General features: G+C 63.1%; 51 protein-coding genes and 3 tRNA genes (2 of these 54 running past the window's edge). 25 read left to right on the plus strand and 29 right to left on the minus strand.

The annotated features are described in order from the left end of the window. From ACYQ47_RS32090 to ACYQ47_RS32125, 8 genes are all read left to right on the plus strand, one after another. A protein-coding gene (locus ACYQ47_RS32090; RefSeq protein ID WP_244827988.1) for a disulfide bond formation protein B crosses the window boundary here: on the plus strand, positions 1–164 show its end. Its footprint begins 355 nt before the window's first position; 164 of the gene's 519 nt are visible here — the last part of the coding sequence; the start codon falls outside the window, past its left edge; the stop codon is at positions 162–164. Between the two features lie 270 nt (positions 165–434). Further along, complete coding sequence (gene xdhA / locus ACYQ47_RS32095; RefSeq protein ID WP_459908813.1) at positions 435–1,955, plus strand: xanthine dehydrogenase small subunit; 1,521 nt, start codon at positions 435–437, stop codon at positions 1,953–1,955. 73 nt (positions 1,956–2,028) lie between these two features. Beyond that, complete coding sequence (gene xdhB / locus ACYQ47_RS32100) at positions 2,029–4,392, plus strand: xanthine dehydrogenase molybdopterin binding subunit (protein WP_459908815.1); 2,364 nt, start codon at positions 2,029–2,031, stop codon at positions 4,390–4,392. Between the two features lie 36 nt (positions 4,393–4,428). Then, complete coding sequence (gene xdhC / locus ACYQ47_RS32105; RefSeq protein ID WP_244827396.1) at positions 4,429–5,445, plus strand: xanthine dehydrogenase accessory protein XdhC; 1,017 nt, start codon at positions 4,429–4,431, stop codon at positions 5,443–5,445. Between the two features lie 42 nt (positions 5,446–5,487). Next, positions 5,488–6,510, plus strand: a complete 1,023-nt coding sequence (locus tag ACYQ47_RS32110; RefSeq protein WP_244827395.1) for an adenosine deaminase — start codon at positions 5,488–5,490, stop codon at positions 6,508–6,510. A 3-nt stretch (positions 6,511–6,513) separates the two neighbouring features. Continuing rightward, complete coding sequence (locus ACYQ47_RS32115) at positions 6,514–7,884, plus strand: NCS2 family permease (RefSeq protein ID WP_244827394.1); 1,371 nt, start codon at positions 6,514–6,516, stop codon at positions 7,882–7,884. A 28-nt stretch (positions 7,885–7,912) separates the two neighbouring features. Next, positions 7,913–9,241 carry a guanine deaminase gene (gene guaD, locus ACYQ47_RS32120; RefSeq protein ID WP_244827393.1) on the plus strand — a complete coding sequence of 443 codons (1,329 nt, stop codon included), beginning with the start codon at positions 7,913–7,915 and terminating at the stop codon, positions 9,239–9,241. Between the two features lie 164 nt (positions 9,242–9,405). After that, entirely contained in the window at positions 9,406–9,855 is a 450-nt protein-coding gene (locus tag ACYQ47_RS32125; protein WP_244827392.1) for a hypothetical protein, read from the plus strand. Here ACYQ47_RS32125 and ACYQ47_RS32130 read toward each other — a convergent pair. The 8 genes from ACYQ47_RS32130 to ACYQ47_RS32165 all read right to left on the minus strand — a co-directional run bounded on the left by ACYQ47_RS32130 (position 9,852) and on the right by ACYQ47_RS32165 (position 18,073). After that, complete coding sequence (locus ACYQ47_RS32130) at positions 9,852–10,910, minus strand: 2-aminoethylphosphonate aminotransferase (RefSeq protein ID WP_244827391.1); 1,059 nt, start codon at positions 10,908–10,910, stop codon at positions 9,852–9,854. The genes ACYQ47_RS32125 and ACYQ47_RS32130 overlap by 4 nt on opposite strands. Continuing rightward, positions 10,910–12,067, minus strand: a complete 1,158-nt coding sequence (aepY, locus tag ACYQ47_RS32135) for a phosphonopyruvate decarboxylase (protein ID WP_459908820.1) — start codon at positions 12,065–12,067, stop codon at positions 10,910–10,912. The genes ACYQ47_RS32130 and aepY overlap by 1 nt, the downstream gene beginning before the upstream one ends. After that, entirely contained in the window at positions 12,060–13,748 is a 1,689-nt protein-coding gene (gene aepX / locus ACYQ47_RS32140; RefSeq protein WP_244827389.1) for a phosphoenolpyruvate mutase, read from the minus strand. Before aepX ends, aepY begins: the two co-directional genes overlap by 8 nt. Further along, positions 13,745–14,518, minus strand: a complete 774-nt coding sequence (locus ACYQ47_RS32145) for a phosphocholine cytidylyltransferase family protein (protein WP_459908822.1) — start codon at positions 14,516–14,518, stop codon at positions 13,745–13,747. The genes aepX and ACYQ47_RS32145 overlap by 4 nt, the downstream gene beginning before the upstream one ends. 24 nt (positions 14,519–14,542) lie before the next feature. Then, positions 14,543–15,559 (minus strand): flippase-like domain-containing protein, encoded by a 1,017-nt coding sequence (locus ACYQ47_RS32150; protein ID WP_250492011.1) that lies wholly within the window; start codon positions 15,557–15,559, stop codon positions 14,543–14,545. Then, positions 15,556–16,371: a HalD/BesD family halogenase gene (locus ACYQ47_RS32155; RefSeq protein WP_309961204.1), complete on the minus strand. Its 816-nt coding sequence runs from the start codon at positions 16,369–16,371 to the stop codon at positions 15,556–15,558. The genes ACYQ47_RS32150 and ACYQ47_RS32155 overlap by 4 nt, the downstream gene beginning before the upstream one ends. Further along, a complete protein-coding gene (locus ACYQ47_RS32160; protein ID WP_244827987.1) occupies positions 16,368–17,084 on the minus strand; it encodes a CDP-alcohol phosphatidyltransferase family protein in 717 nt (238 codons plus the stop codon). The genes ACYQ47_RS32155 and ACYQ47_RS32160 overlap by 4 nt, the downstream gene beginning before the upstream one ends. A gap of 203 nt (positions 17,085–17,287) precedes the next feature. After that, positions 17,288–18,073: a DUF4136 domain-containing protein gene (locus tag ACYQ47_RS32165; RefSeq protein ID WP_459908825.1), complete on the minus strand. Its 786-nt coding sequence runs from the start codon at positions 18,071–18,073 to the stop codon at positions 17,288–17,290. Between the two features lie 195 nt (positions 18,074–18,268). On the opposite strand from ACYQ47_RS32165, the gene pepN reads away from it, so the two are divergent. From pepN to ACYQ47_RS32190, 5 genes are all read left to right on the plus strand, one after another. Beyond that, entirely contained in the window at positions 18,269–20,992 is a 2,724-nt protein-coding gene (pepN, locus tag ACYQ47_RS32170) for an aminopeptidase N (RefSeq protein ID WP_459908827.1), read from the plus strand. Between the two features lie 162 nt (positions 20,993–21,154). Continuing rightward, positions 21,155–22,171 carry a class 1 fructose-bisphosphatase gene (locus ACYQ47_RS32175; protein ID WP_244827384.1) on the plus strand — a complete coding sequence of 339 codons (1,017 nt, stop codon included), beginning with the start codon at positions 21,155–21,157 and terminating at the stop codon, positions 22,169–22,171. Between the two features lie 53 nt (positions 22,172–22,224). After that, positions 22,225–22,300: transfer RNA gene (locus tag ACYQ47_RS32180), tRNA-Thr, on the plus strand. Between the two features lie 477 nt (positions 22,301–22,777). Then, a complete protein-coding gene (locus tag ACYQ47_RS32185) occupies positions 22,778–23,329 on the plus strand; it encodes a hypothetical protein (protein WP_459908829.1) in 552 nt (183 codons plus the stop codon). Positions 23,330–23,658: 329 nt separating this feature from the next. Then, positions 23,659–24,039 (plus strand): NUDIX hydrolase, encoded by a 381-nt coding sequence (locus ACYQ47_RS32190; protein WP_250463896.1) that lies wholly within the window; start codon positions 23,659–23,661, stop codon positions 24,037–24,039. Between the two features lie 283 nt (positions 24,040–24,322). Here ACYQ47_RS32190 and ACYQ47_RS32195 read toward each other — a convergent pair whose 3' ends face one another. After that, positions 24,323–25,879 carry a methyl-accepting chemotaxis protein gene (locus tag ACYQ47_RS32195; RefSeq protein WP_459908831.1) on the minus strand — a complete coding sequence of 519 codons (1,557 nt, stop codon included), beginning with the start codon at positions 25,877–25,879 and terminating at the stop codon, positions 24,323–24,325. Between the two features lie 484 nt (positions 25,880–26,363). Between ACYQ47_RS32195 and ACYQ47_RS32200 the strand changes: the two genes are divergently transcribed. From ACYQ47_RS32200 to ACYQ47_RS32210, 3 genes are read left to right on the plus strand one after another with little or no spacing between them, the layout of a single operon-like run. Continuing rightward, positions 26,364–27,431 carry a Gfo/Idh/MocA family protein gene (locus tag ACYQ47_RS32200; protein ID WP_459908833.1) on the plus strand — a complete coding sequence of 356 codons (1,068 nt, stop codon included), beginning with the start codon at positions 26,364–26,366 and terminating at the stop codon, positions 27,429–27,431. Positions 27,432–27,448: 17 nt separating this feature from the next. Further along, positions 27,449–29,218: an FAD-dependent oxidoreductase gene (locus ACYQ47_RS32205; RefSeq protein WP_459908835.1), complete on the plus strand. Its 1,770-nt coding sequence runs from the start codon at positions 27,449–27,451 to the stop codon at positions 29,216–29,218. 57 nt (positions 29,219–29,275) lie between these two features. Further along, positions 29,276–31,057, plus strand: a complete 1,782-nt coding sequence (locus tag ACYQ47_RS32210) for an FAD-dependent oxidoreductase (RefSeq protein WP_459908837.1) — start codon at positions 29,276–29,278, stop codon at positions 31,055–31,057. A gap of 4 nt (positions 31,058–31,061) precedes the next feature. Here ACYQ47_RS32210 and ACYQ47_RS32215 read toward each other — a convergent pair whose 3' ends face one another. Genes ACYQ47_RS32215 through ACYQ47_RS32245 form a run of 7 tightly spaced genes read right to left on the minus strand, consistent with a single transcriptional unit; the run spans position 31,062 to position 38,653 of the window. After that, positions 31,062–31,811, minus strand: coding sequence for an SDR family NAD(P)-dependent oxidoreductase (locus ACYQ47_RS32215; RefSeq protein ID WP_284507686.1), 750 nt, complete (start codon positions 31,809–31,811; stop codon positions 31,062–31,064). A gap of 2 nt (positions 31,812–31,813) precedes the next feature. Beyond that, complete coding sequence (locus ACYQ47_RS32220) at positions 31,814–32,668, minus strand: sugar phosphate isomerase/epimerase family protein (RefSeq protein WP_309841950.1); 855 nt, start codon at positions 32,666–32,668, stop codon at positions 31,814–31,816. Positions 32,669–32,677: 9 nt separating this feature from the next. Further along, complete coding sequence (locus ACYQ47_RS32225; RefSeq protein WP_250525549.1) at positions 32,678–33,748, minus strand: ABC transporter substrate-binding protein; 1,071 nt, start codon at positions 33,746–33,748, stop codon at positions 32,678–32,680. Between the two features lie 30 nt (positions 33,749–33,778). Beyond that, positions 33,779–34,525: a hypothetical protein gene (locus ACYQ47_RS32230; protein WP_459908840.1), complete on the minus strand. Its 747-nt coding sequence runs from the start codon at positions 34,523–34,525 to the stop codon at positions 33,779–33,781. Beyond that, complete coding sequence (locus tag ACYQ47_RS32235; protein WP_244827372.1) at positions 34,522–35,595, minus strand: ABC transporter ATP-binding protein; 1,074 nt, start codon at positions 35,593–35,595, stop codon at positions 34,522–34,524. The genes ACYQ47_RS32230 and ACYQ47_RS32235 overlap by 4 nt, the downstream gene beginning before the upstream one ends. A gap of 38 nt (positions 35,596–35,633) precedes the next feature. Then, a complete protein-coding gene (locus tag ACYQ47_RS32240; protein ID WP_244827371.1) occupies positions 35,634–37,364 on the minus strand; it encodes an ABC transporter permease in 1,731 nt (576 codons plus the stop codon). Between the two features lie 23 nt (positions 37,365–37,387). Then, on the minus strand, positions 37,388–38,653 hold the full coding sequence (locus ACYQ47_RS32245) for a Gfo/Idh/MocA family protein (RefSeq protein WP_250525547.1): 1,266 nt from the start codon (positions 38,651–38,653) through the stop codon (positions 37,388–37,390). 165 nt (positions 38,654–38,818) lie between these two features. Here ACYQ47_RS32245 and ACYQ47_RS32250 point away from each other — a divergent pair, with 165 nt between their 5' ends. After that, positions 38,819–39,469, plus strand: a complete 651-nt coding sequence (locus tag ACYQ47_RS32250; RefSeq protein ID WP_250491998.1) for a DUF4286 family protein — start codon at positions 38,819–38,821, stop codon at positions 39,467–39,469. Between the two features lie 11 nt (positions 39,470–39,480). Here the strand turns inward: ACYQ47_RS32250 and ACYQ47_RS32255 are convergent, their stop codons facing one another. From ACYQ47_RS32255 to ACYQ47_RS32280, 6 genes are read right to left on the minus strand one after another with little or no spacing between them, the layout of a single operon-like run. Next, positions 39,481–40,269 (minus strand): enoyl-CoA hydratase-related protein, encoded by a 789-nt coding sequence (locus ACYQ47_RS32255; RefSeq protein ID WP_250463827.1) that lies wholly within the window; start codon positions 40,267–40,269, stop codon positions 39,481–39,483. Between the two features lie 10 nt (positions 40,270–40,279). Beyond that, positions 40,280–41,113, minus strand: a complete 834-nt coding sequence (gene aroE / locus ACYQ47_RS32260; protein WP_459908844.1) for a shikimate dehydrogenase — start codon at positions 41,111–41,113, stop codon at positions 40,280–40,282. Further along, the gene (locus ACYQ47_RS32265) at positions 41,110–42,333 is read right to left on the minus strand and encodes a CaiB/BaiF CoA transferase family protein (protein WP_250508710.1); all 1,224 of its coding nucleotides are present in this window, start codon (positions 42,331–42,333) and stop codon (positions 41,110–41,112) included. The genes aroE and ACYQ47_RS32265 overlap by 4 nt, the downstream gene beginning before the upstream one ends. Then, entirely contained in the window at positions 42,333–42,791 is a 459-nt protein-coding gene (locus tag ACYQ47_RS32270) for a MaoC family dehydratase (RefSeq protein ID WP_250463818.1), read from the minus strand. Before ACYQ47_RS32270 ends, ACYQ47_RS32265 begins: the two co-directional genes overlap by 1 nt. A 1-nt stretch (position 42,792) precedes the next feature. Then, entirely contained in the window at positions 42,793–43,185 is a 393-nt protein-coding gene (locus ACYQ47_RS32275; protein ID WP_250491994.1) for a VOC family protein, read from the minus strand. Positions 43,186–43,197: 12 nt separating this feature from the next. Next, positions 43,198–44,133: a ketopantoate reductase family protein gene (locus ACYQ47_RS32280; RefSeq protein WP_459908847.1), complete on the minus strand. Its 936-nt coding sequence runs from the start codon at positions 44,131–44,133 to the stop codon at positions 43,198–43,200. 123 nt (positions 44,134–44,256) lie between these two features. Here ACYQ47_RS32280 and ACYQ47_RS32285 point away from each other — a divergent pair, with 123 nt between their 5' ends. The 3 genes from ACYQ47_RS32285 to ACYQ47_RS32295 all read left to right on the plus strand — a co-directional run bounded on the left by ACYQ47_RS32285 (position 44,257) and on the right by ACYQ47_RS32295 (position 46,686). Then, entirely contained in the window at positions 44,257–45,162 is a 906-nt protein-coding gene (locus tag ACYQ47_RS32285) for a LysR family transcriptional regulator (RefSeq protein ID WP_250463810.1), read from the plus strand. Positions 45,163–45,711: 549 nt separating this feature from the next. Further along, positions 45,712–45,861: a hypothetical protein gene (locus ACYQ47_RS32290; protein WP_244827361.1), complete on the plus strand. Its 150-nt coding sequence runs from the start codon at positions 45,712–45,714 to the stop codon at positions 45,859–45,861. Between the two features lie 207 nt (positions 45,862–46,068). Further along, positions 46,069–46,686 carry a chorismate mutase gene (locus ACYQ47_RS32295; protein WP_459908850.1) on the plus strand — a complete coding sequence of 206 codons (618 nt, stop codon included), beginning with the start codon at positions 46,069–46,071 and terminating at the stop codon, positions 46,684–46,686. On the opposite strand, the gene ACYQ47_RS32300 is transcribed toward ACYQ47_RS32295, so the two are convergent. Further along, positions 46,683–47,840 (minus strand): exonuclease domain-containing protein, encoded by a 1,158-nt coding sequence (locus tag ACYQ47_RS32300; protein WP_459908852.1) that lies wholly within the window; start codon positions 47,838–47,840, stop codon positions 46,683–46,685. The two genes, ACYQ47_RS32295 and ACYQ47_RS32300, sit on opposite strands and share 4 nt — an antisense overlap. Before the next feature lie 627 nt (positions 47,841–48,467). Here ACYQ47_RS32300 and ACYQ47_RS32305 point away from each other — a divergent pair. Together ACYQ47_RS32305 and ACYQ47_RS32310 are read left to right on the plus strand one after the other, a co-directional pair. Beyond that, on the plus strand, positions 48,468–48,740 hold the full coding sequence (locus ACYQ47_RS32305) for a hypothetical protein (protein WP_459908854.1): 273 nt from the start codon (positions 48,468–48,470) through the stop codon (positions 48,738–48,740). 531 nt (positions 48,741–49,271) lie between these two features. Further along, complete coding sequence (locus ACYQ47_RS32310) at positions 49,272–50,405, plus strand: porin (protein ID WP_244827357.1); 1,134 nt, start codon at positions 49,272–49,274, stop codon at positions 50,403–50,405. A gap of 92 nt (positions 50,406–50,497) precedes the next feature. Here the strand turns inward: ACYQ47_RS32310 and greB are convergent, their stop codons facing one another. After that, on the minus strand, positions 50,498–51,049 hold the full coding sequence (greB, locus tag ACYQ47_RS32315; RefSeq protein WP_250463802.1) for a transcription elongation factor GreB: 552 nt from the start codon (positions 51,047–51,049) through the stop codon (positions 50,498–50,500). A 152-nt stretch (positions 51,050–51,201) separates the two neighbouring features. Here greB and ACYQ47_RS32320 point away from each other — a divergent pair. Both ACYQ47_RS32320 and ACYQ47_RS32325 read left to right on the plus strand, forming a co-directional pair. Beyond that, positions 51,202–51,278 (plus strand) — tRNA-Arg (locus ACYQ47_RS32320). Positions 51,279–51,383: 105 nt separating this feature from the next. After that, positions 51,384–51,460, plus strand: a tRNA-Arg gene (locus ACYQ47_RS32325). Positions 51,461–51,518: 58 nt separating this feature from the next. Here ACYQ47_RS32325 and ACYQ47_RS32330 read toward each other — a convergent pair. The 5 genes from ACYQ47_RS32330 to ACYQ47_RS32350 form a co-directional block, all read right to left on the minus strand. Further along, positions 51,519–52,010 (minus strand): phage protein NinX family protein, encoded by a 492-nt coding sequence (locus ACYQ47_RS32330; RefSeq protein ID WP_459908857.1) that lies wholly within the window; start codon positions 52,008–52,010, stop codon positions 51,519–51,521. A 55-nt stretch (positions 52,011–52,065) separates the two neighbouring features. Continuing rightward, a complete protein-coding gene (locus ACYQ47_RS32335) occupies positions 52,066–54,459 on the minus strand; it encodes a RelA/SpoT family protein (RefSeq protein ID WP_250463796.1) in 2,394 nt (797 codons plus the stop codon). Between the two features lie 116 nt (positions 54,460–54,575). Next, a complete protein-coding gene (gene rpoZ, locus ACYQ47_RS32340; protein WP_006025620.1) occupies positions 54,576–54,779 on the minus strand; it encodes a DNA-directed RNA polymerase subunit omega in 204 nt (67 codons plus the stop codon). Positions 54,780–54,849: 70 nt separating this feature from the next. Beyond that, positions 54,850–55,524: a guanylate kinase gene (gmk, locus tag ACYQ47_RS32345; RefSeq protein WP_244827353.1), complete on the minus strand. Its 675-nt coding sequence runs from the start codon at positions 55,522–55,524 to the stop codon at positions 54,850–54,852. Positions 55,525–55,533: 9 nt separating this feature from the next. Continuing rightward, positions 55,534–56,478 carry a YicC/YloC family endoribonuclease gene (locus ACYQ47_RS32350; RefSeq protein ID WP_250491987.1) on the minus strand — a complete coding sequence of 315 codons (945 nt, stop codon included), beginning with the start codon at positions 56,476–56,478 and terminating at the stop codon, positions 55,534–55,536. 293 nt (positions 56,479–56,771) lie between these two features. Between ACYQ47_RS32350 and rph the strand changes: the two genes are divergently transcribed. Continuing rightward, positions 56,772–56,982, plus strand: partial view of a ribonuclease PH gene (rph, locus tag ACYQ47_RS32355; protein WP_244827351.1) — the start only. The gene runs 548 nt beyond the window's last position; only the first 211 of its 759 coding nucleotides appear in the window; the start codon lies at positions 56,772–56,774; its stop codon lies beyond the right edge, outside the window.

Below are 56,982 nucleotides of genomic sequence, written 5' to 3' on the forward strand. Positions count from 1 at the left end.
GGCTGCCGCAAGTGTTCAAGGTCGCGGGCCTGTGCGAAACGCCTTATCCGCCCATTCTCGGGATCTCGCTGCCGCAATGGTCGCTGATCGCCTTCGGGGTGATTTTCCTGCTCGTCGGCGGCAGTCTGCGTCTGAAACGCAAGCTGCGCGCCGCCGCGCGCTGATTCCGCCACGTTTCATCCCCCTTCCCCGGCGCGGGCTTTTACACGGCCCGCGCGTCTTGCCTCTTCCTCGCATCAGCACATCCGCATAATCTGGATACGGTCCCGACAATCTTTTTGAGATATTGGGATGTTAAGGTCGTGACTGGATGGCGATCTACGTGCGCGCAGTCCGTTTGTTCAAAGGCAGCCAGCGTCGAATTCGACGGCAACCCATGAAGCAGGCGGAAACCGCGTAACGCGCGCCCGGTCCGCAATGTCCCCGAGTCGCTCATGACAACGCAAACCATCCGCTTCCTTCACCACGGCGCCGTTCGTGAAATCGGCGACGCGCCCGCCACGCGCACGGTGCTTCAGCATCTGCGCGAGGAAGACCTTTGCACCGGCACCAAGGAAGGCTGTGCCGAGGGCGATTGCGGCGCCTGCACGGTCGTCGTGGGCGAGCTGGACGCCAGCGGCGAACTCGCGCTCAAGGCGGTCAACGCCTGCATTCAATTCCTGCCGACGCTCGATTCGCGCGCGCTCTTCACCGTCGAAAACCTGCGCGCCGAAGACGGCGCGCTGCATCCCGTGCAGCAGGCGCTCGTCGATTGCCACGGCTCGCAGTGCGGCTTCTGCACGCCGGGCTTCGCCATGTCGCTGTGGGCGCTGTATCACGCGCATCCGCCCGAAGCCGGGCCGCCTTCGCGCGATGAGATCAACGCCGCGCTCTCGGGCAATCTGTGCCGCTGCACGGGGTATCGGCCGATCGTGGATGCCGCCGAACGCATGTTCGACTATCCGCGTCCCGCCTTCGATCGTGCCGCGCTCAAAGACGCGCTGGCGTCGCTGCGCCGTTCGGCTACGTTCGAATATCGCGCGCCGGACGCACGCGGCGCGGCTTTTGGCACGCCCGCGTTCACCGCGCCCGTCACGCGCGCCGAATTCGCGCGCCTGCGTGCAGCGAATCCGAATGCACGTCTGCTTGCGGGCAGCACGGATGTCGGCTTGTGGGTCACGAAGCAATTTCGCGATCTCGGCGACGTGCTGTTTATCGGCAACGTCGATGAACTGAAGCACATCGAGCGTGACGCCGAGACGCTGACCATCGGCGCGGCCGTATCGCTCGAAGAGGCTTACGCCGCGCTGACCGCCGATTACCCCGAACTCGCGGAACTGTGGACGCGCTTCGCCTCGCGGCCTATCCGCAATGCGGGCACGCTCGGCGGCAACGTCGCGAACGGCTCGCCGATCGGCGATTCCATGCCCGCGCTCATCGCGCTGAATACCGAAATCGTGCTGCAAAAAGGCGAGCGTACGCGCACGATGCCGCTCGATACCTTCTACCTCGGCTATCAAAAAACCGCGCTCGAAGCGGGCGAATTCGTCGCGGCGATTCGCGTGCCGCGCGCATCGGCCGACTTGCGGTTTCGCACGTACAAGGTCAGCAAGCGTTACGACCAGGACATCTCCGCCGTGTGCGCGGCGTTCGCCATTCGTTTGGCCGACGACAACCGCGTTGCAAGCGCGCGCATCGCGTTCGGCGGGATGGCCGCGACGCCCAGGCGCGCGGCCGCCGCCGAAGCCGCGCTGACCGGCCGCGAATGGTCCGAAGCCAGCGTCCGCGCCGCGATGGCCGCGCTCGATACCGACTTCCAGCCGCTCAGCGACATGCGCGCGTCGAGCGCGTATCGGGCGAAGGTGGCGCGCAACGTGCTGTGGCGCTTCTATCTGGAAACACGCCGCGACGCGCCGCTCGCGCTCGCGGAACTCAACGCGTTTGCGTTCGGCGCACACGGGATCGAGACGTCATGACGCGGCCCTTCCCGATCCCGATCCCGATCGCCGCGATCACGCCACTGCGCGCCAGCGTCCAAAAGGACCCGCGATGAACAAGGCCAGCGAACCTATCCAGCTCGATGCCGCGCTCGACGCCGCCGGCGCCTCGCTGCCGCACGAGTCTGCGGCGCTGCATGTGAGCGGCGAAGCCATTTACACCGACGACATCGCCGAATTGCGCGGCACGCTGCACGCGGCGCTCGGCTTGTCGCGTCATGCGCACGCGCGCATCGTCTCGCTCGATTTCGACGCGGTGCGCGCCGCGCCCGGCGTCGTCGCCGTACTCACCGCCGCCGACATTCCCGGCGAGAACAATTGCGGCCCCGTTCTGCACGACGACCCGATCCTCGCGGTCGACGAAGTGCAGTATCTCGGCCAACCGGTCTTCGCCGTCATTGCCGAGACGCACGATCTCGCGCGCCGCGCCGCCGCGCTCGCGAAAAGCGAAGACGTCGTGCGCTATGAGCCGCTCGAAGCCGTGCTCACGCCGCGCGAAGCGAAAGCGCGCAAAGAGTTCGTGCTGCCGCCGCTGCATCTGCGGCGCGGCGATCCGGACGGACGAATCGCGGCGGCCAAACATCGGCTGTCTGGCGAATTCGAAGTCGGCGGACAGGAACAGTTCTATCTCGAAGGACAAGTCGCTTACGCCATCCCGAAAGAACAGCACGGCATGCTCGTGCATAGTTCGACGCAGCATCCGAGCGAGATGCAGCAAGTCGTCGCGCACATGCTCGCCTGGCCGACCAACGCCGTGTTGTGCGAATGCCGGCGCATGGGCGGCGGCTTCGGCGGCAAGGAATCGCAGTCGGCCGTCTTCGCGTGCGTCGCCTCGCTCGCGGCGCATTTGCTCAAGCGTCCGGTGAAGTTGCGCGCCGATCGCGACGACGACTTCATGATCACCGGCAAGCGCCACGACGCGGTCTACGAATACGAATGCGGCTTCGACGACGACGGCCGCATCACCGGCGCGCGCGTGGAAATCGCGCTGCGGGCGGGTTATTCGGCGGACTTGTCGGGCGCGGTCGCGACGCGCGCCGTCTGTCATTTCGACAACGCCTACTTTCTCGGCGATGTCGATATCCGTGCGTTTTGCTGCAAGACCAACACGCAGTCGAACACGGCGTTTCGCGGCTTCGGCGGCCCGCAAGGCGCGCTCGTCATGGAAGTCATGCTCGACGAAGTCGCATATGCGTTGAAGCGCGATCCGCTCGACGTGCGGCGCGCGAATTACTACGGCATCGACGAGCGCAATGTCACGCCGTATGGTCAGCCGGTTGCGGATAACGTGATTGCGCCGCTCACGGACGAACTCATCGCAACGAGCGAATACGAATCGCGCCGCGCGCAAATCGCCGCGTTCAACGCGAAAAGCGCGGTGCTCAAGCGCGGTATCGCGTTCACGCCGGTCAAGTTCGGCATCTCGTTCAACGTGCCGTTTCTGAACCAGGCGGGCGCGCTCGTGCACGTCTACAAGGACGGCTCCGTGCTCGTGAATCACGGCGGAACGGAAATGGGCCAGGGGCTCAACACCAAGGTCGCGCAGGTGGTGGCGAGCGTGCTCGGCATCGGCTTGCAGCGCGTGCGCGTGACAGCGACGGATACGTCGAAGATCGCGAATACATCGGCGACGGCGGCATCGACGGGAAGCGATCTGAACGGCAAGGCGGCGGAAGCGGCGGCGCTCACCATCCGCGCGCGTCTGGCGGAACTCGTGGTGAAGCAGCTCGGCGGCGCGGCCGCGGACGTGCGCTTTCATGGCGGCGTGGTGCAGGTCAACGGCGGGCAGATGCCGTTCGAGCAACTCGTGTCGGCCGCGTATCTCGCACGGGTGCAGTTGTGGTCGGACGGCTTCTATGCCACGCCCAAAGTCCATTGGGACGCGCGGACGCTGCAAGGCCATCCGTTCTATTACTTCGCGTATGGCGCGGCGGTGTCCGAAGTCGTCATCGATACGCTCACCGGCGAATGGAAGCTTCTGCGCGCCGATCTGCTGCACGACGCCGGGCGCTCGATCAATCCGGCTATCGACATCGGTCAGGTGGAAGGCGGCTTCATTCAGGGCATGGGATGGCTCACGACCGAGGAGCTCTGGTGGAACCGCGACGGACGCCTGATGACGCACGCGCCTTCCACTTACAAGATCCCGGCGATCAGCGATACGCCGCCCGTGTTCAACACCACGCTTTATCGCAACGACAACGCCGAGCCGACGATTTTCCGGTCGAAAGCGGTCGGCGAACCGCCCTTGCTGCTGGCGTTTTCGGTGCTGCTGGCAATCCGCGCGGCCATCGCCGCCAATACGGCCGATGCCGCTCACGCACCGCCGTTGCGCGCGCCCGCGACGCCCGAAGCGATCCTCGACGCGCTCGATGCATCCGTAACACAAAGCGCGGCCGCCGCCCCGGTAAACTAACGCCTGCGACAACGCAAAAGACTCTGGAGCCCCTCGATGCAAGTTTGGCTGACCGACCTGCAACACCTGCTCGCGCACGGCGATGCCGTCGTGCTCGTGACGGTCGCGCGTGTCGAAGGCTCCGCGCCGCGCGAGCCGGGCACGAAGATGATCGTCACGCGCGAGGAAGCCCGCTATACCATCGGCGGCGGCCATCTCGAATGGAAGGCAATCGAAACCGCCCGGCAAGTGCTGAAGGACGGCCAGCGCCGTCCGCACATGCGGCGGCTCGAGCGTTTCGCGCTCGGTCCGAGCCTCGGCCAGTGCTGCGGCGGTGCGGTCGTTCTGTCGTTCGAGCGGCTCGATGTCGGCGATCTCAACTGGGTGACGTCGCTCGCGAAGCGCACGGCGCAAGGTCTTTCGACCGTGCGCAGCGTTTCGTTCGCGCCGATGCCCGATGCCGTCATGCTCTCCGACCCCGAACCGGGCGCCGAAGACACCGACTGTCTCCTGTGGGACGGCGCGGGCTTCGACGAAAGCGGCGCGCTGCTCACCGAGACCATCGCGCCGCGCGACTTCCAGGTCGTGCTGTTCGGCGCGGGCCATGTCGGGGCCGCGCTCGTGCGCGTGCTCGCGACCTTGCCGTGTCACGTCACCTGGGTCGACGAACGCGACGCGGCCTTCCCCGCCGCGCAGTTCGTGCCGGATAACGTGAGCATCGAGCCGAACGACGCGCCGGACGAAGCCATCGACCAGGCGCGGCCCGGTACGTACTTCATCGTGATGACGCACAACCATACGGTGGATCTCGAACTCGCCGCACGAATTCTCGCGCGTGGCGATTTCGCGTTCTTCGGCATGATCGGCTCGCATACCAAGCGCAAGCAGTTCGAGCACCGGCTCGCGGCGCGCGGGATCGACCCCGCGCGTATCGGCCGGATGGTGTGTCCGATCGGTATCGACGGCATCGTCGACAAAGCGCCCGAAGTGATCGCCGTTGCAGCGGCAGCCCAACTGCTGCAAGCGGTCGAAGCCAACGCCAGCACTTCTGCGTCGTCGCAGCAGACCGCCTGACTAGCCGCAGGCGGAAGTCCCAGCCCCAACAAAGACAAGCCCATGAATCCCACACTCGCCGACAAGATTGCGCGCGCGCCCAAGGCGGAGTTGCATATCCATATCGAAGGATCGCTCGAACCCGAGCTGATTTTCGCGCTGGCGAAACGCAACGGCGTGACGCTCGCCTACGATTCCATTGACGCCTTGCGCGCGGCCTACGCCTTCACCGATCTCCAGTCGTTCCTCGACATCTACTACGCCGGCGCGAGCGTGCTGCTGCACGAGGAAGACTTCTACGACATGACGATGGCCTACGTCGAGCGCGCGCTCGCGGACCACGTCACGCATACGGAAATCTTCTTCGATCCGCAAACGCACACCGAACGCGGCGTTTCTATCGACACGGCGGTGGCCGGTATCGAGCGCGCGCTCGCCGAAGGCGAAAAGCGTGGTCTCACGTCGAAGATCATTCTGTGCTTCCTGCGCCATCTTTCCGAGGAAGACGCGCTCGCCACCTTCGATGCCGCGTTGCCGCTGTTCGACCAGTACGCGCATCGGCTGATCGGTGTCGGGCTGGATTCGTCGGAGCGCGGCCATCCGCCGTCGAAGTTCGAGCGCGTGTTCGCGAGAGCGCGCGAACGCGGCCTCAAGCTCGTCGCGCACGCGGGCGAGGAAGGCCCGCCGTCGTATGTCTACGAAGCGCTGGATCTGCTCAAGGTGGATCGCGTCGATCACGGCGTGCGCAGCATCGAAGACGCGGCGCTCGTCGCGCGTCTCGCCGACTCGCGCATTGCGCTCACGGTCTGCCCGCTCTCGAACATCAAGCTCTGCGTGTTCGACGACATGGCGAAGCACACGCTCAAGGACCTGCTCGATCAGGGCGTCGCGGTCATGGTGAATTCGGACGATCCCGCCTACTTCGGCGGCTACGTCAACGCGAACTATTTCGCCATCGTCGATGCCCTGAAGCTCTCGGATCACGAGGTCTACACGCTCTTGCGCAACAGCCTCGAAGCCTCGTTCGTCACCGATGAAGAACGCGCCGCGATGATCGCGCGCCTGGACACGCACTGGAAGCAGTAAGAAATGGAAAGCACGGCAACAACTCAACGCGACGCCACCGCGCTCGAACGCTTCTTCGGCGTGCGCGCGGCGGGCTCGCTCGTCAAGACCGAAGTCGTCGCGGGCATCACGACGTTTCTCACGGCGATGTACATCATCGTCGTCAATCCGGGCATTCTCTCGCAGGCGGGCGTGCCGTTTCCGGCGGCGCTCACGGCCACCGTCATCGTCAGTTTTCTCGGCAGTTGCGCGATGGGCCTTTACGCGCGCAATCCGGTGCTCGTCGCGCCGGGCATGGGCATGAACGCGCTCTTTGCGTTCGTCATGGTTCACGGCGGCAAGATGCCGTGGCAGACCGCGCTCGGCTGCGTGTTCTGGGCCGGCGTGATCTTCGCGGTGCTTGCGATCTTCAACGCGCGCAAGCTCGTGGTCGACGCCATTCCCGACAATCTGCGGCACGCGGTTTCGTGCGGCATCGGCTTGTTCATCAGCCTCATCGGGCTCGTGAACGCGAAGTTCGTCGTGGGCGATCCGGTGACCATCGTGCATTCGGCATCGCTCAATCCGGTGGTCATCACGTTCCTGATCGGGCTTGCCGTGACGACCATATTGGTGGCGCGCAAGACCACCGGCGCGCTCATGCTCGGCATCGTGTTCACGACGATCATCGCGATTCCCATCGGCCGCTATTGGGGCGACGGCACCGCTTACTGGCCCGCCGCCATCGCCACGAAAACGCTCGTCAACTGGAACGGGTTCGTGTCCGCGCCGGACTTTTCCGCGCTCGGCCAGCTCGATTTGATCGGCGCGCTGAAGGTGGCCTACTGGCCATTCATCTTCGTGATGCTGTTCACGTCCTTCTTCGACGCGCTCTCCACTTTCATGGCGATCTCCGAAGCCGGCAAGCTCTACGATAAGGACGGCAACCCGCGCAACATCCGCCAGTCGATGATGGTCGACGCCTTCTCCGCGCTTGTTTCCGCGCCGCTCGGCACGAGTCCGGCGAACGCGTATATCGAGTCGGCGGCGGGCATTTCGGCGGGCGGGCGCACGGGACTCGTCGCCGTCGTCGCGGGCCTGTGCTTCCTGCCGTTCCTGTTTCTCTCGCCGCTTCTGTCGCTCGTGCCCGCCATCGCCACCGCGCCCGCGCTGGTGCTCGTCGGCGTGTTCATGATGGAAGCCATCACCAAGATCGAATGGCAGCGCTTCGACGAAGCCATTCCCGCGTTCCTCGCGATGATCCTCATCCCGCTCACGTATTCGATCACGGACGGTGTCGCGTATGGCTTTCTCGCGTTCGTCGTGCTCAAGTCGGCGACAGGACGCGCGAAGGAAATCAAGCCGGCGATGTGGATCATCGCGGGCTTTTCGTTAGTGCTGCTTTCACAGCTTTGAAAACCACGAAGATTGGAGACGTTGCATCATGACTCAAACCGCCTACCGCGCCCAGCTGCTCACCTTCCGGGAAGATCCCGCGCATGCCGCCGACGGCGCGGTCCATGAGGCCGATGGCCTCTTGATCGTCGAAGATGGCAAGGTGGTCGCGGCGGGTTCGTATGCGTCGGTGCGCGACAAGCTCGCCGCGGACGCCACCGTGCATACGCTGCGCGACAAGCTGATCGTGCCGGGCTTCATCGACTCGCACATCCACTATCCGCAGACGGACATGATCGCGTCGCCCGCGCCGGGCCTCTTGCCGTGGCTCAACACGTACACGTTTCCGACGGAACGCGGCTTCGAGAATCCGGCGGTCGCGCGCGAAACGGCGAGCTTCTTCATCGACGAACTGCTGGCCAGCGGCACGACCACCGCGCTCGTCTATTGCACGGTCCACAAGCAATCCGCCGATGCCTTCTTCACCGAAAGCGAAGCGCGCAACCTGCGCATGGTCGCGGGCAAGGTGCTGATGGACCGCAATTGTCCCGAGTTCCTGCGCGACACCGCGCAGTCGGGCTACGACGACAGCGACGAACTGATCGGGCGCTGGCATGGCCGCGGGCGTCAGCAATATGCGCTCACGCCGCGCTTCGCGCCGACCTCGACGGAAGCGCAGCTCGAAGCCTGCGGCGTGCTCGCGCAGAAGCATCGGGACGTGTTCATCCAGAGTCACGTGGCGGAGAACACCGACGAGATCAAGTGGGTCGAGAGCCTGTTTCCGGGACACCGCAGCTATCTCGACATCTACGATCACTACGGTCTGTTGCGACGCCGCGCGGTGTACGGCCACTGCATCTATCTCGACGATGCCGACCGTCAGCGCATGGCCGAAACGGGCGCGGTGGCGTCACACTGTCCCACGTCGAACCTGTTTCTCGGCAGCGGCCTCTTCGACTTCGACAAGGCCGGCGCCTCGAACATGCCGGTTGCGCTCGCAACGGACGTCGGCGGCGGCACCTCGTTCTCCATGCTGCAGACCATGAACGAAGCGCACAAGGTCGCGCGTCTGACGGGGCATCATCTGACGGCGACGCGCATGTTCTGGCTCGCGACGACGGGCGCGGCGCAAGTGCTCGAACTCGACGACAAGATCGGCACGCTCGCGCCCGGCAGCGAAGCGGATTTCGTCGTACTCGACCCGGCTGCGACGCCGCTGCTCGCACGCCGCACGCAGCGCGTGAATACGCTTGAGGAACTGCTGTTCGCGTTCGCGCTTCTCGGCGACGATCGTGCGGTGTACGAGACGTATGCGGCCGGCAAGCGCGTGCATTCGCGCGAGCGTCGGCAGACGGCGGCGCTGGAACTGGCGGCGTAGTCGAACATTACGCTGCGTAGTTCCGCGAAGTTCGGGTTACTGATTGCCAACCGGCAGCCAGTAGCCCGTTTCTTTTTAGAACGATGGCCGCCATTCGAGCATGGCGTGTGCATAGCGGATAAAGTGGAGCCTCCGCGTTCAACCATTCGTTCGCAATGGCCTCCATGAAGCACACCGCGCGCACTTCCCGCATCGCCGTCAAGACCGCTCTCGTTTCATTGCTCGCGTTGCCGGCGCTCTGTCAGGCTTTTGGAATCGAAGGCCCGCTCGACTGCCATTCCAACGCGCATGATTTCATCGCGCCGCTCCTGGAAACCAATCTCATCGAAACCAAGCCCATGCGCGTCGAGCCGAATTCGATCAACGCGTTCCGGCCGGTCAAGGGTGTGAATCTCACGGCTTACGGATTCAAGATTTACGCGGTGGTGGGATACCAGAAGAACGATCCGATCTTCAAGGAAGGCAAGGGCGACCCGATTGGCGATTCATCCTACGGTGCAGTCGTCTGGGGCGGCGACGACGAAGTGCTGAAGAAGGTGCGCGATGCGGGCAGCGACGCGGTCGTGCACCACGTCGCGCCCTTCATCACGGCGATTTTTTGCAAGCGTTCCTAGCGCAGCAATTCCGCGACCGACGAAAGCAGGCGCTGCATGTCGTTGGAATCCAGCGCGCCCATCGTCGAGATACGGAACAGTTCCTTCGACAAGCCGCCCTGCCCTGCGTAGATGACGAAACCTTTCGCCTTCAACGCGTCGTGCAGCTTCTCGTAATTCACGCCAGCAGGCAGGCGATACGCCCGCAATACCACCGACGACTCCTGCGCCGGCAACGCGCTCTCGATGCCGAGCGCAGCCAAACCCGCGCGCACCTGCTCGGCGAGCGTCGCGTAACGCCGATGCCGCGCGCGCCAGCCGCCTTCTTCCTCGAACTCGCGGAGTGCTTCGACGAGGGCGTAATACGCATGCACCGATGGCGTGAACGGCGTATTGCGCTCGTCCTGCAGTTTGGCCAGACGCGCGATGCCAAGGTAGTACGTGCGGCTCGCGGCGTTCTGCAAGGCATCGCGCCGCGCGATGACGAACGCCGCGCCCGGCACGCCGTGCAGGCATTTGTTGGCTGTCGCCGCCACCGCGACGATGCCGCCGCCGTCGAAGTCGATCGCCTCGGCGCCGAAGCTGCTGACGGCATCGACGAGCAACCCGATGCCGCGTTCGGCGCACGCGCGTGACAGCGTGTCGAGCGGGTTCAGGCGCCCCGTCGTGGTCTCGTGATGGATGATCGCGACATGCGAGAAGCCATCGAGACGCGCGATGATCGCATCGGTATCCGGCGCCTGCATCCACTCGTATTTCACGACTTCATGGTCGATGCGGTACTGCTTCGCGATCTGCGCGATGCGCTCGCCATACACGCCGTTCTCGACGATCAGAAGCCGCCCGCCTTCCGGCACGATGCCCGCAATCATGCTCTCGACGGCCGCCGTGCCCGAGCCGGTCATCAACACGGCGCTCCACTTCGCGGGATCGAGTTCGTAAGCGGCGACGAGACGCTTGCGCGCTTCGTCCTGAAGGTCGAAGAACTCCGGCTCGCGATGGCACAAGTCGGTCTGTAAAAGGCTCTTGCGCACGCGTTCGGACAGCGTGACGGGACCAGGATTGAGCAGTAGCATCAGCGGTCTCCAATGTGTCGTTGCAGACGCGCGCGCACGTCTTCGGGCGTGATCTTAGGACGCGGCAAGTCGCCCGGCGTGCCGGCGCGAATCGACAGCCGGGCAAAGCGCGCGCCATTCACGTCGCGCGCTTGCAGCAGGCGGTCGATCACGCCGATGTCGTCGCCATCGAGCGCGAGCGCGTAGCCGCAGGCGGAAGCGATCGACGCGAAATCGACACCGCGCGAAACCGTCGCCTGACCGCCGGTGGATTCGTGTGCGCCGTTGTCAAGCAGCAAGTGCACGAGGTTCGGCGGCCCGTAAGCGCCGAGCGTGGCGAACACGCCCATGCGCATGAGCGCGGCGCCGTCGCCGTCGAGCGCGACCACGGTCAGGTCCGGGCGCGACAGCGCGAGGCCGAGCGCCATCGGCGTGACGCAGCCCATTGAGCCGACGAGATAGAGCTGGTTCGCGCGGTCATCGATTGCATAGAGTTCGCGGCCGCAAAATCCCGTCGATGCCAGCACGACCGTTTCGCCGGCAGGCGTGTTCGCGATCACGCGTTCGAGCGCCGCATGACGCGTCACGCGCTCGCCTTCGAAGCGCTGCACGGCGGCAGGCGCGGCGTTCGACTTGACGCCCGACAAGCCGGTCTTCTTGAGCTCGAAAGGCGCGACGCTGCCCTTTTGCATGACGAGCGCATACGGGCGGCCCGTCTTGTCCATATACGCCGTCGCGCGGTCGAGCGCCGGACCGATGGCTTCGCTTTCCGTCGGAAACAGTTCCCACGGAATCTCCATCGTTTCGAGCATCTGCGGCGTCACGGGACCCATGAGCGCGTGTTGCGGCTCATCGGCGACGCCTGGCTGGCCGCGCCACGTCACGATCAGCAACAGCGGCAGGCGAAACGTCCACGTGAGCGACGTCAGGGGACTCACCGCATTGCCCAAGCCGGAGTTCTGCATCATGGCGATGCCGCGACGTTTGCCCGCGCCGCCGAGCGCGACGCCCGCGATCAGCGCGACGGCGTCGCCTTCATTCGCCGCCGAGACGTAATGCAGCGAGTCGTCCTGCAGCACGTAGTTGATGAACGGCGTGAGATACGAGCAAGGCACGCCCGCGTACCAGTCGAAGCCACGCGCGCGCGCCGCTTCGACGAACCCGGCAGCTTCAATCACGCTCGTTCTCCGTGCCGACCGGCATTTGACCGTGCGCGAAATCGCCGGCGCGACGGAAGTCGTCGAGGTCGTTCACGCCACGCCAGTGGCCGTGCACGTATTGCACTTCGACCTTCTTGCCCGCCGCGACCAGTGCATTGAGCAGCGCGGCCATGTCGAGCTTGTCGAAGTCAGCGCGTTGCTGCAATTGCTTGAGCGTGGTTTGCAATGCTTCTCGCGCGTTGGCGCGCACGTTGATGAGGCCGATCCAGCGGCCTTGCGGTGCGCGGCCATCGGTCAGATTCTGGCCCGCGCCGACCACGCTTTGCAGCCAGACTTTCTGGCCGAAGAGCGAACGGTCGTCGGCGTGCGAGCAATACGCGAAGTCGGTGCCGCTCGCGCCCGCTTGCGGCGCCTGCGACGAATCCACCACCACGCAGAAGTCGCTATCCGATTCCACCAGATCGCGCAGGATATAGCTGCGGAACAAAAGATCGCCGTACGAAAGCACGGTGTCGCCGCTCATATGCTTCACCGCACACGCGAGCGATGCCAGCTCGCCCGTCGTCTCGTGCTCCGCGTTGACGACGAGACGGATACCGGACGCATCGATCGCATCGGCGCGATAACCGCCGACCACCGTGATGTCGTTGATGCCTTCCTTTTTGAACGCTTCGGCCAGATGGCGCAAGAGCGGCTTGCCCGCGACCGGCAGCATGACTTTCGGACGCTCGGCGGTCAGCGCTTCGAGGCCCGCGCCGCGGCTTGCCGCCAGCACCACGGCGCTGCGTTGCGCGTTGGCCGAACTCAGATAGATGTTCTCGGCGGCCGAGTATTCGTCGGCGTCCTGCAGACGGAAAATTTCGTTGACCGACGCAATCCGGTCTTCCACGTTGATGAGCGTCTCGCTATCGTGGATTTCCTTCGCGATGGCCTGCATGGCCGAGACCGCGCCGCGAATCAGATGGTTCGCCCAGATCACCGTGCTGATGCCCGCCTGACGGAAGACGTCGGTCGGCGTGCTGTAGTACTTCGTCGGCACGATGACGAGCGGCCCGCGCCCGGCCCATTCGCGCGCGAAGGTCAGGATTTCGTCGGGCTTCGAGAGCTTGCTGTGAATCAGGATGGCGTCCGCGCCCGCCTGGCGATACGCCTCGGCGCGCTTCAACGCTTCTTCCATGCCCCAGCCCGCGATCAGCGCTTCCACGCGCGCGACGATGGAGAAGTTCGGGTCGCTCTGCGAGTCCTTGCCGGCTTTGATCTTGCCGCAGAATTCGTCGATATCGGCGAGCGGCTGCGCTTCGCCGTTGATGAAGCTGTTGGTCTTCGGAAACTGCTTGTCTTCGATACACACGCCCGCGATGCCACGCTGCTCCAGCTTCTTGACGAGCCGGCGCACGTTGTTGAAGTTGCCGTAGCCGGTGTCGCCGTCGAGGAGAATGGGCAAGTCGCTGGCGTCGGCCATGAATTCGAGGTTGTCGACGACCTGCGTCCAGCTTGCTTCGTTGTTGTCGCGCACGCCGAACTGCGCGGAGATCGACAGGCCCGAGCCCCAAATCGCCTTGAAGCCCGCTTCCTTGGCGATGCGCGCGGAAATGCCGTTGTGCGCCTCCATCAGGAATTCGAGGCGATTGCTTTGCAGCATCTCGCGCAGGCGCAGCGTGCGCGAAAAACCGACGGGGAGTTGCGAGGGTGCGTTCATTTCAGGGCTCCGGCAAACTGACTGAGGGCGTTCAATTGCGGCAGCACGTCGAGAGCCGCGCGCGTCACGTCGTTTTGAAAGTCGATTTCGATCCACGGTGCGCCGGTGACATCGGCGATATCGAACGCGTGGCGCTTTTCCAGCAACAGGTCGCGCACCGCTTCTTCATGCGGCAAGTTCGCACGCCCGGTTCCCACGTAATCCGCGACGATTTCGGCCAGGCGCTGCGCCGTCTTCTGATCGAAGCGAAAGAATCCCACCGATTCGCCGATCGTGTCGTAATCCAAGCCCGCCGCCACTTGCTTGCGCAGTTCGACCGGCACGCCGTGCGCCACGCACAGCTTCACCGGCTCGTCGCCGGCTTCGAAGTCGCGGTCGATCAAAAGACGGTTCGCCGAGCCGCCCGCCACCAGCGGCGCGAGAATGCGTTCGTCGTAGAGCACGTCGGCATCCATCAGGAGGACATCGCCGCCGCGCGTCATGGCGTCGCGCGCGGTATGCACGGAGAGCACGCTGCCAAGCGAGAAGTCGGCGTTGATCACCGTTTCCGTCTTGGGCTTCCAGTCGATGCCCGCCAGTTCCGCTTCGATCTGTTCGTGCTTGAAGCCCGTCACGAAGACGACTTCATCGACACCGGCTGCCTTCAGCAAGTGCAGATGGCGCTCAAGGAGCGACGCGTCGCCGAAACGCAAGAGACACTTCGGCTTTTGCTGGCCTTCGGGCTGCACGAGGCGCAAGCCCATCCCGGCCGCAAGGATAATTGCGCGCATGGTGTGATTCCCTTCGAGGGTGGTTCAGTCGATTTCCGGCACACGCGCGAGACGGCGGCGCTGCCAGCCTTTTTCAACGAAATGCAGATAGACGATGCCCGGCACGCCAAGCAGCAACTCGCGCGCACGTTTCACAAGCGACAGCGCGAGCGCCGCTTCGGGCGGCAGGCCGACCAGACGTGCGAGCAGCAGATAGCCGCCTTCCTGCACGCCGAGCGAACCGGGAATGGCGAACGCCGCGCCGCGAATGGCCTGGCCGAGACTTTCGAGCAGCAGCGCTTCGGTCCAGCCGACCGGGTGGCCGAGCAGACTCAGCGCGAGCCACACTTCGCCCGTGCCGACCACCCAGCCGACGAGGCTCAGGCCGAAGCTCGCCGCCACCTTGCCGCGTTCGCGATACATCTCGTGGACGGCGGTATCGACCGCTTCGGCGCGTGTGACGAGCGAAGACCAGTCGTGCTTCTTCGAGAAGCGCGCCGCGATGCCGGAGGCGAAGCGCATGGCGCGACCGAAAAGACCGCGACGCTGCGCCAGATAGAAGCCGAGAATCATCGCGCCGATCACGCCGATGACCGCAAGCACCGCGATCCGTACGGTGGAAGCGGAGCCGCCCGTCGCGTAACCGGTGAGGAGCACGACGCCGACCAGCGCGAAAAGCAATTGCGCGACCGTTTGCATGGTCGTGCTGACGGTAATGACCGCGGCGGCGTCGCGGGCGCGCATGCCGCGCTGCGTGAGATAGCGGACCATGAGCATCGGTCCGCCGATCTGCCCGGCGGGCATCAGGCTATTGACCGATTCACCCGTCCAGCGCGCGAGCAAGGCATCGCGCAAGGAGACGTCGCGTTCCTTGTTCGAGAAGAGACTGCTGATAGCGATTGCATCGATGAAAAGCGGCACGAAATGGAACGCCGCGACGGCGACGAGTCCCCAGCCCGCCGCGGCGAGCGTCGAGGCCACGGAGCCGAAGCCTTGCCAGCCGAGCAGCGCGACGAACAGAACCACGCCGGCCGACAGCAGGAAGGTGCCAGCGCGACTCATGCGGCGCCGTTCTTGCCGCCCTTGCGGCGAAAGACCTGCTTGAAACCGAAGTACGCGATCGAATCTTTCATGTTCGAGATGAAGCGCTGAAACGGCTTCATGTTCGGGTCCGTCACGTATTCGAACGTAAGCGAGACGCGCATTTCATTTTCGCCGAGCGGCGTGATGCGATGACGCAGCTTGTCGCCGTCGAAGAAGACGAGCGCGCCCGGCGGATACTGCACCGAGCCCGGCTGATCGGGAATCTCGGGCGTGCGCGTGTGCAGTTCGTAGTCGAGACGGCAGGAGGAGTCGTCGATGACACCGAGCAACAGCGTGTAACGGCGGCCGTTGTAATACGAAGTGTCGTAGTGCCAGCCGATGTGATCGCCTGGCCGCGTATAGAAATACAGCGCGTAGGCGTGCGCGTCGTCTTCGGGCGAGAGTTGCAGTTTGTCGCCCGTCAGCGTTTCGAGCCACTCGATAAGGGCTTCCGAGCGGTACAGGTCCGCGATGAACGGCGCAAGCTTGTCGAGCGTATGACGGCTCACGCTGCCGCCCGCCTTGTGCCCCGGCAAGTAATTGCGATTCACGGCGGGCATGACATCGTGCACCGCGGCGATCAGGCGTTCGGTGTAATCGCGCGGCAGAAAGTCTTCGAGGTAGAGAAACGCGCCCTGCTTGTCGTAGTCCTGGCGCAATTGCGGCGTCGGCAGCGCCGAGATGCGCGCGGACAACGTCGTGTCGATGTCGCGCGCGCTCGGCGTGGCTTTGCTGGTCCCGTTGCTCGTTTCGTTGAGCTTGTCGTGAAGTGGGGTTGCCGTATCGCTCATCTCACCGCCTGGAAGTCCTTGCCGTTCTCGCTACGCGTTTGCGCCTGGCTCGCGCTCGAGCTCTTCGCGCGACGCTCGCGACGCATCACGCGTTGATAATCCACCGCCACGTAGATCGCGAAAAGCGGCGCGCCGATGGCCGCGGCGATCAGAAACGGCGTCATGCCGTTCAGGATGGTAATCACCGGCAGCAGGTAAAGCACGTCCTCGGTTTCGAAGCCCGCCATCGACGCCTGCTTCGTGGCGGCCTTGCCGACCGTCGACTCGATCCGCATGCGCAGGAAAAAGATCAACGCAACGGCAATGCCCGCGATGCCGCCGAGCCACTGCGCCGAAACGGGCCACGCCGGATGATGCACGCTCACGTAAAAGCCGATGCCCGCGAACAGCAGCACGGTGACGAGCGCATCGCACGCGAGGTCGTACAGGTGGCCGATCCTGCTCGACTGACCGCTGATACGCGCGAGCTCGCCGTCGGTGTGATCGACGAGATTCGACAGTGCGATCAGCAACGCGCCGAGCGTGCAAAGCCAGAACGAACCGAGCGACAAATAGTACGCGCCGCCAAGACCGATGGCGAGCCGTAGTGTCGTAAGGTGATTGGGCGTTACCGGCGTTCCGACGAGTGGCGTGACGAGACGGCGGGCAATGCGCGCGTCCCATGTCGATGGTTCGGGAACGGCTTTCGGGCTGGGCGGACACGATTTTGTCATCACGCGAATATATCGCTATTTCGCGCAAGCTGCATATATTGCGACTCATTCCGACGGCGCCGGAACCTTGTTTAGCGGGGCCGGACGCGTGTTTTGATCCATGCCCGCTCGCCGCAAACGATTGTCGCGATTCGCCCCGAAGAAAATATTTCCGATTCGTTTTGGCGGAACAGGCGCCCCGTTTCGATTCGGGCGCTTGCGGATCACTGAATGGTCGCGGGCGGCGGCGCGTTGCGCGGCGGCGGAGGCGGTGGCGCATTGGGCGGTGGGATGGGTACGCTGCGCTCGTTGCCGATGGATGCCGTGGTTTCGCCCGACATGCCGCCGTTCTTGTCGACAGGAATGGTGACCGTGCGAACCGTGCCGTTGCCGAGCGGGAAGTCGGCCAGCGCGCTGCGCGTGAGATACGGCATGGCGTGATAGAGCGACGGATCTTCCGTGGAATTGACCGCCGTCACCTTATAGACTTCACGCCCGGAAGCACGCTCGTTCATGCGAATCTGCAGCGCGTGGATATAAACCGGGAAGCTTTGATCGACGTAGCCCGTTGGGCCCCACGGGCCACCGCCGTAGCCATAGCCGCCCCAGCCGCCGCCCCATGGTCCGAAGCCCGGGCGCCCCCACGGACCGTACATCGGCCAGGGATCGTAATAGACGGGCTGGCGCACCGTCATCAAATCGCCGCGTACCGAATAATTGAGCGCCACCTTGTAGTTCGCGCTCGCTTCCGGCGCCTGACGGAACGAATACTTCGAAAGCTCCGTGGCGACGAGCGTCTCGTAAGTCGTCTGCTCGATGCTGTTCTGCTGATCGTTGTTGCGCGCGAAGGCGTAGGTACGGGTGGCGTCGCTGCCGCCGCTCCAATCCGAGAACGCGGTGACCTGCGTCTGCACGTAAGTCGTGCAGCCGGCAAGCCAGAGCACGCCAAGCGCGAGCGCCGCGCGGGCCAGCATGCGCCACGGGCCGCTGCCTTCGATCCGGGAAATCATGGTCTTCCTCGCTTCGTTCAATGTCGTTCCGGTTTGAGCCGCTCTTGTTGTGGCCGCGGACGCCTCGCTGACCGTCCGGCTTCACGATCGGCGGGCGTTCAGTACAATGGTTCGACATGCCGCGCCCGCTTTTGTGCCCGAAACCACCCGGCTCACGAGCGCGACCGCGCCGCTCAACTCACTCAAGATCTTGCCATGTCCACCACGACCGAAACGACCGCATCCACCGTGATCCGCCGCCAGGACTACACGCCACCCGCGTTCCTGATCGATTCCGTCGCGCTCGAGTTCGACCTCGTGCCCTCGCGGACCGTTGTCAGAAACAGCATGCGTCTGCATTGCAACCCGGACGCGGCGGACAACACCGCGCGGCTCGAACTGATCGGCGAGCAACTCGAATTCGTTAGCGCGACCATCGACGGCAAGCCGCATACGGACGTCCGTGTAAGCGATAACGGTCTGTCCATCGGCAATATTCCGGGCGACGTGTTCGAACTCGTCATTGAAAGCGTCTGCAATCCTGCCGCGAACACCACGCTGTCCGGGCTTTATGTGTCGAGCGGCAACTTCTTCACGCAGTGCGAGGCGGAAGGTTTCCGGCGCATCACCTATTTCCTCGACCGTCCGGACGTGATGGCAACCTACACCGTGACCCTGCGCGCCGACAAGACCGCGTATCCGGTGCTGCTCTCGAACGGCAATCTGATCGATGAAGGCGACCTGCCCGACGGCCGCCACTTCGCGGTCTGGGAAGACCCGTTCAAGAAGCCGAGTTATCTCTTCGCGCTGGTCGCCGGCAAGCTGGTGAGGATAGAAGAGCGCATTCAGTCCGGTTCGCGAGAGAAGCTGCTGCAGGTCTGGGTCGAGCCGCACGATCTCGACAAGACGCGCCACGCCATGGATTCGCTCATCCATTCCATTCGCTGGGACGAGAAGCGCTTCGGGCTGGAACTGGATCTGGACCGCTTCATGATCGTCGCGGTCAGCGACTTCAACATGGGCGCAATGGAGAACAAGGGCCTCAATATCTTCAACACGAAGTACGTGCTGGCCAATCCGGAAACCGCGACCGATATCGACTTCTCCAACATCGAAGCGGTCGTCGGACACGAGTACTTCCATAACTGGACCGGCAACCGCGTGACTTGCCGCGACTGGTTCCAGTTGAGCCTGAAAGAAGGCCTCACGGTCTTCCGCGACCAGGAATTTTCCGCCGATATGGCCGCGGGCGACGTGGATGGCGCGGCGAGCGCGGCCGCGCGCGCGACCAAGCGGATCGAGGACGTGCGCGTCTTGCGTCAGATGCAGTTCGCCGAGGACGCCGGCCCGATGGCGCATCCGGTGCGCCCGGAAAGCTACGTCGAGATCAATAATTTCTACACGATGACCGTCTACGAGAAAGGCTCGGAAGTCGTGCGGATGTATCAGACACTCTTTGGCCGCGAGGGTTTTCGCAAGGGCATGGACCTGTACTTCCAGCGCCACGACGGCCAGGCCGTGACTTGCGACGACTTCCGTCACGCCATGGCCGACGCTAATAACCGCGACCTCTCGCAATACGAGCGCTGGTACAGCCAGGCGGGCACGCCGCGCGTGTCGGTGCGCGCTTCCTACGACGCCGCCGCCAAGCGCTACACGCTGACGCTCGCGCAAGGCTACGCCGAGGGCAACGAAGCCGCGCGCACCACGCAACAAGGTCCGCTCCTGATTCCGTTCGCGGTCGGTCTGATCGGCGCGAATGGCGCGGATTTGCCGCTTCGTCTCGAAGGCGAAAAAGAGCCGAACGGCACGACGCGCGTGCTCGAATTCGCGGAGCGCGAACAGTCGTTCACTTTCGTCGCTGTGAGCGAAGCGCCGCTGCCCTCGCTGCTGCGCAATTTCTCGGCACCGGTGATCGTCGAATTCGACTACACGAACGAACAACTGGCGTTTCTGCTGGCCCACGACAGCGATCCCTTCAATCGCTGGGAAGCCGGTCAGCGGCTCGCCACGCGCGAACTGCTGGCGCTCGCAGCGCGCGCGGCCAAGGGCGAAACGCTCACGCTCGATAGCGACATCATCGCGGCATTTTCCCGCGTACTCGACGACACCACGCTCACGCCCGCTTTCCGCGAACTCGCAATGATGCTGCCATCGGAAAGCTATCTCGCCGAGCAGATGTCCGTCTCCGACCCCGCCGCCGTGCACGCGGCGCGCGTGTTCATGAGCCGCCAGCTCGCGGCAGGACTGCGCGACAAGTGGCTCGCCGCTTACGAGGCGAACCGCACGCCGGGCGAATATCGTCCGACACCGGAAGATGCGGGCAAGCGCGGCCTGAAGAACCTCGCCCTTGCCTACCTGAGCCAGCTCGACGACCCGAGCGAAGCCATCAGGCTCGCCGAGGCTCAGTACGATTCGGCCGACAACATGACGGATCGTTCGGCGGCGCTTTCCGCGCTGCTCCTGGCAAGCGCGACAGCGGGCGCCGATCCCACCGTCGCCGACACCGCGCTCGACGACTTTTATCGCCGCTTCGAGCACGAGGCGCTCGTCATCGACAAGTGGTTCGCGCTGCAGGCGACGCAGCGTGGCGGGCCGGACCGCAAGATCATCGAGATCGTGCGCCAGTTGATGCAGCATCAGGCGTTCACGCTGAAGAACCCGAATCGCGCGCGCTCGCTGATTTTCAGTTTCTGCAGCGGCAACCCGGCGCAGTTCCACGCGCCCGACGGTTCCGGCTACGCGTTCTGGGCCGAACAGGTCATCGCGCTCGATGCGCTCAATCCGCAAGTCGCCGCCCGCCTCGCGCGCGGCCTCGAATTGTGGCGCCGCTTCACGCCACAGTTGCGCGAGAAGATGCATGCGGCGTTGACCGAAGTAGCGTCGAAAGCGAAATCGCGCGATGTGCGCGAAGTCGTCGAAAAGGCGCTCGCCGCTTAATCACTGATTCATCACACTTTTTTACTGTTTAGCGGCCACTGCGTGTTGTTTAGCGCGGTGGCCGTTCTTGCTTATGTCGGGCATCAGCGGCCTCTGTCATACGGAGCGCATGGGGCAAGCGGTTAGAATCATGGGATTCGTCAAACGCTCACGGAGCCCAGCATGTCCATCTCCAGCCGCACTACGCTCACGAAATATCTGATCGAGCAGCAGCGCGAACACCAGAATCTGCCGGCCGACTTGCGTCTTCTGATCGAAGTCGTCGCGCGTGCATGCAAGCAAATCGGTTATCAGGTGAGCAAGGGCGCACTCGGCGACGCGCTCGGTACGGCCGGCAGCGAAAACGTGCAGGGCGAAGTGCAGAAGAAGCTCGACGTGCTGTCCAACGAAATTCTGCTCGAAGCCAACGAATGGGGCGGCAACCTGGCCGCGATGGCATCGGAAGAGATGGAGAAGATCTTCCCGATCCCGAATCGTTATCCGAAAGGCAACTATCTGCTGACCTTCGATCCGCTCGATGGATCGTCGAACATCGACGTGAACGTGTCGATCGGCACCATTTTTTCGGTGCTGCGCTGTCCGGACGGCGCGGAGCCAAGCGAGGAAGCGTTCATGCAGCCGGGTTCGGCGCAGGTCGCCGCGGGCTATGCGGTGTACGGCCCGCAAACCGTGCTCGTGCTCACGACCGGCAACGGCGTGAACTGCTTCACGCTGGACCGCGAGCTGGGCTCGTGGGTGCTGACGCAGAGCGACATGCGCATTCCGACCGAAACGCGCGAGTACGCGATCAACGCGTCCAACAGCCGTCACTGGTATGAGCCGGTGCAGCGGTATATCGGCGAGTTGAACGACGGCAAGGACGGCCCGCGCAAGGACGACTTCAACATGCGCTGGATCGCGTCGATGGTGGCGGATGTGCATCGCATCTTGAATCGCGGCGGCATCTTCATGTATCCCGCCGACAAGCGCACGCCGGACCGCCCGGGCAAGCTGCGTCTGATGTACGAAGCGAACCCGATGGCGCTGATCGTCGAGCAGGCTGGCGGCGCCGCGACGGATGGCGAGCAACGCATTCTGGATATCGTTCCAACGAGCCTGCACCAGCGCGTGCCGGTGTTTCTCGGCTCGAAGAGCGAGGTCGATCGCGTGACGCGTTATCACTCGGAAAAGAAAGTTTGATTCAGGGTCTTGCCAAATTGGGAAAGGAGTCTCTATAATCTCGTTTCTCTGATGCCGGAATAGCTCAGACGGTAGAGCAGCGCATTCGTAATGCGAAGGTCGGGGGTTCGATTCCTCTTTCCGGCACCAAACGTATCAAGCAAAAAGCCCAGTCAAGTTGACTGGGCTTTTTGCGTTGTGGGGTCTTCCCAATAAACGCAGGCCAACCGAGTCCATATCAGCGATCAGATGGCACCGAAACACCGCGCACACGTAACGCCATGAAAACAAGCCATACGTTGCCTCCGCCACGGTCCTCGAAACGCGCTTCATGCAAACGCCGGTCGCAGAGTCTCGAAGCGCGGCAATCAAGCAACCACAAAACTAAGTGCGTCTAAGTTTTCCGAAGCACCGCTGAGAATGGCGACCTGCTGAACGCGCCGCGAAACAAGTTCACCCGCCCTCCCCCGCGCTCGTCGCAGAACACGAGTCGCAAGCCGCGCTGACTCATCCGCTCATCGACATGAACTACCTCGGTAGACATCAGCCCATGTCCTCGACCCACGGCGACATTCGCCACGAGAGAAAACCGTATATACTGTTTTCTCCACATCAAGAGGAGAAAAAATGAGCACACCCAAAATCGATGCCCCCGCCACCAAGGCTGTCGATGCTCCCAAGAACGCCGTCGCAAAAGACGAGAAGCCGGCCACGAAGACCGCAACGAAAACCCGGTCGAAGGCTGCGGCGCCCGCATCGGGTGGAGTGAAAAAGCCCGCGAAGAAAGCGGTTGCCAAGCCCATAGCCGGCGCATCCTCGGCTCCCGCGACGAAGTCGAAAACGAAGCCGAAGACGAAGGCAACCGAAGCCAGGGAAAAGAAACCGACCGCGGGCGCCCCTGCCGATACAGCCAAACCCGCCGCGACGACCAAACCCGCAGCGAAAGCCAAGCGAGCGAAGAAAGATAAAGTCGTGCGCGACAGCTTCACCATGCCAAAAGCGGACTACGCGAAGATTGCATCGCTCAAGCAGAAGTGTCTCGACAACGGCATCCGCGTAAAGAAGAGCGAACTGCTGCGCGCCGCACTCGCCGTGCTCGACGCCGCGCCGGAAAAGCGCATCGTCGCCGCGATCAAGGCGCTCGAAACCGTCAAGACCGGCCGTCCTGCAAACGCCTGACCGCCGCTCGATCGCGAAACTCCTAACAACGTCGAAGAACGCTCCGCTGGCAGTGCAATCGCCGCTGGCAGCGTCATCGACATTGAAGACGCGCAAGGCACCTACGACGCGCATCTGCTCAATGAAACTTTTGTGTCAAGGCGCCGATTCTCTCATTCGTGTGTTTTTATGAAATCGATCACAAAAGGCCGCTTTCTTGTAATAGCATTAGCGCACGTTTCTGCCCCGTCAGCGGCTCTTCACAGCTGACGCCAAGAGCCGAAGCCATTCGACGACAAAGGTGGATGAGACATGAGCCATCACATCCAAAAGAACAAAGTGGAGTCCAATTGAAGAAGCGCGCCACTGTTATCTGTCGAAAGGGAAAACGCATTCTTCTAGTGGCACGTCGCCAATCGAAATGGGCCCTGCCAGGCGGAATCCTCAAGCGCGGGGAGCATCTCCCTGACGCCGCGCTTCGAGAACTCAAGGAGGAAACACAACTCTCCGGCAAGTCGGCCAAGTATCTCTTCGACTTCAGAGGCAAGCAAAAGCATCATCACGTCTTCTATTGCGATATCTCCGCTCGCGCCAAGCCGCGTCCGAGCAATGAAATCTCGCGATGCCGCTGGGTGAATCTCGAAGACATTCCACGGCTCATGACGAGCACGCCAACGAACGATATCGTGAAGCTCGTCAGTCATAAGCGTAAGAACGGCCGCGGAAAATAAAGCCGAACCGCGACGCGGACGAGCTCGTCAATCCCGAAAGACGTCACGCGCGTCGGCCGCACATCGACCGTGGCACTTCGCTCGGCTTATCGCGCATATCGACCGGCTCATTGGCATGGCGTCGCGTTCGTGGCCTGCAATGCCGATCTCGAGCACTGCAAGCCCTTCAACCATCGCTTCGGCTACTGGCAGGGCGACACCGTGCTGAAGGCGGCGGCGCATACGCGGGCATCGGTCTCATTTACGACCTGCATCGCGCGCGGCCAAGCTGCGAAACCGACACCTACGCGGCCCGCATCGTCCCCATACCATCTCCCCGCAGCTTGAAAATCGCCACCACGTCACGCAACGACCTCGCCTGCTCCGCCAGCGCCTGAGCCGCCGCCGATGCCTGCTCGACCAGCGCGGCGTTTTGCTGCGTCACCTCGTCCATCTGCGTGACGGCCATGTTGACCTGTTCGATGCCCGTGGTCTGTTCCTTCGACGCCGACGAAATCGCGCCGACCACATCGGTCACGCGCTCGACCGAGCCGACGATATCCGCAATGATGCTACCCGCGTCCCGCACGAGCGACGAGCCCGTCTCTACGCGGCCGGCCGACTGCTCGATCAGCTCCTTGATCTCCTTCGCGGCCGTCGCGCTGCGTTGAGCGAGCGAGCGGACTTCCGATGCCACGACCGCAAAACCGCGCCCTTCCTCGCCCGCGCGCGCCGCTTCGACGGCCGCGTTCAGCGCAAGGATGTTCGTCTGGAACGCGATGGCGTCGATCACGGCGATGATCTCGCCCACCTTGCCCGCGCTCTCGGAAATGCCGTGCATGGTCTCGACGACCTTTTCCATCATCTGGCCGCCGCGCGTGGCGGTCTGCGATGCATTCTCCGCAAGCGACGAAGCCGCGACCGCGTTATCCGCGTTCTGACGCACCGTCGCGGTGATCTCTTCCATGCTTGCCGCCGTTTCCTCGAGCGACGCCGCCTGCTCCTCGGTACGCGAAGACAGATTCAGATTGCCCGATGCGATTTCCGCGCTCGCGGTCGCCACGCCTTCCGCGTTTTGGCGCACCTTGCTCACGACCGTCGCGAGACTCGTCTGCATATGCTTGAGCGCCACCAGCAATTCGGCGATTTCGTCCTTGCCGTCGGTTTCGAACTCGTGCGAGAGATCGCCCTTCGCCACGGCGCGCGCGCAACCGAGCGCACGGACGAGCGGACCGGACACCGTGCGGCTGAAGAGATAACCGCCGATCAACGAGAGCGCCAGCACGAAGAGCATCAACGTGACGCTGATGAACGACGCTTGCCGCGCGGCGTGATCGGCGTGCGCGGACACTTCGGCGCTATCGGCGGCAATCTTCTGGGCCGCCTGTTCGAGTAGCGCGGCCGGTTCGCGGTCGACGCCCGCTACGGCGTTATCGCCAGCGGACGATTCGAAGCCCGCGGCCTTGAACGCATCGAAGCCGCGCCGGTAGCCATCGCCCATTGCGGCGTGTGCGGAAGCGAAGCGGTCGATCAAATCGCGGCTCTCGCCCGCGGGAAGCGTGTGCTTGAGTTCATCGGCCAGCTTGTGCACGGTCGCTTCGCGAGTCTGGAAAGCCGACCAGTACTTCTGCAGTTTCTCGGGGTCCTTGCCGCGCAAGAGCGTGTCTTTCCACTCCTGCACTTGCAACTTGAAGGCGACCAGCGTCGCGGACACCATGCGTTCGCTCGCGACGTTATCCGCGACCACTGTCCGATAGGTGTCGATGGATTGATTGAGGGCAAAAATACCGTATAACGCGCCCGCGAACATGAAAAAGAGCGCGGCGGCAAAAGCGAGCGGAATCTTGAGGCTGAGCTTCATCGAGAGTCTTCAATTCGAGGGTTTACGCGCAATGTGCGCCGATCGCTTTTTTATCGGCTGTCTCGCGGGAAAACTGAAGGCGATGAAACAGGGAAGGCATCACGTTGGCGTCGCTTTACGCACGGATAAAGCGCGCTTCGTCTATCCACGTCGCGGCGTTCAACGCGTTCAGACTAGCTTCGCGACGCCTTCGGTCGCTAGCCGTCCGCCGATGTTTGTAAAGGCCGCATCACCGCCAATTCGAGCTCTGAAGACGCCGGCTAAGTAGGCTCCGCTACACATTCCGCTTATCGACGGCTCGGTTGCAAGCCTGCGCACGAAGCATGGATCGCCTCCAGCATCACGATCCAATTTGGTGTGGAATAAACTTTGAAGTTGGAATACTATTCCGAAATAGCTTCGTATTCGCGTTAACAGGATATTGCGTGCCGTCAAACGCTTCACGCAACACGCGCGGCGCGAGACACCACAACAGGAGACACGAATGAGCAGGACGACCCTTGCCCTCATCGGCGCCGGCGCGATCGGGCGCATGCATGTGGAACGCGCGCGGCTGCATCCCGATTGCGAGATCGTGGCCGTGGCCGATCCGTCGCCGGCGGCCGAAGCGTTCGCACGCGCCGAAGGCCTGCGCTGGTTCGCCGACTACACCGCCATGCTCGACGAGGTCAAACCGCGAGGCGCGATCGTCGCGACGCCGAACGCGACGCATCTGCAAGTCGGACTGGCGTGCATCGAACGGGGCGTCGCGGTGCTGATGGAAAAGCCTATCGCCGATACCGTCGAGCAAGCCGAACAACTGACCCGCGCGGCGTCGCAAGCGCAAGTGCCGCTCATCGTCGGACATCATCGGCGGCATAACCCGATCCTGCGGCGCGCGCGCGAAATCGTCCAATCCGGCCGCCTCGGCACGCAGGTTGCGGCCATGGCGCTTGCCACGTTCTATAAACCCGACAGCTACTTCGAGATGGCGTGGCGCCGCGAAAAAGGCGGCGGTCCGGTGCTCATCAACCTGATCCACGACATCGACATCATGCGGTTTCTGCTCGGCGAAGTGATCGAAGTTCAAGCGCAGACATCCAACGCGGTGCGCGGCTTCGAAGTGGAGGACACCGCGGCCGTGCTGCTGCGGTTTGCAAGCGGTGCGCTCGGCACGCTCGCGGTCTCGGATTGCGCGGCATCGCCCTGGAACTGGGATCTCGCGGCGGGCGAAGCGGCGCACTACCCGCGTCAGAACGTCAACACGCATTTTCTGACGGGCACCGATGGATCGCTCACGCTGCCCTTGCTCGATGTCTGGGATTACCGCAGCGGCAAAGGCTGGCATGACCCGCTGACCGTCGAACGAAGCACACCGCATCGCGGCGATCCGTATCACGAGCAGCTGCGGCATTTCTCGGCGGTGATCGACGGCAAGGAAGCGCCGGTCTGTTCAGGCGAGGACGCAACGCGCACGCTCGCGACGACATTCGCGGTGCATCGCGCGGCCGCATCGAGAGCGCCGGTGGCGGTCGCAACAACGGCCGAAGCGAGCATCGACCGCACGGCATGAGACAGGAGACAAAGCGCATGAATTCGATGACTCAACCCTGGGACGAAGAAGTCGATCTGCTCGTGTTCGGCGCGGGCGCGGGCGGCATGACCGCGGCGCTCGTCGCGCATCACGAAGGTCTGAAGGTGCTCATCTGCGAGAAGACCGACGCGGTCGGCGGCATTACCTCGACCTCCGGCGGCACGACCTGGGTGCCCGGCACGAGCGACAGCGTGCACGCGGGCGTTCCCGATAAAACCGACGACGCGCGGCGCTTCCTCGCGTCGGTGGTCGGCGATCGCGGCGGTGACGAAGCACGCGAGGCGTTCCTGGCGAGCGGCCCGCAGGCCATCGAGGAAATTCAGCGCATCAGCGAGGTCAAATTCGTGGCCGCGGCGGCACATCCCGATTACGTCAGCGGTCCCGGCGCGGCGTTCGGCGGACGCGCGCTCGCGCCCGTCGCCTTCGATGGCCGGCTGCTCGGCGATGACTTCGCCCGCGTAAGGCCGCCGCGCCCCGAGTTCATGGGCTTAGGCGGGATGATGGTCGCGCGCACGGACCTCGATGCGCTGCTCGAACCGTTCGCGTCGAAGAAAAATTTCACACGCACGTTGTCGGTGGTCGGACGTTATGTCGGCGACCGTCTGCGCCACAAGCGAGGCACGAATCTCGTCATGGGCAACGCACTCGCCGCGCGTCTCTTCTACAGCCTGCGCAAGCAAAACGTGGAAGTGCGTTTCGAGACGCCGTTGCTGGAACTCGTCGTCGAGCACGGCATGGTGACGGGCGCCGTGGTCGGGCAGAAAGGCGGCTCGAAGAAGCGCATCGGCGCGCGCCGGGGCGTGGTGCTCGCAACGGGCGGCATCACGCGCAACCCGGCGTTGCGCAAGCAGTTGTTCCCCGCTGCCGCACAACCGTTGTCGCTCTCGCCGCAAACGCACACGGGCGATGGCATCGAGCGCGCGCTCACTCTCGATGCCAGGCTCGACGATGGCTGCGAAAGCCCCGGCCTGTGGATGCCCTGCTCCATCCTGCGTCGCGAAGGCAAGCCCGATAGCGTCTGGCCACACATTCTTCTCGATCGCGCGAAGCCGGGACTCATCGCCGTGAACGCGCGTGGCGAGCGCTTCGTCAACGAATCGGATTCTTATCACGACTTCGTGATGGGCATGCTGCGCGACAACGGCCAGGGCACGAGCGTGCCGGCGCATTTGATCGTCGATGCCGCGTTCCTGCGCGATTATGGCCTCGGACTCGTGATGAAGAAACGCAGCCAGGCGCGCATTGCCAGCTTCGTGAAGGCGGGGTATCTCATCAAGGGCGACACGTTGGCCGAACTGGCGACGAAGCTCAAGGTCGATGCCAGCGGCTTGGAGCGCACGGTCGCCGCGTACAACCGCGACGCGGCGCGCGGCGAAGACCCGCAATTCAAGCGCGGCGCAAGCGCGATGAACCGCTTCAATGGCGATGCATCGCAGAAGCCCAATCCCTGCGTGCGGCCCATCGGCGCAGGACCGTATTACGCCGTCACGGTGTGGCCCGCCGATCTGGCATGCAGCGCGGGGCTGTCCGGCAACGCCGACGGTCAGGTGCTCGATAACCACGGCAACGCCATTCCCGGACTCTTCGCATGCGGCAACGACCTCGCATCGATCTTTCGTGGCACTTATCCGGGGCCGGGAACGACGCTCGGGCCCGCACTCGTGTTCGGATGGCGTGTCGCGAAGTTCGCGGCGCGCGCTGTGCCCGTCGCCGATCCTGAATTCGTGGTCGGGCTGCGGGACATTCCGGTGCGCGTCAGGGTTTGATGCGCTGTCGACGAAACTGAAGCAGCCACAATCGAACACCACGAACCGGCCTGGCACATGAATACTCCGAATCAAATCGACTGCGACCTGCTGGTCGTGGGCTCCGGCGCCTCGGGTCTCGCTGCCGCCGTTACCGCGGCGTGGCACGGGCTTAAAGTGGTCGTCGTCGAGAAGGACGACGTCTTCGGCGGCGCCACGGCGTGGTCGGGCGGCTGGATGTGGGTGCCGGGCAATCCGCTCGCACGACGCGCGGGCATCATCGAAGATCCGCAACAGCCGCGCACGTATCTCAGGAACGAGTTGGGAGATCGTTACGATCCCGAACGCGTCGATGCCTTCCTGGACAATTGTCCGCACATGGTCGGCTTCTTTCACGAGCACACCGCGCTCCGGTTCGTCGACGGAAATCAGATTCCCGATGTGCATGGCCATGTCGAAGGCGCCGCGACGCAAGGGCATCAGGTGATCGCCGCGCCCTACGATGCGCGCGAAATCGGTCCGCTCAACAAACGCCTGCGCAAGACCATGCGCGAAACTTCGTTCATGGGCATGCCGATCATGGCGGGCGCCGACCTCATGGCTTTTCTGAGCATGACACGCTCGTTCGGCTCGTTCATTCACGTGGCGAAACGCTTCACGCGTCATTTGCGCGACCTCGCTTTTCACGGCCGCGCAATGCATCTCGTGAATGGCGTGGCGCTCGTCGGGCGTCTTGCCAAGTCCGCCGACGATCTCGGCGTGACCTTGATGGAGTCCGCGCCCGCCAAGCATCTGATCGTCGAGGATGGCGCGGTGCATGGTGCTGTCGTATCGACGAAGAGAGGCGAAGTCACGATTCGCGCGGCGAAGGGCGTGGTGCTCGCCGCCGGCGGCTTTCCGAATGACCTCACGCGCCGCAAGGCGCTTTTCCCGCGCGCGCCGACAGGCCGCGAGCATCTGGCGCTGCCGCCTGAAAGCTGCTCGGGCGATGGCATCAGCCTGGGTGAATCGGCGGGCGGCTCGCTCGTGACGGATGTCGCCTCGCCCGCCGCATGGGCGCCGGTATCGCGCGTCACGCATTCGGATGGCAGCATCGGGCACTTTCCGCACATCATCGATCGCGGCAAGCCCGGCGTGATCGGCGTGCTGTCGAACGGCAAGCGCTTCGTCAACGAAGCCGATGGCTATTACGACTACACCGCCGCTATGGTCGCGGGCGCGCCCGACGGTCAGGAAGTCGCGTCATGGCTGATTTGCGATCACCAATTCTTGCGCCGATACGGCCTGGGCTACGTGCGGCCCTTCCCGGTTCCGATGCGCCGCTTCATCCGCAACGGCTATCTGCAACGCGGTTATTCGCTGGAAGAGCTGGCCGCCCGCTGCGGTATCGATTCCGATGCGCTGGTTAAAACCGTCATCGCGTTCAATGACCACGCGCGGCGCGGCGAGGACCCGGAATTCGGACGCGGTTCGACGCCCTATAACCGCAAGATGGGCGACCCGTTGCATCAGGGGCCGAACCCATGTGTGGCGCCTATCGAACACGGTCCGTTCTACGCGGTGAAGGTGTACCCGGGCAGCTTCGGCACCTTCGCGGGATTGAAGACGAACGGCTCGGCGCAAGTGCTCGATTTGCACGACCAGGCGATCACCGGCCTTTATGCCGTGGGCACGGACATGGCGAGCGTGATGGGCGGATTCTATCCGTCAGGCGGGATCAATCTCGGTCCCGCGATGACCTTCGGCTATGTCGCGGGCCGGCATGCGGCGGGCATCCATCGTTACGAAGACGAAAACGCGGTGCAGGAGGATCTCGTTTTGCCGCTCGACCTGAACCGCGTGCCGACGCCGACGCATTGAAGCGTCAGTAAGTCGCCCGCCCGCCCGAGGCATCGAACACCGCGCCTGTGGAAAACGAGCTCTCCTCGCTACTCAACCAGCGAATCAGGGCGGCGATTTCCTGCACGGTGCCGGGACGTCCCATCGGAATCTTGGCTTGCAGCATCTTCATCTGCTCGGGTGGCATCTGCGCGAGCAACTCGCTTTGCACGGATGCCGGCGCAATTGCATTGACGGTGATATTGCGCTGAGCCAGTTCCTTGCCGAGCGACTTCGTAAGGCCGATCACGCCCGCCTTCGAAGCCGAATACGCCGACTGGTTCGCATTGCCTTCCTTGCCCGCAATGGACGCCATGTTGACCACGCGTCCATAACCGTTTCTGAGCAGATACGGCACGGCCGCCTTGCAGACGATGAACGTCGCGGTCAGGTTCAGCAGCAGCACCTTGTTCCACGCATCGAGCGGCATCTCCCACACCGACGCACTCGATCCGACGATCCCCGCGCTATTGACCACGATATCGAGCTTGCCCGTCTGCGCCACCGCCGCTTCGAGCGCGGCGCGTACTTCGTCCTCGTTCGTGACGTCGACGCGTTGCGCAATCGCGCGCTCGCCCAGACGTTCCTGGCACGCGGTGAGCCGCTTCTGGTCGATGTCCCATAGGACCACCGTCGCGCCTTCCGACATCAAGCGCTCCGTGCACGCGAGCCCAATTCCCGATGCAGCGCCCGTCACGAGGGCGACGCGTCCTTCGAATGCCTGGCTGATCGTCATGTTCAACCTCGCTGGCTTGCGCGCCGCGCGAAAAAACGACGCGCGGCATCGGTGCAATGGGCTACCTTGCGTGCATCGGATAAACCGGCATCCGCCGCAACCGGCGTCTCGATCACGAGTTGCGCGTCGGCGGGCAAGCGGTCGAGAATCGCATCGAGCGGAATCACGCCATCGCCTAGATGCAGGCGCGCGGTGCGGGCTTCGTTGGCGAGCCCGTCGAGCGACGGACTTCGTTCGATGGCATCGCACAACTGCACGTAGGCAATACGTTCGGCCGGCACCGCGTCGAGTTCTTCCGGGCGCGCGCCGCTCCGATGAAAATGCAGCACATCGAGGATCACGCCCGCGTTGGCGCGCCCCGCCGCATTCAGCAACTCGAGCGTTTCACCAAGCGTGCGCACGTCGCGATACAGCATGAATTCGACGCCCACATGCAGGCCGTATTCGGCGGCGGCATCGCACAAGCGGCCGAACAGTTCGATGCGTTCCGGCGCCGATAAAAACGCGTCGTTGGTCAGCAGTTCCGTGCCGACCGCCGAGATATGCGTCGCGCCCAGTTCCGCGCCGGTGGCGAGCGCCGCGCGATAAGTGTCGATATCGGCGGCGGGCGAAAGAATGAACGCTTCCACGTCGAACACGCGGATGTCGTTCGCACGGCACGCCGCCTTGATCTCGCGCACCACGTCTGGCCGGCCGATGACTTCGTGCGCGAGCGGCTTGGGCGTCGCCGTGCGCAAAAGCAAGCCGACCTTGCCGAGTCCCGCCGCCGCGGCGGCCTCGATCAGTGCAACGGGCGCGCCGCCCGCCACGGTCAGGTTCGCCACCGACACGTCATGCAAATTCACTTCCTCGATCATCGTTTCTCCTCAACGCGTATTGAAACCGGTGCTCGCCGACCACCACTTGAGGATCGTGTCGCGATCCTTCAGCGCCTGCGGCAAATCGAGCTTGAGCAGCTTGACATTCGTGAGCGCGGGCAAGCCCTTCGGCGCGGCAACGTCCTTGCGCACCGGATACGCGCCCGCCGCCGCGAGCCGCGTCTGCGTCTCCGCGCTCAATGCGTAATCCAGAAAGAGCTTCGACGCGTTCGGATGCGGCGCCGTCTTGCTGATCGCCACCGCGTTGAACTGCGCCACCGCGCCCGATGCCGGCACTCTCACTTCAACCGGCACGCCTTGCGTGATGAGACCCGTCGCGGCCGTCGTGTTGGTGAAGAAATCGAGCGGACGTTCGCCGGTTTGCAGCTTGGTCGTCATCACGCCCATGGAGGCCACCAGTTCCGCGTTGGTCTTGCGCACGCCCTTGAGGATCGCGCCGCCGGCTTCGGGTCCGTAATGCTGATAAAGACTCGCGATCACCGCGAAGGTCGCGGAAGACGACGCCGGATTCGTCGTCGCCACGAGTCCGTCCCATTCGTCCTTCGGCTTCGCGTAGTCCTGCCAGTCGGCGGGAATGGGCGCGGAACCGATCGACTGCTTGTTGTAGGCGAAGAGGCACAGCTGGCCGTTGCCGCGCAGATACGTCGTGCCCTGTGCGGGCGTGGCGATGGGCAAGAGCACGCCCTTGTCGCCGTACGACACATCGGCGAGCGTGCCCGACGCGCCCGCCGTGATGATGGTGTCCTCGGCCTGATAGAACACGTCCATCACCGGACGTCCCGCCTGCTGTTCGCCGATGAAGCGGTTATAGATCTGCCAGGCGTCGCCGGTCGCGGTCGTCACGTCGATGCCCGGATACTTCGCGGTGAATCCCTTGACGATGATCTGCACCGTGAAGAGATCGCCATACACCACGAGCTTGCCTTCCTTCTTCGCCTCCGCGATCAGCGTGCTGTCGGGCTCGGCGTGCGCGATCAGCGGCGAGATGCCGAGCGCGAGCGCCGCGCTTCCGAGCGAGAGTGTCTGGACGAGGCGGCGCCGTTTTATCGAAGTGGTCATGTTGTCTCCTGATGATTTGTAGTCGTTCGGCTATTTCAGGTCGAAGCGTTCGGTGATGAGCGCGTCGTCGCGACGGAAGTGTTCGAGATGCGCAAGCTCGTCATAGTCCAGCCGGTACGCCTGCGCGTAATGCCCGGCTGAACGCACGCGTGCCGCGACGCCGCTCGCCACGAGTTGCTCGCGCACGTCTTCGAGACACGCGGCCAGTTCGTATCGATCGAAACCTTCGAGGATCACCACGCCCACCGCTTCGTTGCCCTCGCGCCCGGCCGGCAATGCTTCGCCGACGCGGATCGGCACGTTCCATTCGGGCGCGGCGAGATGCGCGCCGACCACGGGCGACAAACGCGTGAGGTCATCCACGAGCGCCGCGAGACGCGGCGCATCCTGCCGTGCATCGTCGGCGAAGTCGATCAAGAGCGTCGCCACCGTGCCGCCCGTGCCGCCGCCCGCGCTTGCCAGCACTGAGCAGTGATACGCAATGCGGTCGCGGTAATGCGGGCGCATCTTCAGAAACCAGGCGGTCTCCGTCACCTTGCACTTCGCGTGCTTCTCGTCGGTGAGCACGTCAAGACTCGTCAGCCCGTAAAACGTGAAGAAGCGCGGCATGTCGCCTTGTCCGTCGATACAGCGCCGCGCCCAGCGGATGCCGTCATCGCCGAGATAGGCCATGTGCTCGGGCATGTGGTCGCGCGTGTGCATCAGCGCAAACTCGCGGCCGTAGGCGGGCGGGATGTCGTTCCACATGGTAAAGAGACCGGTGCCGACAGCGATCATTGAAGCTCTCCTCTCATCAGGTGCAAATGCTGGGGCGCGACGCTCAGGGTGATTTCATCGCCGTTGGCGTAGCGTTCGAAGCCGGGCGTCACCACGGTCTGATCGCCGAGCGGCGTTTCCACGCGCAACTCGCGCCGGTCGCCGACGAACGAACTTTCACGCACGCGGCCCGGCACGCCCGCGTGCGAGCGCGCCTGCACGCGCCACGCTTCGGGCCGCACCATGCAGAGCGCTTCGTTGCCGTTGGCGGCGCCCGTCACATCGCCCTTCACGACGATCTGCCCGGATTGCGCCACGACTTCCGTTTCGCCCGCGTGCGAACGCAGCGCAACCGGAAAGAGATTGGCCTTGCCGAGAAACTCCGCGACATAGCGCACCGCCGGCCGGAAATACAGTTCCTCGGGCGCGCCGCGCTGCACGATACGTCCGCGATCGAAGAGAAAGATTTCATCGGCGAGCGACATGGCTTCTTCCTGATCGTGCGTGACGAACAAGATGGTCGCGCCGATGCGCCGCTGCAGATTGCGAATCTCGTGACGCATCTCCACGCGCAGTTTCGCGTCGAGATTGCTGAGCGGCTCGTCCATCAGGATGAGACGCGGATCGGCCACGAGACAGCGCGCAATCGATACGCGCTGCTGCTGGCCGCCCGAGAGTTGCATCGCGCTGCGATCCACTTGCTGACCGAGCCCCACCGAAGCGAGCGTGTCGCGCACGCGCGTGTCGATGGCCGCGTGCGCCGTGCCGCGCGCCCGCAGCGGCAGCGCGACGTTTTCCATCACGCTCAAATGCGGCCAGATGGCATACGACTGAAACACCATGCCGAGTTCGCGTTTCTCGGGCGGCAGGTCGATGTTGCGCGTCGATGAATACACGGTGCGCCCGTCGATCTCGATCTCGCCGCTCGTCGGCTGCTCCAGCCCGGCAATGCAGCGCAAGGTCGTGGTCTTGCCGCAGCCGCTCGCGCCCAGCAGCACCGTGATGGCGTTCGGGCGGAACTGCACCGTGAGATCGTCGATGGCGTGCACGCCGCCGAAGCGCTTGGTGAGGGACTGAATGGCAACGGTCATGGCGTGGACTCTCGTATCGGGTGATCGTATGGCGCGCGTCAGACAATCGAACTCTCGCGGCGGCGCGTGATGACGGCGACCGCCGCCATGACACCCACGCCCATCATCAGTTGCAGCAGCGAAAGCGCGGCCACTTGCGAGAATTGGCCGATCGACCAGGTATCGAAGCTGAGGATGGAAAGCGTGCGCGTCTCGGCGGTATAAAGCGGCAGCACGATGGAAAGCTCGGACACGAAGATGCTGTAGATCATCACCCAGCTCGAAATCACGCTCGGCATGATGAGCGGCAACGTGATGCGTGACAGCGCGCGCGTCCAGCCGTAGCCCGAGATGCGCGCGCTCTCTTCGAGTTCGGGATGAATCTGCACGAGACTGCTGGAAATGGCGCGCACCGAGTAGCTGATGTAGCGCCCCACCAGCGCGATGATGATGATCCACACCGTGCCGTACACGCCGACCCACTTCGGCATGGCGACCCAGAAGAAGAACACGCCGAGCGCGAAGGCGAGACTCGGCACCGACATCGGCAAAAGGACGATGGCTTCGATCCATTGACGGCCGCGCATCTTCGAGCGCGTCGTGAACCACGACACCGCGACGCCCAGAACCGTCGTCGCGCTCGCCGCGATGATCGTGATGAGAAGGCTGTTGACGAAGGTCGTGCGCACGTCCACCGTGGTCCAGAGAAAGCGCAGGTTGTTCCAGGTGAAGTGTCCCGACCACGCGTAGGTCGAAAACGCCGCCGCCGCGATGATCGCAATCGGCGCGAAGACCGTGAGCGCGAGATAGCACCAGATCGCGGCGGCGATCGCATGACGGCTCGCGCCGAGCTTCATCAGGCGCGGCCTGAATCCCTTGCCGGTGACGGTGACGAAGGAACGGCCGCGCAGCATCCATTGCTGCACGAGATTGGCCGCGACCGAAAGCACCATGAGATAGATCGCCAGCACGGCAACGATGCCCGCATCGGGCGGAAACTGCTGCAATTCGAGGTAGATGCGCGTGGTGACGAGATAAATCTCCTTCGCCATGCCAAGCAGCACAGGCGTGCCAAAGAGCCCGAGACTGATGACGAACGCGAGCACCGCGCCCGACAGAATGGACGGACCGACCACCGGCAGCGTGATGACGCGCATCGTGCGAAAGCGGCTGAGGCCGGCCACTTGCCCGGCTTCCTCGAGACTCGGGTCCATGTTCCGCAGCGCGCCGGCGACGATCATCATCACGTAAGGCGCGATGTAGATGCCCATCACCCAGACGATGCCGAGATACGAGTACACGTTGAACGGCTGGCCGATGCTCATCCACTTCGCCGCCACGTTGAAGATGCCGATGCGCGGCGCGCCGAACAGAATCCACGCAAACGCGCCGATGAACGGCGGAATGAAGATCGGCATGGCGGCGGCGCGTTCGAGAAAGCCGCGCCACGGCACGTTGGTGCGCACGAGACACCACGCGAGCATGACGCCGAGCGCGGTCGCGAGCAGCATGGAACCGAGCGCGATGACGAGCGTGTTGCCCATCGCGATCCAGTAGCTCATATCGCCGAATACCTTGCCGAAAGCGGCAAGCGATGCGCTGGCATGACCATTGTCGATTCGCACGAAGCCGCGCAGGATCAACGCGCCGAGCGGCAGGACGATCAGCACGGCGAGCGCCGCGATGAGCAGCGCGAACATGCCGATCTGGTTCAGACGGCGCGTGGAGACGCCCGCGCGCGCTGCGGGCGCGCGGTCGGCGGCAAGCGGCTGTACGTGATGTGGATTCAAACTTCGCTCCCGAAGTCGACGTGTCAGGACCGGCGGCGCATCTCGTCGATTTCCGCCTGATAGGGTGCGGCCTCGCCATCGATCACTTCGGCGAGGCTCACGCTGCGGCCGAGCCTGCCCGATTCGATCGGCGCATACGCGAGCGCGACATCGGCAAGCGCTTCCTCGCCGGTCACTTCGGGCGCTTTGCCGTGCATCACACAATCGGCGAGTTCGTGAAGCTGAAGCGCGAGAATGCGCTGGTCCACTTCGTCGAAGGCAAACGAATAGGTCCACGGACGCGCATCGCCGAAAAGCGCGGCAGCAACTGGCCCCAGGCGATAGCTCGGCGCATGCTCGAGAATGCGCGCATCGGCGATGACGGAGCCATCGTCGAGATGAAGCGTGACAGGACGGCCATTGCGGTCGCCCGGCGCCACGATGGAGCCTTTCGAGCCGTGAATGACGCGGCTCTCGCGATGCTCGCCATGTCCCGCGCGATCGTTCACCCACTGGCCGATGGCGCCCGAAGTAAAGCGCAGTTGCGAATACGTGGCGTCGTCGCCGCTCGCTTCGAATTCCGTTGGCATGCCGTCCGGCGCGCGCCACCACTTGTCCGTCTCGGATGCCGAACCGCCTGCGCGCGCGGCCACGCGGCGCGTCTTCTCGTGCAGCCGGCTTTCGCCGTAGACGCTCGCCACGCCGCCCATGTAGAAGCGGATGATGTCCGCGTTGTGCACGCCCGAATCGAGTACCACCATGCCCGATGGCTTTTGATGCCGCCACGGCGTCTGCACCATCACATCGCGCCCGCCGATACTCGTTTCCAGCATCAGGCGCGGCGTGCCGATGGCGCCATCGTCGAGCAGCGCCTTCACGAGCCGGTTGATCGGATCGCGCCGGAAATTTTCCGCGACCGAGAGCACGCGCCCGGCATCCCTCGCCGCATTCACGATCCTGCGGCACTCTGACACCGTGATGCCGAGCGGCTTTTCGCACAGCACGTGAAGGCCGGCCGCGAAGCACTGCAACGCGACGCTCATGTGCGAGCCGGCGTCCGTGGCGATATCGGCGGCGACGATCTCCGGATTCTCGCGCGCCATTTGGCCAATGTCCGCGTACACGGCGGGCCGCACGCCGAAGAGCGCGGCGGCTTCGTCGGCCATGCTGCGCGCGCTCTCGGCGTTGAGATCGCAGACGGCCGCAAGCTCGATGTTCGCCAGTCCGCTGCGCTTCAGTTGCGCGAGACCGTGCAGATGTCGTCGTCCCATGCCGCTGCAGCCGATTGCGGCGTATCTGATGAAAGCCATGTGTCTCTCTCCGATGCCAGTTCGCTCGATGCAGCCGTCTGATCGCGGCCGTCTATGTTCTTAGAAAGCGTATCGATTTTGGAAAGGTATTTCAATCGGTAATTGCATTACGGCAATGACGCGCGCATGCTCGTGTTTCGACGACTTCTTCCACGGGGAACGCTCATGACGACGCGCACGCAGGCCATGGTCGTTATCCGCCACGACGTGGACGCGGACACGGTCGATGAATATCTGCGCTGGCATTCGTTCGAGCATCTGCCAGAACGGCTCGCCCTGCCCGGCTTCCGGCATGCGGAGCGATGGGAACGTATCAGTGGCGACGGGCCGCGCTATCTGTGCGTGATCGACGTCGATTCCGCGCGCGATCTCGAATCGCCGGACTATCTCGCGAGACTCGACGCACCGACCGAGTGGACCCGCAAGCTGATGCCGCATTACCGGAATGTTCAGCGCGCGTTGTGCGAGACGCTCGTGGATGTGGGCGGCGGCCTGGCGCCTTTTCAATGGTGCATGCGCTTCGATCTCGAGCAAGGCGTCGATATCGGCGACACCATTCGCGAGCTTCGCGACGCACATGCGCTCACGCGCGTGCGGCTCGGCCGCGTCCACGACGCGCTCAGCGGCCGGCAGACCGAGGAAAAGCGCATGCGTGGAACGGAGGATACGGGCGGCTTCGGTCATCTGCTTTTCGCGGGCGCATTGACGCGCAATGCGCTGGAATGCGGCGCGGCGGCCATGCAAGACGCGCTCGGAGTATCGGCGGCGGATTGCGACCGCGCGCTCTTCCGGTTTTCCTACGCAAGCACCGCTTAGAACGCGGCGCTTCACTGTCCGGTCCAGTTCGGCTTGCGCTTCTCGGCAAACGCCTTCGGTCCTTCGCGGGCGTCGTCGCTATCGAGCATGCGCCGCGCGAGCGGATAGTCTTCGTGCAGGGTCGCGGCGAGATTCGCTTGCGCAAGGCTTTGCAGCATCACTTGCTTGGATGCCTGAACGGCCAGCGGCGCGCACGCGAGAATGTCTTCTGCCAAGGCGCGCGCGCGCTTCATCAGTTCAGCCGCCGGCACGACTTCGTTGAGCAGACCGATGCGGCGCGCCTCATCGGCCGAGATGCGATTGCCGGTCAACACGAGGCCCATTGCGTCCTTCATGCCGATCTGCCTTGGCAAGCGCTGCAAGAGACCGCCGCCCAGCGCGGCCAGTCCGACGCGCGGCTCGGGCAAACCGAATTGCGCGTGATCGGAGGCGACACCCAGGTCGCATGCCGCGAGAATCTCCATGCCGCCGCCGAGACACAGGCCGTTCACCGCCGCGATCAATGGCTTGTAAAGATCGAAGCGATGCGTGATGCCCGCGAAACCCGTCGCGGGCTTCGTATGGTCGCCGCTCGCCGCCAGCGCCTTGAGGTCGGTGCCGACGCAGAATGCGCGCTCGCCGGCACCGGTCACGATGGCGACGCGTAATGAAGCATCGGCGGCGTATCGATCGAACGCTTCGGCCAGTTCCCGATGCGCCTGCGGATGCAGCGCGTTGAGCACCTCGGGACGATCGATCGTCAAGATGAGGAGCGGGCCTTCGACTTCGTAGCGGCAGAATCGAACCGTTTCGGGTGTCATGGATGCCTCGTCAGTCGAGCGGAACGGTGAGCCGATCGATTACTGCGCGCGTCCGCGGACGCACGCCGCGCCACCATTCGAAGGCTTCCGCTGCCTGTTCCACCAGCATGCCGACGCCATCGGCTACTTCCCTTACGCCGGCATTGCGCGCGAGCCGAAGGAACGGGGTCAACCGTTTGCCGTAGACGAGTTCGTAGGCAGCGCCGTCGGGATCGAACACGCTTGGCGGCACGGGCGGCAAGTCACCCGTGAGACTCGCGGAGGTCGCGTTGACCACGAGATCGAAGCCGCCCATGGCTTCGAGCGCGTCGTATCCGCAGGCCGTCAACGACGCTTGCGCGCCGACTTCGCGCACCAGCGCTTCGGCTTTCCGCACGGTTCGGTTCGCAATGACGAGTTCGGCGGGCCGCGCATCGAGAAACGGCAGCAGCGCCCCGCGCACCGCGCCGCCCGCGCCGAGCAGAAGCACGCGTTTGGCGGCCATCGGCAAACCGAGATTCATCTCGATGTCGCGCACCAGGCCGACGCCATCGAAGTTCTCGGCGACGACCTTGCCGTCTTCGAAGCTCATCGCGTTGGCAGCGCCCGCAAGGGTTGCGCGCTCGCTGCGTTCATCGGCCATGGCAAACGCCTTGAGCTTGAACGGCGCGGTCACGTTCATGCCCTTGCCACCGTCCGCGATGAACGCGCGCACCGTATCGGCAAAGGCGTCGTGCGGTTCGAGCGGTCCTTCGATTGCCGTATAGCGCATGTCCTGCCGCGTTTCTTCCGCGAACAGGCCGTGGATCAAAGGAGATTTCGTGTGGCCGATCGGGTTGCCGATCACCGCGTACCGATCGCTCATCGCGGCCTCGCTTTCGAATACAGCACGCCGTCGGTCTGCATGGCGTCGATCTCCGCCGCGTCGAACCCCAGCGACTGCGCGACTTCCGCGTTGTGCTGACCGAGGTCCGGCCCGACTTCGCGAATGGTCGTATCGCAATCGGAGAACCGGAACGGCAGGTTCGGCAGACGCAGCGTGCCGAAGCGCGGATGCTCCTGCTCGATCACCATGCCACGCGCGATGATCTGCGGGTCCGCGAGCACTTCGTCGATCCGCTGCACCTTCGCGCACGGCACGTCGATGCTGTCGAGCAACGCAAGCACGTCGGCAACGGGCCGCGATGCGACCCAGGGCTTCACCACCGCGAGAATGTCGAGCCGATTCGCATTGCGCCCGTTGAGCGTGTGAAAGCGCGCGTCGGCGCCGAAGCCCGCCGGTGCGCCGTGCGCTTCGAGCAGCGCGGCGAAGCGCTTCCATGCATCGTCCACTTGCGCCGCGATCACGAGGTCGCCGTCGGCGGCGCGAAACACGCCATAGAGCGTCGATGTCGGCATGTCATGACCGGTTTGCTCGGGCACGACGCCTTGCATCGTGTAGCACTGGACCGCGTATTCGTGCATCGACACGAGCGTGTCATAGAGAGCCATGTCGATATGCTGCCCGCGCCCGCTCTTCACGCGGCCGAGCAGCGCCGCATTGATCGCCGCGACCGCGTGAATGCCGGTGTACATGTCGCCGAGCGAGATACGCATCAGGGGCGGCGGCTCGCCGGGATTGCCGATCATCTGCATGATGCCGCTCTTCGCTTCCGCGATCAGCCCGAAGCCCGCGCGATGCGCGTCCGGTCCCGTGTGACCGTAAGCCGAGATCGAGCAATAGACGAGACCCGGATTGCGCGCGGACAGCTCTTCGTAACCGAGGCCGAGCTTCTTGAGCGCGCCCGGCCGGTAGTTCTCGACGAACACATCCGCCGAGTCGCACAGGCGCTGCATGAATTCCTTGCCGCGCGCATCGCGCATGTTGACGCTGACGCCGCGCTTGCCCATGTTGAGTTGCAGGAAGTAGGCGCTTTGTTCGTCGTCGAGCACGGTTGCATGCTGCCGGCCCGCATCGCCGCTGACCGGACGTTCGACCTTGATGACTTCCGCGCCGAGCGCCGCGAGACAGCGTCCGACATAGGGACCGGCCAGAAAGTGGCTGTAATCGACGACGCGCATGCCTTCCAGAGGACGTGCCTGCATTACTTTGCTCCCGGTCGGCGCGGCACCATCAGACGATGCTCGCCATGCTGGACGACCTGCCCGTGCTGATTGATCAACTCCGACGGCAAGATGACGATGCCCCAGTCCGGACGGCTCTTGCTGGCACGCATCGAGCCGATGCGAAATCTCACGTGCAGCACGTCGTCGACCTTGATCGGCAGGTTGAAGTCCCACGTCCAGCCAAGCGACATGCCCGGCAGAAAGCGGTAGTCGCTCTGCGTCTTGAGGCCGTCCGCGATGGACAAGCCGAAGAGTCCATGCGCGACGATCGAACCGAAGTGGCTCGCGTTGGCGTAGTCCTCATCGACGTGGACCGGCGTGTGGTCGCCCGTGAGGTCGGCGTAAGCGAGGATGCGCGCTTTCGTGACCGTGTAGGTCGGGCTCGTGCACTCGTCGCCTTCGTGGGCGTCGTCCCAGTATTTATCGACAATCGTCATCTCATGCCTCCGAACGCGGATCGATGGAAAGCGCCCGTGCCACGCACGACGCGGGCTTGGCCTGAATCAGCTCGACGGCAAGGCCGTCCGGCAGGCGAATCCAGTTGCGTCCCTGCGGCATTTCAGTGACTTCGTGGCGCTGCGCGGCTCGAAGCGCCGCCTCCAGGTCCTCGCACATCACGCCCAAATGGCCGAGCCGGCCTTCGGGCGCGTCATGGTCCGGTTTGTGGATGAACTGCAGTCCGCCGAGCGTCCAGTACTGGCGCGGTTCGTCGATCGTGCCGTCGACTTCGCGCATGGTCATGCCGAGCACGTCCTCGAAAAAACGGATGTGCCAGTGGATGTCCTTCACCCAGATGGCGACGTGTTCCAGATATGCCTTGCTGCCGTTCATGCGGTTGTCTCCTTATTCTTTTCGGTCGGTCATGGCCCGCTCGATGCCCTTGATGCAGGCGACGAGCGTCGCGTTGACAGGAGTCGGCACGCCGTGCCGCTCGCCCCAGCGCACGACCGCGCCGTTGATGAAATCGATCTCGGTAGCGGAGCCTTTTTCCAGGCTTTGCAGCATCGACGTCTTGAAGGCGGGCGAGAGCCCTTCGCCCGCGAGAATCCACGGCCGTTCGGGATCGGTGACGGAAAGCGCGACGCCCGCCGCTTTCGCCACGGCCATCGCTTCGGCAACCGCCGCGAGAGACGTGGCCTTGAGATGCGCGTCTTCATAGAACTGGCCGTAAGTCAGGCCCGTGATGCCCGTGAGCGCGCCGGTGGCGACGTTGACGAGGAGCTTGTCCCACATCGTCCCGAGGATGTTGTCGCTGACCGTCGTGGCGAGCCCGGACGCGTTGAAGGTGTCGGCGATGGCCGCAACGCGCGCGGTAACGCGGCCGTCGAGTTCGCCCACGATGGTCGCCTTGCCGGCCACGCCCGACTCGATATGCCCCGCGCCACGCATGACCCCGCCGACGTATGTCTTGCCGGCCAGCACGCGTTCGCGTCCGACGATTCCCGCCAGCACGTCTTCATGCCCGAGACCGTTCTGCAGCGACAGCACCACCGTTTCGGGACCGATCAGTTCGAGCGCGCCGCGCATGGCGGCATCGGTATGAAAAGATTTGACCAGCACGATGATGAGATCGGCCGCGCCGGCATCGGCGGCTTGCGTCGTGGCGCGCACGGTGACGCGACGCGAGCCGGTGGCGTCGTCGACAAGCAGGCCGTCGCGGCGCATGGCGTCCGCGTGCGCGGCGGAGCGGTTCAGCAACCACACCTCGTTGCCGCCTTCGGTCAGCGCCGCACCGATGGCGCAGCCGAGCGCACCGGCACCCAGAATCGCGATTTTCACAGCCGTCCCCCTGATCTGCGACCAAGATACGGCTCACGGGTCATATCGGCAATGCAATGAATTCAATGACCACATTGCGTTTGGCAATATCACTCGCGCGGCTTGTTCCGTGACAATGGGCCGATGGAACCGATTGAACTTCCCGACCTCAAGCTGCTGCAACTCTTCGATTTGCTCTACGACGTGCGCAGCGTGACGCGCGTCGCAGAGCAGCTCGGACAGAGCCAGCCGACCATCAGCATCTGGCTCGGACGCTTGCGAACGCATCTGCAGGACCCGCTTTTCATTCGTACGCCGAGCGGCATGGCGCCGACGCCGCAGGCCGACGCGCTGATCGGTCCATGCCGGGAAATTCTCGAATCGCTGCGGCGCTTTGCTGCATGGGAAATTGCGTTCGATCCATCGACCGCCAAGCGGCGGTTTCGAATCTGCATGACCGACGCCAGTCACATCACGCTGCTCCCGCGGATGCTGGCGCATGTGCGCGCGCAGGCGCCCGGCGTGCGTCTCGATGCGGCGCGAATCGACGGCAACACGGAACGCGCCCTGGAATCCGGCGAGGCGGATCTGGCGATCGGACATGTGCCCTGGCTTGGCGGAGGAATCTACCAGCAGCAGTTATATATGCAGGATTGGGTATGCCTGACCAACCGCAGCCACCCGAGGCTGCGCGCGAAGCTCAGCCGAAAGCAATATTGCGCCGAGGGACATGTGGCGATCGCAGCCGGCACGGGCGCGCAGTTGCTTGAGCAGGCGCTGCTGCGCGAGCATATCGAGCGCGATGTCGTGCTCGAACTGCCGGGCTTTCTCGGCCTCGGATCGATCATCAAGACCACCGACCTCATCGCCACGCTGCCGCGCAATATCGGCGAGACGCTGGCGCGAGTCAACGACGTCGCCGTTCACCCCTGCCCTTTTCCCGTCGATCGATTTGCCGTGCGTCAGCACTGGCATGCGCGATATCACCACGAAGCAGGAAACCGCTGGCTGCGATCCGTCGTGGCGCAGCTATTCGGCAGCGCAAGCTGATCGCGTGACGCCATGAAGACGCTTTCAGTGTGCGATTACAACAGTACGGTTTCGATCCGGAACGCTTGCGTATTAACAGCGAAATCACCACACCGATTTCACATTCGGGCGTCACACTTCGATGATTGATTCTTTATGTGCGCTTTCGTACAACAACGAGCTATTTTCCGCTGCGCACAATCGAGCGTCAACGCTGGTTTCCCGGTATCGTTATATCCATAGAGGAATCGCTAAACTATTAGTGCGCGATGGCCTCACGGTCGCCGAGCCAAGCTGGGCGCGGCTTCCGGAGCTACCGATTATCTGGCTTTTTAAGTAATTTTTGCGTTGGACGATTTTTAAATTCGGTAATTCGTGACCACATGCTTATTTAAAACCGTTCGTACTGGATAAATCGCTCAAGTCGGACTGCCGGCGTACCGATAACGCATTCACACAGAACGCAGTAATGAATTCGCAAGGCCGCATGCGGCGCTGCAAAAGCCATGAAACGGGCTTGCGTCGCGGAATGGCTAGTAAGTAATCGTTGTCGACACAGAGGAGAGCATCATGGACGCCAGACCGACGAAAATCCCGACCCCCGACAAAGTGAACAGTCCGGACCCGGATCCGGTTGCCGTCGAATTTCTCGCCACCGAGTTGCCCGAGCATGTTCGCGCGTTCTTCGACGAACAGCGCAACTCGACCGGCTCGAAATAGGCGGGCGCGCTGGATCGTCACGCCGTCGTCGTGAAAACGACGCCAGGTGCGCACGGCGCGCACGGACCTCACGGTCTCTTAATGGCAGAAGCCAGGCGAAGTCGCGCCTTATCCTTTTGACGGCAGCGGGGAGTCGTGCGGCAAGACTCGCCTATCCAGGATGAACTCTCACAGCGGTGCGTTATGCTGGCGCTTTTGCATCGAGCCATGCGCAGCCGATCTCTGACTTCTCTTCTCGCTTCATCTCGCGTGCTCGCGGCGACTGGCGTCGCCGCTCTGCTCTTCACGTTGTCGGCGCCCGTTAGCGCCGATGGCGACGACACCGCCTTCACCAATCTCATTGCTCTCGTCTCGCAACGGCTTGCGCTTGCCGAACCCGTCGCGCGCTGGAAGTGGGCGCGTCACGAACCGATCACCGATGAACCGCGCGAAGCCGCGCTCCTGAAGCAAGTCGAAGATAAAGCCAGCGCCGCGCAGGTCGATCCCGCGTTCGCGCGCCAGTTCTTTCGCGATCAGATCGATGCCAGCAAGGACGTGCAGAACGCGCTCTTCGCCAACTGGCGCGCGGCCAAGGCTGCGCCAGAAGGCACGCCGCCCGATCTCGCGCATGACACGCGCCCGAAGCTCGATCGCCTGACGCAGTCGCTCATGACCGCGCTCGCGCGCGTCGAACCGCTACGTCAAGCCGACGATTGTCCGCTGCGTCTTGCACAAAGCGTGGCGCGCTGGAAGCATCTGACGCGCTATGACTCGTCGATGAACGATCCGCTCTCACACGCGTTGTCGCATGTGTGCGCGGCGGGCGGCGTGGGCGCGGTTGGCTAGCTGGTGACCCGATTCCCGACAGCTGCTGGCGCGCATTCGAGTGCGACGAACCCCAGTCCGCGCGCGAGGCGCTCGCCGAGGATGCGATAGGTAGCGAGTTCGAAGACGGGCGCCGAAGCAATCGCCGACAAGGCGCGCGCGTCGACGATGCTCCGAGCCGAACCGAGATATTGCCATCGGTCGATGACATGCCAGACGCGTTCGGCCATCGCCGGATCACGTTCTTCGATTGCGATTGGACCCGCATAGGGCCACGGCGCGCCACGCATGTCGCCGGTACGCGCCTTTGGCACGCGGTTATGCGCCGGCCGCAGTGCCGCCACCAGTTGCGCTTCGGCAAGCAACGCACCGATTTCTCCACCGGTCGCGCGCCACTCGACGCGCCGCACGAGCGCGGACAACCGCAAATCCTTCGCGGAACGGCGTGGCCCGACCAGATGCGAACGCACACGTTGACGCAAGCGCACGCTTCGGCCGACATATAGCGGGGCATCGTCGTCGCCGCGAAAGAGGTAGACGCCGCAGCCTACCGGCATGCGCTCGATCGTGTCTTCATCGATATGAGCCGCGATCTGAAAGCGCCGCGTCACGCGTTCGACGTGCGCGCTCAGTAAATCGGCCGCGTGCGAGCGATGCAGATGCTGCCAGAACTGCCAAAGCAGATCGGCATCGGCGAGTGCACGGTGACGCGCGGACGGCACGAGCGCGTGACGCTCGACGAGCGCATCGAGTCCGTGGCGGCTTTCGGCGGGATACACGGCGCGCGAAAGTTGCACGGTGCACAGCACATCCGGCGTAAAGCGCAGGTCGAGCCGCCGGAATTCGCCCTTCAGGAAACTGTGATCGAAGTGGGCGTTGTGCGCGATGAAAAGCCGCCCGTTCATGCGTTCGAACAGGTCTTGCGCGAGCGCTTCGAAGGTGGGCGCGTTGCGCACCATGGCATCGGTGATGCCCGTCAATTGCTGGATGAAGCCAGGAATCGGCTTCTGCGGGTTGACGAGCGTGGTCCACTGTGACACGCCGTTTGGCCCGACCTCGACGATGCCGATCTCCGTGATGCGATCGATGCCGAACGTGCCGCCCGTCGTTTCGAGATCGACGAAGACGATGGGATCGGTGGGAAGCTTGAATTCGGCGGGTGGATCGAAATGCATTATCGGACGGCGGGAGATTGCGGGATTCGCGGGAGTAAGCGATGGGACGAGATTGCCCATTCTAACGCAGCGGGGTGACCGGGGCTTTGGTCGCCGAGCAGCCGCGGTAATCGGTAAGTAATTCTGGTTAAGGGAATATCTTGTCGGTTTACGTGATTACCCGGATTTACGATCTACGACGCTTGAGTCGTCGCAATTAAACTTTTTTTTGCGGCGACAATGTTGAACACGAATTTTGACACAATGGCGGATAACCCTGATTACTTATGGATTTTGGTCATGGTCGCTCAATCACCGTCCATACGCCGCCAGAGGCCGCTCCAGCGGGCCGTCGACCGGCGATGGGCGCGCCGCGCGCTACCGCGATGGGGTGCATCCTGCGAATCTCCGGTCTCACAAGTCCGAGGTCGATAATCGTTATCGAGCCCGGAAGATAATACGGCGACCGCTGTTGCACATTAACCAATCTGTAATTCACACTTTTCCTGATTACTGCTTTCCGTCATCATTATTCCAAGCAACAGGCAGTGACGCATTTATTCAGTGGAAAAATTACCGCGCCCGTAACCGATTTATTAAAATCGTAAGTGTTTACTCGTCTTGCCCAATTCTCTGCAATTAAGGATTATGGAAACTGACTCGCAACCAGTTGTAAAGGAGGACGCGGTGATAATCCAATTCAAGCGTATCGCGCTTTGGCTAAAACTGGCATTCGCTCCGGCGATTGGGCCGGAAACGTCATCGGCCAGCTTGCTCCAAATCGATCCTTCCTGGCACGGCGATCATTGGCAAAACCTGCTTGCATCGCCCATGGACGCCCGCCGCTACGTGATGGAGGACTGGGCAGTGCCGCTCGGAGCGGACGTCGTCGAGCGGGAAGAGGAGAAAGCCACGGCCTGATTGCGGCCCGTGAGTCCGCGAAGTTTCAAGCAAAAAAAAGCGCGACCCGAAGATCGCGCTGACAAAGTTTGGAGATCTTTTCCGTCAACGAAAAAGTCTGCTTCGGAAAGCAGAGCCCTCAGTATAGCCACGGCTGCAGCAATAATTACCCTCGAAAAAAGCAATCTTCTGTTTCACTTGGCTCAACAATCCGTATTTTCGGAAAGCGCCTGTTGCTTTGCGCCAACTTATATGTAGCGCTTGCGCAACGCGAGTTGGTTGACACTTCCGCCCTTACGACTTTATTCGCGCTTAAAGCGTTGTATTAAAAGAAAAATAAGCGGTTCATCGATCATTGCTGCTAGAAGAATGATTTATTGCGGAAATTGGAACGCCCCGCTTGTAACGCCGTCTTTACACTTCGTCTGGTCCGGAAACACATGTGTCTCTTCGTGACGCATGACTCCTCCGACAGCGCCTCTCGCAGCGCGCCGGAACGAGGTTTCCTCAAAGCCTGGGTCTAGGGCCCAATCTGCTCTCGGAGTTACAAAGATGAAAAAGACTCTCATCGTCGCAGCCCTCTCGGGTGTCTTCGCCACTGCAGCTCACGCCCAAAGCAGCGTCACGCTGTACGGCTTGATCGATGCAGGCATCACCTACACGAACAATCAGAACGGCCACAGCAACTTCAAGGAAACCAGCGGTTCGGTGAACGGCAGCCGTTGGGGCTTGCGCGGCGCTGAGGACCTCGGCGGCGGCCTGAAGGCAATCTTCACGTTGGAAAACGGCTTCAACATCGCTAACGGCACGCTGGGCCAGGGTGGCCGCGAATTCGGCCGTCAAGCGTACGTTGGTCTGTCGAGCGAACAGTTCGGCACGGTCACGCTCGGTCGTCAATATGACTCCGTGGTCGACTTCCTCGGGCCTCTGGCTCTGACGGGCACGCAATACGGCGGCACGCAGTTCGCCCACCCGTTCGACAACGACAACCTCGACAACACGTTCCGCGTGAACAACTCGGTCAAGTACACGAGCGCGAACTACGCCGGCTTCAAGCTTGGCGCGCAGTATGGCTTCTCGAACGAAGCAGGCGGCTTCTCGGACAACCGTCAATACAGCGTCGGCGCATCGTACAACTACGGCCCGTTGAACATCGCTGGCGCGTACATGCAACTGAACAACGCCGGTTCGCTGAACACCGGTGGCGCGATCAGCGGCGACAACCCGTTCGTGGCTGGCCGTCAACGCATCTTCGGCGGCGGCGTGAACTACGCTTTCGGCCCGGCAACGGTTGGCTTCGTGTTCACGCAGACGATGCTGGACAACGCAACGGCCATCAGCAACACGGGTTCGCAAGGCGCTGGCCTGGTTGGTTTGACGGACGGCCACGTTCGCTTCACGAACTACGAAGTCAACGGCCGTTACAACCTGACGCCGGCTTTGTCGCTCGCAGCGAACTACACGTACACCGACAGCCGCATCGATGGCGTGAAGCCGAAGTTCCACCAAGTCGACCTGCAAACGGCATACGCACTGTCCAAGCGTACGGACGTGTATCTGCAAGGCGAATACCAACACGTTTCAGATCTGGATGGCACGGGTCTGGGCGCGACGATCAACGGCGTAGGCGTTTCGTCGACGCCGAACCAAGTCTCGGCAACGGTTGGTCTGCGTCACCGCTTCTAAGCTGGACTGTTTTATCAGTATGAAAAAGGCCGCTCTTCAGAGCGGCCTTTTTTTCGTCCAACGTTCCGGGCACCAGAGCGCCTTCAGGACTTTTAGCGCGGATAGCGCACGTCGAGGATGTCGATCTGCTGCACGCCTGCGGGCGTATGCAACGGCACCGTATCGCCGATCTTCGCCTTGAGCAGCGCGCGCGCCACCGGCGAGATCCAACTCACGTGGCCGACGTCCAGGTCGACCTCGTCCACGCCGACGATCGTCACCGTATGCACCTCGCCATCGTCGCCGGAATAGTCGACGGTCGCTCCGAAGAACACCTGGTCGACGTTCTCCTGCCTGCTGCTGTCCACCACTTCCGCGAGATCGAGACGCTTGCCGAGAAAGCGGATACGCCGGTCAATTTCTCGCAGCCGACGCTTGCCGTAGATGTAATCGCCATTCTCCGAGCGGTCGCCATTTGACGCCGCCCACGACACGAGCCTGACCACTTCGGGGCGCTCGGTATCGAGCAATTGCAACAACTCGTCGCGCAGGCGCTTGTGGCCCGCTGGCGTGATGTAGTTCTTGGTCCCCGCCGGAACGTCCGGCTGACCGAGTTCGAGATCGTCGTCACTTTCGTCCGACTCTTTGACAAATGCCTTGTTCATCGCGCAGACCAAGTTCGAATTTCCGGGGCTTCTCCGCCCCCAAACCAACAACTTACCACGCGCGTTGAGCGTGGCGGACGCATCTAAAGCGATAATTTGGTCAACGCCCCTTCCTTTTTCAAACAGGTTTGGCTATAATTCCGCTTCTGCGTGCGGCTGTAGCTCAGTTGGATAGAGTACTTGGCTACGAACCAAGGGGTCGTGGGTTCGAATCCTGCCAGCCGCACCACTTAATTCAGGTTTCCCGCCTTCGGACGGAAAACAGCATCAAGCGCTTAACCAAAAGCGCATGTAATAAACAAGCAGTACCGTTTGAAGCAGTACCGTTTTGCGTGCGGCTGTAGCTCAGTTGGATAGAGTACTTGGCTACGAACCAAGGGGTCGTGGGTTCGAATCCTGCCAGCCGCACCACCTTTCGAAGGGCCTTCCACACGGAAGGCCCTTTTTGTTTGCCTCGTCGCTAGTTACTCTACTGCCGCGGCAACGAGCCGATATCGCCTATACGCTCGTCCGGTATCGGCAAATCTTCAACCGATGCCACCGCGCTCGGCTCGCCAATCGCCTCGGCTCGTTCGCCCATCAGCATTTGCGAGCGATGCGGGAATTCGTCGTCCACGGTATCGCCGAACGAGTCGCGCACGAACGCACGCAGAAGCGCCACGCGCAGCGACGGTCCGCGCCCTTCCCTTGTGTCCGCGTCCTTGCCGAAGCTCACGCTGCAGACCACCTCGCCGCGTCCGTGATCGCTCATTTCGAGCCGGCACGCGCGCTCGAGAACGACCGAAGCGGCTTCCCACGAAGTCGATGGCAAGAAGCGACCATCCCAAGGCCGGCCGCGATCGTTGCCGCGAATGGAGAGCGTCTGTCCGCTGTCGGTGAAGTGGATTTCGCGAATGAAGTCGTGCAGCCCGCGCGCTACCCAGTAGTCGAGTGCGTGGCCGTCGAGATCGGATGTTTGCATGTGGCGCTTCTCCTGTAGTCGTACAGGCATGCACGCGATGTGCCCGCGCCGCGGATCAATAGTCGGCGCGTTCGCGGTCGATGCGCATGCCGCCTTCCTGATTGCGATGATGCGGCTCGTCGCTAGGCCGCTCGCGCGCGATACGCATGACGTCCGGATTGGTCCGCACACGCCGCATTACGTTGGCGAGATGCACGCGGTCGCTGACCTGGATGACGAAGCGCAGCATCTTGGCTTCCTGCGAGACGTCTTCATCCATGGCGATATGGACGATGTTGGCATCCGCCGACGTAATGTCCGCCGCGACGCGCGCAAAAACGCCCTTAGTGTTTCTGACGAGCACCTTCACCGCGACATCGAACAAACGTCCCGGCTGCGGCGCCCACGCGACGTCGATCCAGCGACCCGGATCGCGCCGATGAATTCGCTGCGCCACGCGACATTCGGTCGTATGAATGGCCATGCCGAGCCCGATGCCGATATAGCCCATGATGTCGTCGCCGGGAATCGGGCGGCAGCACGCGGAAAGCTGCACCGACATGCCTTCCGTGCCCGTGATGACAACTGGCGGCGCCGTATTCGTATTGACGTGATCGCGCGGCGAGTGATCGTCGTCGTCGCGGCCGTTCATCAGCACTTCGATGCGCTTGGCCATGACCGCTGCCACGCGCCTTCCAAGACCGATATCCGCGAAAATTTCCTGACGCGTCTTGTTGCCCGTCCATTGCACGAGCTTTTCCCAGACTTCCGGCGTGACATCCGAAAGCGCCAGACCGTAACCCTTGAGGCTTTGATCGACGAGACGTTCGCCCAGCTGCACGGACTCGTTCAGGCGCATTGTCTTCAGATAGTGACGAATGGCCGAGCGCGCCTTACCCGTGCGCACGAAGCCGAGCCACGCCGGATTCGGCTTGGAGTACGGCGCGGTAATGACTTCGACGATATCGCCGCTCTTCAACTCCGTGCGCAGCGGCAGCAATTCGTTGTTGATCTTCACCGCGACGCACTGATTTCCGAGGTCGCTGTGGATCGAATACGCGAAGTCGAGTGCGGTCGCGCCGCGCGGCAGCGGCATGATCTTCGACTTCGGCGTGAAAACGTAGACGGCGTCCGGGAACAGGTCGATCTTGACGTGTTCGAGGAACTCGCTCGAATCGCCTGCTTCGCTCTGAATGTCGAGCAGCGACTTGAGCCATTGATGCGCGCGCTTTTGCACGTCGTTGAGGTCGGCACCGCCGTTCTTGTAGAGCCAGTGCGCCGCAACGCCCGCCTCGGCGATCTCGTGCATCTTGCGCGTGCGAATCTGGAACTCGATGGGCGCGCCGAACGGACCGACCAGCGTGGTATGCAACGACTGATAGCCATTGACCTTCGGAATGGCGATGTAGTCCTTGAACTTGCCCGGCACCGGCTTATAGAGCGCATGCAGCGCGCCGATGCACGTATAGCATTCGAGCGCGCTTTCCACGACCACGCGAAAACCGTAGACGTCGAGCACTTGCGAGAACGACAACTGCTTGTCGCGCATCTTCTTGTAGATGCTGAAAATCGTCTTTTCGCGGCCGGTGACTTCGGCGCTGATCTTGGCGTCCGCGATGGTGCGCTGAACGGCTTCGAGAATCTTGCCGACCACTTCGCGCCGGTTGCCGCGCGCCGCCTTCACCGCTTTTTCGAGCGTGGCGTAACGGGTCGGATTGAAGTTCGCAAAGCTCAAATCCTGCAGCTCGCGATACGTATTGTTCAAACCCAGCCGATGCGCAATGGGCGCGTAGATGTCGAGCGTCTCGCGCGCGACGCGACGACGCTTTTCCGACGGCACCGCGCCGAGCGTGCGCATGTTGTGCAGCCGGTCCGACAATTTGACGAGGATGACGCGGACATCGCGCGCCATGGCCAGCAGCATCTTGCGGAAGTTTTCCGCCTGCGCTTCCTCGCGATTGCGAAATTCCATCTTGTCGAGCTTCGACAAGCCGTCGACCAGTTCGGCGACCTTCGCGCCGAAGCGCTCCGCGATCTCCGTCTTGGTGACGCCCTGATCCTCGATCACGTCATGCAGCAGCGCCGCCATGATCGATTGCGCATCAAGCTTCCAGCCCGCGCAGATTTCCGCAACGGCAACCGGGTGCGTGATGTAGGGCTCGCCGCTTTGACGATACTGCCCGAGATGCGCTTCGTCGCTGAAATGGAAAGCCGACTTGACTTCCTTGATCTCTTCCGGCGAAAGATAGCCTGCAAGCGTGTTCGTCAGTTTCGCGATGGAAACGACGTCGTGCTTGCGCGGCTGTTCCGGCGTGGCGGTGGGCCCGAACAGATGGCGAAACGACTGTTCGAGGACCGCATCGATATATCTGCGCGCCGCTTGCGGCTTGTCCGCGTCGAGCACCGAATCCTGATCGATTTCGATGTCGGGTTCCACGGAGGCGGAGACGGGCAACGGTGCTTGACTCATGTTCGCCTCCGTGGGTAAGTGACGCGCAATGTCGTCCGGTTAGGAGAGTTGAAACGCCATGAAAAAAACAGCGCCCGTGATGAGGATCACACGGGCTATTACGAAGGCGAAGGCAATTAAACCGGCACCTTCTTCAACATTTCGACGCCGACCTGGCCGGCCGCGATTTCGCGCAGCGCAACGACCGTAGGCTTGTCGCGGCTTTCGATCTTCGGCGTATGGCCTTGTGCGAGCTGACGCGCGCGATAGGTCGCTGCAAGCGCGAGCTCGAAGCGGTTAGGAATTTGTTTCAGGCAGTCTTCGACGGTGATGCGGGCCATGTTTGTTTCCTTCTCGATATGTACTTTATTCTACCTTATGTGACCGGCATGACCCGGCCACTACTTCGCGTCATTGCGCCTGCGCGGAGTGAATGCCGAGCTCCACGAATAGCTCCGTATGACGCGCGTATTGCGAGGTGAAGCGCAGCCGCGTCGCCTTGACGAGACACTGCAACTCGGCGAGCGCGCGATCGAAGTTCTCGTTGATCACGACGTACTCCGCTTCCGATGCATGCGCCATCTCGCTGCCGGCCGCAAGCAGACGCCGCACGATCACTTTCTCCGAGTCCTGGCCGCGTTTTTTCAGACGGTCTTCGAGCGCGTCCAGCGAAGGCGGCAGAATGAAAATCTCGACCGCATTGCGGAACTGCTTCTTCACCTGCTGCGCACCCTGCCAGTCGATTTCGAGCAGCACGTCGTTGCCGTTACGCATCTGATCCTCGATCCACACCTTCGAGGTCGCGTAGTAGTTGCCGTGCACTTCGGCGCTTTCGAGGAATTCGCCTGCCTTGTGGCGTTCCATGAATTCATCGACGGAAACGAAGTGATACTGCACGCCGTTGCTTTCCTTCGGGCGCGGGTCGCGCGTCGTATAGGAAACGGACAGGCGGATAGCTTCGTCCTGTGCAAGCAGCGCGTTCACGAGCGTGGACTTGCCGGCACCCGAAGGCGCGACGACCATGAACAGGTTGCCCGGATAAATGCCCGTGTAGTTGCTGTGCGAGCGGTGCGTGTTGTTCGGCATGATGTTGCGTTACTCCAGATTCTGTACTTGCTCGCGCATTTGTTCGATGAGCAGTTTCAGCGTCATCGATGCATCCGCGAGTTCCTTCGCCGCGGCCTTCGAGCCGAGCGTGTTTGCTTCGCGATTGAGCTCCTGCATCATGAAGTCGAGGCGCTTGCCGACCTTGCCGCCCTTTTGCAACACGTGGCGCGTTTCGGTCAGATGCGCGGTAAGGCGCTGCAATTCCTCGGCGATATCGATACGAATACCGTACATCGTCACTTCCTGGCGAATGCGCTCGGCAATTTCCTCGCGCGGCACGCTCGTCGATGTGGCGCCGTCGTTCGTCGCAATGCCGAGCGCGTCTTGCAAGCGTTCGACGATTTTCTGCTGATGCTTCGCGATCAATTCCGGCACGAGCGGCGTGATGCGCGCGACGATGGCTTCCATCTCCGTCACGTTGTTGATGAGCACCGCGCCCAGCGCCGCGCCTTCACGCGCGCGCACGTCGATGAGATCGGCGATTGCCTGCTTGCCGCACGCGAGCACGGCTTCGCGCAGCGTGTCTTGCGACACCGAGCTTTCCTTCAGCACGCCAGGCCAGCGCAGAATTTCACCAGTGCGCATGCGTTCGGAGTCGCGAAACACGTCGAGCACGGCGCGTTCGAGCGCGGCGAGTTGCGTGAGCGCTTCGCGATTGAGCGCGCCCGCGTTGGCCGTCTGCTCCACGCGATTCAGATTGATACGGATATCCACCTTGCCGCGCGAAAGCTTGCTCATCAGCATTTCGCGCAATTGCGGCTCGCTTGCGCGCACGTCTTCGGGCATGCGGAAGTTCAGATCGAGGAAGCGCGAATTCACCGTGCGCAATTCCACCGATACACCGACGCCCGAACCGCCCGCGCCATTGGGTCCCGCGCCATCCGCGACGACTTCGCGGGTCGCGCTGGCATAGCCTGTCATGCTGTAGATCATGGTACGTCTCGCGATGTGAGCCTTCGTTGCGAAGGCCGTTTCGATACGAGCGCCCGGCGCGCTTGAGGGTGCGCTTCGGTGGCACGCGTATGGCCGCCGGGCGAGGAACCCGCATTATCCCATTTTTACTGCCGCGGCCGCCGATATGACGCCTCGCGGCGCTTGCCGCGCGCGACAACGCCGGCTTTGGATTAACGATAAAATCGCGCACACGCCGCGTTTTCGCGTTATTCCCGCGTCTTTATCGAGCGCCGGCACTTTCATTACGCGTTCAACTCCACTCTGGCCTATCCATGACCGACTCTCCCCTGCTGAAACCTTCCGTTCCGCGTCCGGGCGGCCGCCGCGCGAATCAATTGCGCGACGTGCGCATCACGCGGCACTACACGAAGCATGCGGAAGGCTCGGTGCTCGTCGAGTTCGGCGATACCAAGGTCATCTGCACGGCGAGTATCGCCGAGCGCGTGCCGGAATTCCTGCGCGGGCGCGACCAAGGCTGGCTCA

This window comes from Caballeronia sp. HLA56 (assembly GCF_054655155.1).

Bases quoted from the DNA above. Each gene is read 5' to 3' on its own strand.
- xdhA (WP_459908813.1), top strand. From the start codon at position 435: ATGACAACGCAAACCATCCGCTTCCTTCACCACGGCGCCGTTCGTGAA.
- xdhB (WP_459908815.1), top strand. From the start codon at position 2,029: ATGAACAAGGCCAGCGAACCTATCCAGCTCGATGCCGCGCTCGACGCC.
- xdhC (WP_244827396.1), top strand. From the start codon at position 4,429: ATGCAAGTTTGGCTGACCGACCTGCAACACCTGCTCGCGCACGGCGAT.
- ACYQ47_RS32110 (WP_244827395.1), top strand. From the start codon at position 5,488: ATGAATCCCACACTCGCCGACAAGATTGCGCGCGCGCCCAAGGCGGAG.
- ACYQ47_RS32115 (WP_244827394.1), top strand. From the start codon at position 6,514: ATGGAAAGCACGGCAACAACTCAACGCGACGCCACCGCGCTCGAACGC.
- guaD (WP_244827393.1), top strand. From the start codon at position 7,913: ATGACTCAAACCGCCTACCGCGCCCAGCTGCTCACCTTCCGGGAAGAT.
- ACYQ47_RS32125 (WP_244827392.1), top strand. From the start codon at position 9,406: ATGAAGCACACCGCGCGCACTTCCCGCATCGCCGTCAAGACCGCTCTC.
- ACYQ47_RS32130 (WP_244827391.1), bottom strand. From the start codon at position 10,910: ATGCTACTGCTCAATCCTGGTCCCGTCACGCTGTCCGAACGCGTGCGC.
- aepX (WP_244827389.1), bottom strand. From the start codon at position 13,748: ATGAACGCACCCTCGCAACTCCCCGTCGGTTTTTCGCGCACGCTGCGC.
- ACYQ47_RS32145 (WP_459908822.1), bottom strand. From the start codon at position 14,518: ATGCGCGCAATTATCCTTGCGGCCGGGATGGGCTTGCGCCTCGTGCAG.
- ACYQ47_RS32150 (WP_250492011.1), bottom strand. From the start codon at position 15,559: ATGAGTCGCGCTGGCACCTTCCTGCTGTCGGCCGGCGTGGTTCTGTTC.
- ACYQ47_RS32155 (WP_309961204.1), bottom strand. From the start codon at position 16,371: ATGAGCGATACGGCAACCCCACTTCACGACAAGCTCAACGAAACGAGC.
- ACYQ47_RS32160 (WP_244827987.1), bottom strand. From the start codon at position 17,084: ATGACAAAATCGTGTCCGCCCAGCCCGAAAGCCGTTCCCGAACCATCG.
- ACYQ47_RS32165 (WP_459908825.1), bottom strand. From the start codon at position 18,073: ATGATTTCCCGGATCGAAGGCAGCGGCCCGTGGCGCATGCTGGCCCGC.
- pepN (WP_459908827.1), top strand. From the start codon at position 18,269: ATGTCCACCACGACCGAAACGACCGCATCCACCGTGATCCGCCGCCAG.
- ACYQ47_RS32175 (WP_244827384.1), top strand. From the start codon at position 21,155: ATGTCCATCTCCAGCCGCACTACGCTCACGAAATATCTGATCGAGCAG.
- ACYQ47_RS32185 (WP_459908829.1), top strand. From the start codon at position 22,778: ATGAGCACACCCAAAATCGATGCCCCCGCCACCAAGGCTGTCGATGCT.
- ACYQ47_RS32195 (WP_459908831.1), bottom strand. From the start codon at position 25,879: ATGAAGCTCAGCCTCAAGATTCCGCTCGCTTTTGCCGCCGCGCTCTTT.
- ACYQ47_RS32200 (WP_459908833.1), top strand. From the start codon at position 26,364: ATGAGCAGGACGACCCTTGCCCTCATCGGCGCCGGCGCGATCGGGCGC.
- ACYQ47_RS32205 (WP_459908835.1), top strand. From the start codon at position 27,449: ATGAATTCGATGACTCAACCCTGGGACGAAGAAGTCGATCTGCTCGTG.
- ACYQ47_RS32210 (WP_459908837.1), top strand. From the start codon at position 29,276: ATGAATACTCCGAATCAAATCGACTGCGACCTGCTGGTCGTGGGCTCC.
- ACYQ47_RS32215 (WP_284507686.1), bottom strand. From the start codon at position 31,811: ATGACGATCAGCCAGGCATTCGAAGGACGCGTCGCCCTCGTGACGGGC.
- ACYQ47_RS32220 (WP_309841950.1), bottom strand. From the start codon at position 32,668: ATGATCGAGGAAGTGAATTTGCATGACGTGTCGGTGGCGAACCTGACC.
- ACYQ47_RS32225 (WP_250525549.1), bottom strand. From the start codon at position 33,748: ATGACCACTTCGATAAAACGGCGCCGCCTCGTCCAGACACTCTCGCTC.
- ACYQ47_RS32230 (WP_459908840.1), bottom strand. From the start codon at position 34,525: ATGATCGCTGTCGGCACCGGTCTCTTTACCATGTGGAACGACATCCCG.
- ACYQ47_RS32235 (WP_244827372.1), bottom strand. From the start codon at position 35,595: ATGACCGTTGCCATTCAGTCCCTCACCAAGCGCTTCGGCGGCGTGCAC.
- ACYQ47_RS32245 (WP_250525547.1), bottom strand. From the start codon at position 38,653: ATGGCTTTCATCAGATACGCCGCAATCGGCTGCAGCGGCATGGGACGA.
- ACYQ47_RS32250 (WP_250491998.1), top strand. From the start codon at position 38,819: ATGACGACGCGCACGCAGGCCATGGTCGTTATCCGCCACGACGTGGAC.
- ACYQ47_RS32255 (WP_250463827.1), bottom strand. From the start codon at position 40,269: ATGACACCCGAAACGGTTCGATTCTGCCGCTACGAAGTCGAAGGCCCG.
- aroE (WP_459908844.1), bottom strand. From the start codon at position 41,113: ATGAGCGATCGGTACGCGGTGATCGGCAACCCGATCGGCCACACGAAA.
- ACYQ47_RS32265 (WP_250508710.1), bottom strand. From the start codon at position 42,333: ATGCAGGCACGTCCTCTGGAAGGCATGCGCGTCGTCGATTACAGCCAC.
- ACYQ47_RS32270 (WP_250463818.1), bottom strand. From the start codon at position 42,791: ATGACGATTGTCGATAAATACTGGGACGACGCCCACGAAGGCGACGAG.
- ACYQ47_RS32275 (WP_250491994.1), bottom strand. From the start codon at position 43,185: ATGAACGGCAGCAAGGCATATCTGGAACACGTCGCCATCTGGGTGAAG.
- ACYQ47_RS32285 (WP_250463810.1), top strand. From the start codon at position 44,257: ATGGAACCGATTGAACTTCCCGACCTCAAGCTGCTGCAACTCTTCGAT.
- ACYQ47_RS32290 (WP_244827361.1), top strand. From the start codon at position 45,712: ATGGACGCCAGACCGACGAAAATCCCGACCCCCGACAAAGTGAACAGT.
- ACYQ47_RS32295 (WP_459908850.1), top strand. From the start codon at position 46,069: ATGCGCAGCCGATCTCTGACTTCTCTTCTCGCTTCATCTCGCGTGCTC.
- ACYQ47_RS32300 (WP_459908852.1), bottom strand. From the start codon at position 47,840: ATGCATTTCGATCCACCCGCCGAATTCAAGCTTCCCACCGATCCCATC.
- ACYQ47_RS32305 (WP_459908854.1), top strand. From the start codon at position 48,468: ATGGAAACTGACTCGCAACCAGTTGTAAAGGAGGACGCGGTGATAATC.
- ACYQ47_RS32310 (WP_244827357.1), top strand. From the start codon at position 49,272: ATGAAAAAGACTCTCATCGTCGCAGCCCTCTCGGGTGTCTTCGCCACT.
- greB (WP_250463802.1), bottom strand. From the start codon at position 51,049: ATGAACAAGGCATTTGTCAAAGAGTCGGACGAAAGTGACGACGATCTC.
- ACYQ47_RS32330 (WP_459908857.1), bottom strand. From the start codon at position 52,010: ATGCAAACATCCGATCTCGACGGCCACGCACTCGACTACTGGGTAGCG.
- ACYQ47_RS32335 (WP_250463796.1), bottom strand. From the start codon at position 54,459: ATGAGTCAAGCACCGTTGCCCGTCTCCGCCTCCGTGGAACCCGACATC.
- rpoZ (WP_006025620.1), bottom strand. From the start codon at position 54,779: ATGGCCCGCATCACCGTCGAAGACTGCCTGAAACAAATTCCTAACCGC.
- gmk (WP_244827353.1), bottom strand. From the start codon at position 55,524: ATGCCGAACAACACGCACCGCTCGCACAGCAACTACACGGGCATTTAT.
- ACYQ47_RS32350 (WP_250491987.1), bottom strand. From the start codon at position 56,478: ATGATCTACAGCATGACAGGCTATGCCAGCGCGACCCGCGAAGTCGTC.